Below are 57,671 nucleotides of genomic sequence, written 5' to 3'. Positions count from 1 at the left end.
TTTATTGGCAACGTGATCGATAAAGCCCGGATCCTGATGGCTATAGCCATTGTGATCCTGTCGCCAGACGTGCGAAGAGAGCAGATAGTTCAGCGACGAGATCGGCTTACGCCAGCCCAGTTTACGCGAGACTTTCAGCCACTTAGCGTGCTGGTTAAACATCGAATCGACGATGTGAATAAAAGCTTCATAACAGTTAAACAGCCCGTGGCGGCCGGTCAGCAGATAGCCCTCAAGCCAGCCCTGACACTGATGCTCACTGAGAATTTCCATCACCCGGCCATCACGCGCCAGCTGCTCATCGTAAGGCTCAGTACGTTCCAGCCAGGTACGGCTGGTCACGTCGAAGACCGGCGTCAGGCGGTTAGAGGCGGTTTCATCCGGGCCAAACAGGCGGAAATTATCGCGGTTGCGCTGGAACAGCACGCTGAGATAGCGGCCCAGATGCTCAGTGGCCTGCGCCATCTGTGCGCCTGGCTCGCTGACATCGCAGGCAAACTCCGCGAGTTCAGGCGCATCCAGCTCACGGCGCAACAGGCCGCCATTGGCATAAGGCGAAGACCCCATGCGTTTATCACCTTCCGGTGCCAGCGCCTGCAGTTCCGGCTTTAAGCGACCCTGTTCATCAAACAGGTCGTCTGGCTGATAACTCCGCATCCACGTCTCAAGGATCTGGCGATGTCCTTCATCTTCGCGACAGGCCGCGACCGGCACCTGATGCGCCCGCCAGAAATCTTCCACTTTCTTGCCGTCGACCGTTTTGGGGCCGGTCCAGCCTTTGGGGCTGCGCAGGATAATCATTGGCCAGCGCGGCACCCCGGTGGTGGCTTTGCCCTGGCGCGCCTCGCGCTGATAAGCGGCGATTTTACTGAAGGCACTATCCAGCGCCTCCGCCATCAGCGGATGCATTTTTTCAGGATCATGCCCGCAGACGAACAGCGGCTCATAGCCGTAGCCACTGAACAACTGGTGCAAATCTTCATCGCTGCTGCGACCCAGCAGCGTCGGGTTGGCGATTTTGTAGCCATTGAGGTGCAGAATCGGCAGGACCGCGCCGTCACGTTCAGGATTCAGGAATTTAATGCCGTGCCAGCTGGAGGCCAGTGGACCGGTCTCCGCTTCGCCGTCGCCAATCACGCAGGGTACAACCAGTTCGGGATTATCGAAGGCCGCGCCAAACGCATGGGAGAGCGAATAGCCCAGCTCACCGCCTTCATTAATCGAGCCAGGCGTTTCCGGTGCCGCGTGACTGGGAATGCCCCCCGGAAAGGAGAACTGTTTGAACAGACGCTGCATGCCCGCCGCATCCTGCGTGATGTGCGGATAAATCTCGCTGTAGCTGCCCTCAAGCCAGGTATTCGCCACCATGCCGGGGCCGCCATGTCCTGGTCCGCAGATGTAGATCATATCCAGGTTTTGCTTCCGGATAACGCGGTTGAGGTGGGCATAGATAAAATTCAGGCCTGGCGTAGTGCCCCAGTGACCCAGCAGACGCGGTTTAATGTGTTCAGGCCTGAGTGGCTCACGCAACAGCGGGTTATCCATCAGGTAAATTTGTCCGACGGAGAGGTAGTTTGCGGCCCGCCAGTAGCGGTCGAGCAGCGTGAATTCCGGTGAAGCAGGGGAGTAAGACATGCAGTTTCCTCCTGATCGTGCAGCTAAAAGATGCCTTAACCCTAATAGAGAATGCCCGGATCGACCAGGTAACCGGCCAATAAAAAAGGCCCCGCAGTGCGGAGCCTTTTTATCAATGGCGCTGAATTATTTGCCGACGACGAACGCGGTTTCACGTCCTTCATCGTTTGCTGCCATCGGGGTAACCGGCGAATAGTCGAGCTGCAGAATCCGGCTGGTTTCGGCTAACACTTTCTCTGTCAGCGCTACGTCGCCGTTCAGCTTACGTCCCCAGGATGGGATCACCGCACGGATTTTGTTCTGCCATTCCGGCGAAGCCATCTGCTCAGGACAGACCTTGTGCAGCAGCTCCAGCATGATCGGTGCCGCCGTAGAGGCGCCAGGCGATGCACCCAGCAGTGCTGAAATCGAGCCATCCTGTGAGGCGACCACTTCGGTGCCCAGACGTAACACGGCGCCCTCTTTCTCATCTTTCTTGATGATCTGCACACGCTGACCGGCAGTCACTAAGCGCCAGTCCTCCTGCTTCGCCTGCGGCACATAGGCGCGCAGGGCGTCCATCCGGTCGCGATCGCTTTGCAGCACCTGATCCATCAGATATTTCACCAGATCAAAACTTTTCAGTCCTACTTTCACCATCGGCAGCATATTGCTGCTGTTCAGTGAGGTGAACATATCCATCAGCGAACCCTGCTTCAGGAACTTAGTCGAGAAGGTGGCGAACGGGCCAAACAGCAGCACCTGCTTGCCATCCAGCACGCGGGTGTCGACGTGCGGCACGGACATCGGCGGCGCACCGACGCTGGCTTTGCCATAGACCTTGGCCATGTGCTGCGCGACGACCTGCGGATTTTCCGTTACCAGGAATGAACCGCCCACCGGGAAACCAGCGTAACCGTTGGCTTCCGGGATGCCAGCCTTCTGCAACAGCGGTAACGCTGCGCCGCCAGCACCGATAAATATTCTACCCGCCGTCAGTGTGCGACGCGTGCCGCTGTTCAGACACTGCAGCGTCACCTGCCAGCGACCGTCGGCGAGCTGCTTCAGCTCACGCACTTCCTGGCGCAGACGCAGCTGGAAATTCGCCCTCTTCTCTAACGAGGCGATCAGCTGACGGGTGATTTCACCGAAGTTCACGTCGGTGCCCATCTCCGTCCAGGTCGCGGCCACTTTCTGGCTGCGGTCACGGCCATTCATCACCAGCGGGATCCAGCGGGCAATCTGCTGCGGATCTTCGGAGTAGGCCATGCCACGGAACAGGGTGCTTTTCTGCAGCGCCTTAAAGCGCTTGCGCAGGAAGTCGACATTGTCGTCACCCCAGACAAAGCTCATGTGCGGCGTGCTATGAATAAAGCTTTTAGGGTTGCGCAGGTTGCCTTTCTGAACCTGATAAGCCCAGAACTGGCGGGAAATCTGGAACGATTCGTTGATCGTTACCGCTTTAGAGATGTCGATGCTGCCATCCGCCTGCTGAGGCGTATAGTTCAGCTCTGCCAGCGCCGCATGACCGGTGCCCGCGTTATTCCAGCCGTTGGACGACTCTTCGGCCACGCTATCCAGCCGCTCCACCATTTCGATGGACCAGTCCGGCTCTAAATCCTGCAGCCACGCGCCAAGGGTGGCGCTCATCACACCTGCGCCAATCAGCAGCACGTCAACGTCTTTGCGCTCCTGCGCGGTAGTAGTGGTGTCCTTTGCCATGGCACTCATCGCGAGCGCAAGGTTTACAGCTGAATTGCACATGAGGCGACATCTCCTCTTCTGTTGACCTGAAGCCCAACAGTTTTGCAGGCGAAATAGTCACGCTTCTTACGAGCGCGTTGCGCTATTTCTCAAAGGTTAAGTCTCAGGTATAGGGTTAAAGCGGTAATAACGCGTTAACTGCACGTTATGCTTTGTCATCTGAATATAACATTCTCGCATCTGAATTAAACATTTGTTTATTTTTTAAATGCAGAAATGATTCAGCATAAGAATTAATCATCAGGGCCAGCGGCGTATTAGGGATTTTTTAGTGTGAAGTCAGTGGGTTAACGGAAATGGCATGTTGCTGAAAAGCCCCATACTGGTGCAACGACGGAATGGATATGAACCGTGCGGAATTATTTAATCCGCTGAAATTTAGCGATTTATTATGCAGCAAGGAATAACGGGAATCGGGAGCAGAGCGCCTGAAAGGCTGCTTGTGTAAAAATAATGTTACATTTTTGTGAGTCTGAAAATGCGTGCACACCGGCGCACGCATCGGATTCACTTATGACTGACTGGCGCTGGCGGGCAACTTTTTCAGACTTATCGCCATGCGGTTGTAGGTGTTCATCAGACCAATCGCGATGTTCAGATCGACAATCTCTTTTTCACTGAAGTGCGCTTTCAGTGCGGTATAGCGGTCGTCTGGCGCACCCTGCTGAGCAATCAGGGTCAGGCATTCAGCCCAGTACAGGGCAGCCTTCTCTTTATCACTGAACAGCGTACCGGATTCCTGCCAGACCGAGGTCAGCACGATCTTATCCCAGCCCATGCCCGCTTTATTCAGTGCTTTGGTATGTAAATCAATGCAGTAGGCACAGCCATTAATCTGCGATATGCGCAGGAACAGCAGTTCCAGTAAAGTGAGCGGCAGATCGGTTTGTGCCAGATAACTGTATACGCCGCCCAGCGCTTTCATGCCTGCCGGTGCTGCACTGTGAAAATCGATACGTTCGCTCATCTTATTGCCTCATTCAGGGTTGATAAGGCGATTTTCAGCCTTTCAATGGAGCAGATAAAGTGCCAAAAAATGAGAGTCTGACTGGTCCATCGCCGCTTTCCACGCTGACACTGCAGCGCGGCGCGTCACGTGGCCTCAGTGAACAACTGCGCCAGCTGATCGAACAGGCGATTGGTGAAGGTCGTTTACAACCTGGCGCACGTCTGCCTTCCTGCCGCGATCTGGCCGCTCAGCTCGGCGTGGCGCGTGGCACCGTTCGCGCCAGTTATGACATGCTGGTTGATGGTCAGTTTCTGCAGGCCAGAGGCGCGGCGGGTACCTTCGTCAGCCCATTACCGCCGTTAAAACCGGTCAATGCCGAGGCTGAACGCCAGCTGCTGGAGGGTGCAGAGGAGTATGAAGCGCCACCGCTGACCTTCCAGATGGGCATTCCTGCCAGCGATGCATTCCCGGCCAAAGTCTGGCTGCGCATTCTGCAGCGTCAGACGCGCCTGCAGGTCAGCAGACCGGCCAGCTATCCCGATCCCCGCGGCAGCTTAGCGTTGCGGCAGGCGCTGGTGGCCTACCTGGCGGTGGCACGCGGCCTGCGCTGTCAGGCGGACCAGATTATTATTACCAGCGGCTATGCTGGCGCAATGGGACTGATTGGGCTGGCGATGAATTTTCAGGGTAAAACAGCATGGCTGGAAGATCCCGGATTCTGGGTGGCGCGTCGCGCGGTTGAAGCGCTGCGCGTCACGCCGGTTGCCGTGCCGGTTGATGCCGAAGGGTTGCAGGTTGAGGCCGGGATTGCTCGCGCGCCGGATGCCGCTTTTGCGCTGGTCACACCGGGACAGCAGGCGCCGCTTGGCATGACGATGAGCCTGGCACGCCGGCATGCCCTGCTTAACTGGGCCAGCCGCGCGCAGCGCTGGATTATCGAAGATGACTATCTCGGCGAGCTTCAGCCCGGCAATCGCGCCGCGCCGGCACTGGCCGCGCTCGACAGCCAGGGGCGGGTGTTGCACATCGGCACGTTCAGCAAGACGCTGACGCCGCAACTGCGTCTCGGTTTTATGGTGGTGCCACCCGCGCTGATGGCCCGATTCGGTGAGGTCTGCGCGTTGCTTTCGCCTGCCTCCTCCGGATTGCTGCACAACGCGGTGGCGGAATTTCTGCGGGATGGCCACTTTATGCGGCATCTGCGGCGCATGAAGCGCGTCTATCATGAGCGGCTGGAGCAGATGATCGCGGCGCTGCATCCTCACTTTCCTGACCTGCAACGCGCCGGGCTGGCGGTGATTCTCCGTTTACCCGCCGGTTCACCGGATCAGGTGATTGCGCAGCAGGCGGTGGAGTGGGGCATGGCACCGTCGCCGCTGTCGATCTGGTATCAGCAGGCGGATCAGCGCGGTGCGGGCCTGTTACTGGGGGCGGCCCATCTGCCACGTGAAGGTTATGCGCGCAGTGCCGAACGGCTAAAAGCGCTGGTCGATGCGCAGGCTGTCAGCCTCTGAACCAGCGACGCCAGACAAAACGGATAACAAAAAACTCCAGTGCGCCCAGCAGCAAAAACCAGACGCAAAACACCACCGTATAGAGCTGATTCAGGTCCTGCAAATGGAACATCTGCAACAGATGCTGCGCTACCGTCACGCTAAAGGCGGGCGCGGGCAGCAGCAGCGCCGAGAGAAAGCCCAGCAATAAAATGCCACCAGGCACGATCAACGTTTCAAAAGGGTTATTCATAACCGGTATCCCATATTTATCAGCCCGGCATTTTCCGGTAAACGGCGACACGGTTCAATGGTGGCGCGCTGCTTCGTGCGCATCCGGCATGCTACATGGCCAGAGAAATGGTCAGAAAATGCTTTGCTACCATCGACTTAGCGCGATTCATAGCGGATGATAAGAGTTATAGCCTTTGCTATACTTAAATCCCTGATTTTACTGTCTTTTTATCTTTGGGTTTGCATGGTAGACTGCGCCCACTTTTTCATAACTGAACACTTTGTGTGGTGAATTCAGCGTGAATTGCCGCTTTTTCGCCCCAGGTGAATAAATCATGACCTTTATTGCCACTTTAATTCTTGCGCTGGGCATGTCGATGGACGCGTTTGCTGCTGCTCTGGGCAAAGGTGCCACGTTGCATCGTCCCGGTTTTAAAGAAGCGCTGCGTACCGGTCTGATTTTCGGCTCAATTGAAGCGCTGACGCCGCTGATTGGCTGGGCGCTTGGCCTGGCCGCCAGCCGTTACATCATGGCGTGGGATCACTGGGTCGCCTTCATCCTGCTGGCGTTTCTGGGTGGCCGAATGATGATGGAAGGCTTCCGTCAGACTGCTGTTGCAGAACCCTGTGAAGCTCCGCAAAGTCATGGCTTTATGGTCCTGGCGACAACTGCCGTCGCGACCAGCCTGGATGCGCTGGCTGTTGGTGTGGGTCTGGCTTTCCTGCAGGTGAACATCATTACTACCGCGCTGACCATTGGTGCAGCCACTACGGTGATGGCGACGACTGGCGTATTAGTCGGGCGCTTTATCGGTCCGATCCTGGGCAAATGGGCGGAAGTGCTGGGTGGAGTAGTGCTGATTGCCGTCGGCTCTACCATTCTGTTGCAGCATCTCGGCTACACCGCGTAGGGCTTTTGCACATAAAACCGCCATTTTTGTGATCTGGTTCAAATTTATTTGCTGTTAAAACGCACAGGAGCTATACTTTTTCGGTATATGTTCAACTAAATTTGAATCAGGTGTTCCATGAAACGTATTTTTAAACACGTGTTCCGCGCTTACGTTGAGACGTTCAAACACGTACCGCCGGGTGCCATGTACTAAGCACCCCGCAAGAAACCCTCGATAATCGCGGTCAGGGATCGACCTGTGATTATCACCTTTTCTGCTTTTTCTGCCTTTGCTTCTGCTGATTTAAACCCGCGTTTTTGCACTTCGGGTGCATCCTGTTTGTTGCAACTCCTCTCCTTCTGATTTTCCCGTTATGCGTCACTTTGAGCCAGAAAAGACGTTGCTGCAGTGATCTAATCTGCCCGGGAGATTTCCGGATGCCAGAAAAATGGCGGCATACCTTAAACAGGAAACAAGCACTTTTAATGGGTCACGGGATTGCCTGTGCCGAAACAAAGATTCACGGTTAACCCTGATGATTCTTCCTGAATATTTCAGTAAACCATTCGATAAAGACCCGGACCTTAGGCGGAAGATAGCGTCGGTCAGGGTAGAGTATAGAAACCGGTTTCGTCACAGTCGCATAACCCGATAATACTTCCTTCAGCTGGCCTGTTTCGAGGCAGGGCTTTAATGCCGTATATAATGCGTGAAGCATGCCGAGGCCCGCCACGCCACATGAAAGAAGGACGTCAGAATTGTTAACTCGTATGCTGCTTCCCGGATGCCGTGAAACAATTTCGCCATTCATGACAAATTTCCATTCCTGGATGTCCCGACTGTGTTCATTAAAAAAATAAATGGCTTTGTGATCTTTAAGGTCATCAGGCGTTAAAGGAGTGCCATATTTATCCAGATAAGAGGGGGCTGCACAGGTGACCATCTGCAGGCTGCCCATTCTGCGCGAAATAAAATTCGAATCAGCAAGCTCACCGAGACGAATAACACAGTCCACACCCTCTGTAATTAAATGGGTCAGGCGATCTGAAGCGGTTAAGACTATTTCAATTTCAGGATATAAAGCCTGAAAATCGCTTAATTGTGGGATCAGGATACTGTGCGCCAGCGCCAGTGGAACATCAATGCGCAGCTGGCCACGAGGTCGCTGATTTGAAGAGTAAGAAGCCATTATATCGCTGGCATCACTCAGCAGCGTTTTAGCCCGCTGATAAATTTCCTCCCCTTCAACGGTCACACTCAGACTGCGCGTGGTGCGGTGCAATAGCTTAACGCCAAGCTTGTCTTCCAGCTGTTGTACGGACTTACTGACCGCAGGGCGATGCAGCTGCAAGGCGTCAGCGGCCCGGGTGAAACTACGGAATTCAACGACGTGAACAAAAATATCCATCAATTCCAGCATGTTCGAGCGCATCATTTAACTCCGCAAAAAATATTCCTGCCGAAATAGTGTATTGCGGATTATATCTCATTCCGATTGTTTCTCCTGCAGTAACACTGAAGTCCTTTTACGTGGCTTTTTACGCCTGCCTGCTTTTTTTATCATCGTCCTATTGGATGCATACACATGGGAAATGACAAAATGAAAGCATGGTTACTGAAAGATTTTGGCCTTGAAAACTTAAAGCTTGAAGAGGTGGAAACGCCTGTACCGGGTCCGGGTGAACTTCTGGTTAAAGTTGGTGCGGTGTCTCTGAACTTCAGGGATAAGGCAATAGTAGAGGGCTTCTATGAGCCTCATCTGGTTCCAAAGCCACTGATTCCTGTCTCTGATGCCACGGGTACCGTTGTTGCCACGGGGCAGGGTGTGTCCCGTTTTAGCACGGGTGATCGCGTTAACTCGCATCTCTATTCACGCTGGTTAGAGGGTGAACCTGCGGCCGATGAGCCAGCATGGTGTATTGGAATGCCGTTACCCGGCGGGCTGGCTGAATACATGATTATTCATGAGGACAGCGCAGTTAAAGCGCCTGACAGCATGACCGATGAAGAAGCTTCTACACTTCCCATCGCTGCGCTTACGGCATGGTACTCGCTAATGGATATCGGCAATCTGCAGCCCGGTCAGACCGTGCTGGTACAGGGAACCGGTGGCGTATCGGTCTTCGCTGCTCAGATAGCGCATGCCTATGGTGCACGTGTCATTGCCACCTCCAGTAACGATGCAAACCTTGAGCGCATTAAATCACTGGGAGCAGATGAAGGGATTAACTATAAAAAATACCCTGAGTGGGAAAGAAAAGTGCTTGAAATGACTGATGGTAAAGGCGCTGACGTAACGATAGATGTCGCCGGGGGCAATGGCATCAATCAGTCAATTGCTGCGACAAAAGTTGCCGGTACGATTGCTCAGGTAGGATTTCTGACCGGCCAGACAGCACAGCTTGATTTGATGCCGTTAATTTTCCGTCAGACAAAAATCCGGGGCATTGCGGTTGCACCACGCTCCTCGTTTGATCGGATGAATCCGTTCCTCAATAAACATAATATTAAACCCGTCATTGAACAGGTTTACAGCTTTAATGAGGCGGTTGAAGCCTTCCGGCATCTCTCCCGTGGTGCATTTGGCAAAATCGTCATCAGAATTAGCGACTGATAACGACTTTTCATTCCTCAATTCTGGCAGTTTTTACTGACTGCCAGATACTTTTTAATCCCACTCTCACCGCGTTAAACCCCTTCTCAAAGCGTGCTTATATTCCTTCTGCACATCGTCAAAAGGGCCGCTTTCTGTATAACCGCGACCGGCAGCGGTGAATTACTTTTGCGGGTGGATAAACCGAAAAGTACGGACAATTTTCGCCCGGCAAAAACGCTCCTGTCTTAAATCGCATCGGCCAAAAATTCAATAAATGTCCGTACTTTCGAATTGAGTGCCGAACGTTCGGTGACACAGGCATAGATATTCATCGGCAGGGACTCAATGGTGCTCTCGCCACTGTGACCTGACCAGGACAAAGGCCTTAGCAGACCGCTGTCTATCAGTGGCTGAGCAACAAAACTTGCCAGACGGGCAATGCCGCCGCCGTTTACGGCTATTCTGGCGATGATATCAATATCATCGCTGATAAAACTGGGGTTGAGTTTTGCATTAACAGGCTGTCCGTTGACCATAAACGTCCATGGCAGAAACCGTCTGTCGGTGGGATAGCGGAAAACCAGGCAGGCGTGCTGGCTAAGTTCTCCAGGCGTCTTAGGCGTACCAGCGCGATCAAGGTAAGCGGGAGCCGCACAGAATATAAAGGGTAACGATGCAATTTTTCTGGCGATCAGTTGATCATTCAGCTGTGCTTCGATGCGGATACTGACATCGACGCCTTCCAGGCGATGATCGACGTTGCGATCGGTACTGATCAGTTCAATATCTATATCGGGGAAAGACGCTTTGAAAGCGGGCATAAGGGGAGCCAGAACGTACCGACCAAACGCGGCTGTTGTGGCGATACAAAGTGGGCCCTGCGGTTTGGTTTCATTCGCAGCAGCCTGCGAGGCGAGTTCGATATCCTGTGGGATGTGACGGACTTTCTCGAAATAGCGTTTACCGTTTTCCGTTAAGGTCATGCTGCGGGTGGTGCGCGATAGCAGTCGCACGCCCAGATGCGCTTCAAGACGGGAAAGACTCTGGCTGATTGCTGCCGGACTCATACCTTTAGCGCGTGCCGCCGCTGCAATACTGCCGTTTTCCACCACGCGGATAAAAGTGCTAATCAGCCCTAAAATGTCCATCGTATCCTCAACCGTTAATTCGTCACTTTTACTTAATAATGATTAAAGCATAACCGCTCTACAACCCCCCGCATAAGCTTGTTAAGTTAGCCGCAGTCTTATCTACTTTTGTTAAACAGGATATTCAGATGACTGATGCTGCAACAAAAAAAACCTTACGAACCCGCTTGCCGGTGCGCACGACACCTTACATATTTGCGCTTTATATGGCGATCATCATGGCGTTCCTGATGAGTCTGGTCATCACGTTAGCCGAATTCGGAATGGGGCCTCATTACATGACAAATGTGATGAATGCTTACCGGGTCGCCATGCCAGCGGCTTTCTTTTGCATACTGGTTGTCCGTCCTGTTGTTATCCGGCTCGTAGGATTGACCGTTCACGGTCACTGAGACAGTCAGCATGCCCAAAATGGGCGGACAGGTAGGGTTTAGCCCGCTTCTCGCTCATCGCGGCAGGCTGCTTCTGCACCAGAATGGAGGCGGGTGGCAAACCTCCAGCATTTCAGATGGAGGGTGAGGGCGGGCAGGTCGTCCGGATAATGACCGGTATCAGGATGAAAGATACCGAAAGCCGGGCGTACGATATGCAGCAGGTAAAGCTCACAGATGAAGAAGGCGATGACAGGGCTTCACTGGCCGTGCGGAAATTTTTACGCAATGTGACCTTACTGGCTCTGTTTATTGTTAAGCATCAACGTTAAATCGGCACCGTCATTATGACGGGGCTGGCCTGCTCCTCTTCGCACATAGCGGAGCCTGAAGCACTTCCTGAGCAGTCAAAATAAAACAGCCATTCAGCCATCTGAGCGTTTAAATGGTTAAAATAAATAAACATATACATTGCTAAATTATTATCGCTATGTCTTAATGCGTCATCGGTTTGGAACACAGACCTTATGAAAGCAGTTTTAGTAAAGTAGTCCTCAGTTCAAGTGTTATCCACAGATATCCTTCTTCGAGAGCCTCCTCCTAAGTGCCCAATAAGTAAATCTCTAACTACAGGCCATCTTCGCCGCTCTTAGTGGCTAATCGATTAAGGAAATATCTATGTCTAACAAAATGACTGGTTTAGTAAAATGGTTTAACTCAGATAAAGGTTTTGGCTTTATCACTCCTGATGATGGCAGCAAAGATGTATTCGTACATTTCTCTGCTATCCAGGGTGATAACTACAAAACGCTTGATGAAGGTCAGAAAGTCTCCTTCACCATTGAAAATGGCGCCAAAGGCCCTGCAGCTGGCAACGTCACAGCGCAGTAAGCCGCGCTCATTATCAGCGACGCTTACAATAGCGATGAAGACATAAGTCTGAGCAGATAAGATCTGCTGATAATAAAAGAAACCCGCCCAGTGCGGGTTTTTTATTGCCTGAAATTCGTATTATCTCTGGTCCGTTGACCTGCTCCACGTTTATCAGGCTACCCCGATGTTAATCCTCTCTTCATAAGCCCTGCCCGTGATGAAATGTTACGTTAAGCCATCGGGCAAAAGCCATAACGCGCCTTTTGAAATCAGCGATGCTCCCCTGAGGTGTATTACTGATTACCAGCAAGTAATCCCTTTCTTTTGCTAACGCTGGATATCGGGCATTGAATGTAAAGCGATACTCCTCGAGTGTTTCAGGCCACTCTTTGTCATGTTCACTTCGAAGAATATTGGTTGCTCTGATTGCCTTTCGTGCAGCAGCACGCTGTAGCTGCAACTTTTTATTTTCGTCAGCAGATAACTGCATTTGAGTTATTAATTTTTCCAGCACCGGCAGGAAGTCACCATTCACTGCTACAGCAATTTCTTTTGAAGGTTTAAATGCCTGGAATCGTTGACTCAGGTCCTCTCCGTAAACGCAGACACAGTGATGTTTGAGCCAGTATCCCCAGCTAAGCAGATTATCCGGATGCACTACCTGTTGTAACAGACCACAATCAAAATCGATTTTACTGACAACAGGATTATTTTTTTCAAGTTTACGTTGTATTTCAGTAATTTGCACTTTAGCCGCTTCGCCGGGATCAACGCTAAATATGACTGTCATATCCAGATCGGACGTCCCGATTTTTGCCCGGCCTTCAGCCACACTGCCATACAAATAAAGGCTATGTATAAGCTCAGGAAAACTTTGGATTAGCTTTGCCACGACCTGTGCAACAATATTCCGGAACTCTGGCTGCAATTTATTGGTTTCTGGCAGGGCAATAAAGCCGTTGTGATCGATTGCCACCCTGTCTCCCTTTTAATGGCGTCATTCACCGGGTTAATAAGTCCTGGGAATCTGAGATTCTCATGGCGGATTAATTATATCTCTCATGTCCGCTTCTCGCTCACAGCGTACACACATCATTCACTGCCGTCATTGCCTTCCCGCTTACACCAGACAGATCTCCCGCCAGAGTTTATCACCCGCAACGCCAGCGTCTTCTTATGCGAAACCCCATACTTTTTCACACCATCGCGCGGATAACCCGCCTGCTGTCTGATCCCGACCTACACTGAATTATTCTCCCCAAAGCAGGAGCAGCGGATGATCCAGAAGCATCGACGAAAACAGGCATCGATTGTGGCAGGTATTGGATTGGGTGTGGCGGCCACGTTATGGGGCATGAAACGCTGGCGGCAGCTTAAGGAGACGCCGCCGGTGTCGCCGAACAGTCATCACGCCGGTCTGGCCGGTTATTATCAGCAGATTGGTGACTGGCGCATGTTTACCCGCGTTACCCCCAATGAGGCTCAGGGACTGCCGGTCGTGTTAATCCACGGTCTGGTGATGTCGGGCCGGGCGATGGAGTCACTGGCGCTGGCGTTGGGGCGCGACTATCACGTGCTGGTGCCGGATCTGCCCGGTTTTGGCGCCAGCACACTGCCCCCTTCTGCGCCGATCATGTCGGTGGATCAGCTGGCGGATGCGCTGTGGCTGTGGTTACAGCATAACGGTTTCCAGCGCGCTATCTGGGTCGGCAATTCGTTTGGCTGCCAGATTCTGGCCGCGCTGGCGGTGAAACATCCACAGGCTGTGGCGGGACTGGTGCTGCAGGGGCCGACGGTCGATCGTCATGCCCGCAGTCTGCCGCGTCAGTTCTGGCGCGACTGGCGTAATGGCCGGCTGGAATCCCGTCGTCCACCGGGGCCACTGGCCCGAATCGATTACGCCAAAGCGGGCCTGCGGCGCGCCTTCGGTACCCTGCGCGCCATGATGCGCGACCGCATTGAGCATCGCCTTACTTACATTAACGCACCCACGTTGCTGCTGCGGGGCTCGCGCGATCCCGTCTGTCCGGCCCGCTGGCTGGATGAACTCGCCGCCCTGATGCCGCGCAGCGAAAGACTGACATTACGCGACGGGACGCACACTTTGCACTACGTCTACCCGTGGAGTTTCTGTCACGCCATCCGCCCGTTCCTGGCACGTATTCAGCTGGAGGATCAACATGAGTAAACCACCAAGAGGGATTGCCCGCTTTGACTCTGCTGCCGCCATGCTGCTTGCGCTGGCCAATGCGCTGCACGACCGCCCCTTTGCCAGCCCCAGCCAGTCACCGACGCTGGATCGCCTGTTGCCCTCACTGAACCGGCTGCCGACCGGACTGCGTGAGTGGGGCTATGCGCTGGGCGGCATGGCAGAAGGCATCAGCCTGCGTCAGGCGGGTGAACTGGATGTGGAAGGGATCGCCGAATGGATGGTGAGTGAATACCCGCAACAGGATTATCCGGCGGCCTTTATCGGTTCATCGAACGGCGCGCTGGTGCATCTGGCGTCAGCGATGAGCGTGCCCTGGCTGCCGCAAACCTTTCTCTGTCCGGTGCGCGCGGCCAATAGCGATCCCGATGATGTACAGGCGAGTTTTGAGCAGGGTAAAGAGGTGGCGGCGGCACTGCTGGCCGCCTGGCCGCGTCTTGCGGTTCACCATATGCATGACCCGAATCAGGATCGGCTGATGCTCGACCAGATGCGCTATTTCCGGCTGAAACTGCGCGAGCTGCCGCTGGCCTTTAACGAATTCCTGATGGGAAGTCTGCCCGCTGGCTCCACGCTGTTTATCAATCACTGCACCCAGCAGTGGCCGGTAACGCGCACCAGCGATCGCTCGTTTTTCCAGTTTGGTGCGCTCGGCGGCGCAACCGAAAAAGAGTACTTACAGGGCGGCCCGCGGGTGGCGGAATATCTGGCACGCTATGGCATCGATCGCGAGCGCTGGACGCCGCCGGCCATTACTGACCACGTGCCGGAAGCGGAGTGGGGACTGGATGGTTATCTGATTTCGCCGCTGAAAAAACTGGCGGAAGCTCAGAACTGGAAGCTGATGGAGATTCGTTATGAAGATCCGGAGGCGATGAGCTATGTGGTGGCAGAGATCTACCGCGACTGGTATCTGGCGGCGGGAATTTTACCGACCCGGCTGACGGTGGACAGCTTCCTGCTGATGGACCCGTGGTGCAGCATGCATCAGCACGCCATCCCGTTCTGGCTGGTCTTTTGCACCGAGCCTTCGGCCGCGGCCCTGCAACGCTTCCTGGAAAAACAGCCGCCGTTCCGCAACATCGACATGATGCTCTTTTCTCACGGCACCGACAGCATCGGGCTGGCGGAGATTGACCGCTGGCGGGCGCTGCTCTCCCATGCACGTGATGAAGGCGTATTGATTGGCGTGGATGAAGAACGTTTCCCGCGTGATTTCGCGACGTTTGCCCGTTTCGACTCGGCGCTGCGTGAACGGGCGCCGCTGTTGCCACCTCCACCCGCGCTGAGCGCGGAGAAGGTGATGACGGGTATTCAGCGTTATGGTGCGAAACATGGGGTCACCCTGACGGCGCTGACGTAGCAGTCGCGCCGTCAGCCGTGATTATTCGCCGTCGGTGATCGGCTGGCGCACCAGCAGCAGGTAGGCGAGTGCGCCAACCAGCGTCACGCAGGCACAAATCATCAGCGCCATGCTGAACGATTTGGTGGTGTCGAGCACCCAGCCGGTGATGACCGGCGCGAACGAGGCGAAGATAAAGCTGGCGAAGTTCTGGATGCTGCCGACAGACGCTGTCATACGGGCGGTGACGTTGGCGTGGATCAATCCCCAGCACGACGTTCCGGCGAAGTGGATACAGAACAGCGCCATCCCAATCAGCGTTACGGCGCTGGTGGTGTCGGTCGCGCGGGTCACCACGGCGGTAAAGCCGGCGGACAGCAGCATCCCGCTGACGATGCAGACTTTGCGGGTTTTCACCGCGTTAAAGCCGCGACGTACCAGCGAGTCGACCACATAGCCATTCAGCAGCATACCCGCCGCACCGAACAGGAACGGAATCGCCGCCAGCAGGCCGGTACTTTTAAGATCGAGATGATAGGTCGACTGCAGATAGCCCGGCAGCCAGGCGATATAGAGCCAGGCGGTGTAGTTGATGCCGCTGAAGCCAATCATCATGCCCCACATGGTGCGCTGCTTAAACAGGCCGCGCCACTCTTTGAAGCTGATCGGCTCTTTACGCGAGGCGACGCTGCCCGCCTGCAGATAGTGGATCTCTTCAGCGCTCAGGGTGTTGTTGTCGCGGTCGCGGTAGATCATATACCAGCCGATAGCGAGGAACATGCCGAGGATACCGATCGTGACAAACATGCCACGCCAGCCCATCACCAGCATCATCGCCGCCAGAATCGGCGGAGCCACCGACAGTCCAATCATCGAAGCCGCATTGAACATTCCCATCGGCATGCCGCGATCTTTAATGTTGAACCAGTCGTTGATTACCTTCACGCCGCACGGATTCATCGGCGCTTCGCCAATGCCGAGGCCGATGCGCACCAGGATGAACTGGGTAAAGTTATGCACCAGGCCAGAGGCGGCCTGGAACAGCGACCAGATAAACATGCCAATGCCGAGCATAATGCGCGGCCCTTTACGATCCAGCAGCGCGCCGCATGGCAGTTGCGCCAGGCCATAAGCCAGCGAAAAGGCGGAGAGCAGGAAGCCGATTTCGGTGGCGCTCAGCCCCATCTCCTCGCGGATGGTCATATTCGCGACCGACAGCGAGCTGCGATCCAGATAGTTGATGATGGCGGCGAACAGCAACAGCAGCATCGCCGTGATCTGAATCTTGCGGATACGCGGTGAACGCACCACGTCGCTACGCATCGGCACGAAATCCTGGTCTGGTGGCGTGTCACCAGCTGCGCTGTCGCGGCCGGTTACTGAAGTCTTTTCCATTGCACTCTCCCGAAACTGGGTACTTATCGTTATGGTGAGAAGGGGTCTGCGCGCAGCGGCAAAAGGCCGCCGTGACGTTGCAGTCGAGACTAAGAGCAAAGGGTTAAGGATGTTGCAAAGATGTTTCTGAATCGTGCGGGAGCTAATGCTTTGTGGTTTTTAATCGGTTTTTAATTGTACTGACCGATTGAGCGCACCATCGAGGTTTTAGCGGTCGCCAGATGGTTATGTAATGCACAGAGGGCGTCGACATCCTGACGGCCAATCAGCGCGGTCAGAATCGCCATATGCTCCTCCAGCGCCACAATATTTCGCTGCTTGAGGTCGCTCTCATCCCACTGATAATGCGAGTGAAAGATCACCGAGATAATCTCCAGCGACTGATTGAAAAACGGGTTGTTGGCGGCGGATAAAATCAGCGAATGCATCTGACGATCCAGCGCGGCAAAGTGGCGATAGTTGCTGGCGATGGTATCGCGCATCGATCGGTGACGATCCAGCAGATCCCGCGCCTGAACCCAGCGCTCGTCGCCTGCGGGCAGATTCAGGAAGCGGCTCAGGGCGTGGGTTTCCAGCATCTCGCGCAGTTCAAACAGCTTCTCGGCGTAATCCTGGGTGAATTTTTTCATCCGCCACTGGCCGCGTCTGACCGGCTCCAGCAGGTCATAGCGCATAAAGCGCAGCAGGAATTCGCGCACCACCACCGGACTGACTTTCACCTGCTGCGCCAGTTGCAGCTCGCTGAAGGTATCGCCGGGCACCAGCTGCCGCTGATTAATCATATTAAAAAACATCTGCTCAAAGTGGCTGGCCTGCTGCTCAATCGGCGGCGTTAACGCGCTAAAACCGTCATCTTCGCGCGGATCGCGCACGATAACCCAGGTTTGATCCACCTTATCCAGCACGCCGCACTGATGCAGATAGTGCAGGGTGTGGCGCACCGTAGTCCGGCTGATATTGAACATTTCCGCCAGTGCCGCCTGGGCCGGCAGCGGTGAACGAATGTGGTGCTGAGCGATGCTTTCCAGCATCTGGTTGATGACGTTCTGGCGCAAATTCTGGCTGCGGCTCATCTCACTCTCCGGTTTTTTATGCATTAAAAACCATTCAAAGCCCAAAAAAATCGCGGTGCTTCACACTTCCCGCAAACGAACACCGCAGCGCGTGCAGGATTCGCCATAACTGCCTGCAGGACAACCGGAGAATCACCATGACAACAATGAAAGCACTGGTCATCGCTGAACCACGTAAGATGGTATGGACCACCCGCGATATCCCCACGCCCGCCGCTGGCGAGGTACTGATTAAAATCCTCACCGCGGGAATCTGCGGCACTGACATCCACGCCTGGTCCGGTAATCAGCCATTCTTCAGCTATCCACGGGTGCTGGGCCATGAAATCTGTGCCGAAGTCGTGGCGCCGGGAAGTGATGCGGAGGACTTTCAGCCGGGCCAGCGGGTAGCGTTAATGCCCTACATCTCCTGCCTGCGCTGTGACGCCTGCCAGAGCGGCAAGACCAACTGCTGTGAGCAGATCTCAGTGATTGGTGTGCATCAGGATGGCGGGTTCTGCGACTACCTGAGCGTGCCGGTCAGCACGCTGCTGGCGGTGGATGATGTCGCGCCGGAAGCGGCTGCGCTGATTGAGCCGTTTGCCATCAGCGCCCATGCAGTGCGTCGTGCCGCAATTGTGGCGGATGAGCAGGTGCTGGTGGTGGGTGCCGGACCGATTGGGCTGGGTGTTGCCGCTATCGCCGCCGCCAGCGGCGCGCAGGTGGTGGTGGCGGATACCAGCGAATTTCGTCGCCAGCATGTTGCTGACCAGCTCGGCCTGGCGGCACTGAATCCGGCTGATGAAGCGTTTTACAGCGCGCTGCGCGAGGAGTTTGGTGGCCGTCTGGCGCTGAAGGTGATCGACGCCACCGGCAGCCCGGCGGCGATGAACAATGCGGTCAACCTGATGCGACACGGCGGCACTATCGTTTATGTCGGCCTGCACAAAGGCGATCTGGTGATCCCGGACAGTGAATTCCATAAAAAAGAGACCACCCTGATGGGCAGCCGCAACGCCACCCGTGAAGATTTCGATCGGGTGCGTGCGCTGATGGCCAGCGGCCAGCTGCGCGCCGAAATGATGCTGAATCACCATCTGGCCTTCTCCACGCTGGATGAAACCTTTGAGGCGCAAATCATCAGCAACCGCGAGCTGATCAAAGGCGTGATTCATTTCGACCGGTAACGCGGCCAGTCGGTTCGCGTGGTTCAGGGCGCGGTGAGGGTCTGAAAGAAGTGCGCCCGCACCGCGTCAGCATCCACGCCAAGTGCGATACGCTGGGCGGGCAGGCCGTTAAAGGGATCCTGGCGGGATGCCAGCGCGCTCAGCTTACGCACCGTCTGACCGCAGGCGATGCCCTCCGTGATCACCCGCAGCGGGCTTTCGGTCAGGGTAAACGCCTGTGGCAGAGTGAGCCACGCCACCGCCAGGGTGTCATGCAGCGCCATACCCTCGAACCCCTCTTTCTGCAGGCTGTAAGCCAGGTAAGGGCGACAGATCGCACTCAGCACTGGCTGATTCAGACGCTGAACCTCATCGCCGCTGATCAGCACCTTGTGCGTGACATCCAGCGGGATCACCACCACGTTCAGCGCCGAGGCGAGTACCTGATCGGCAGCATGCGGATCTTTCCAGATATTAAATTCGCTGAAGGGCGTCACGTTGCCACTGTGCCCGTCGGTGCCAAATGCGCCGCCCATGATCACCAGCTCTTTTACCAGCGGAATAATATCCGGCGCCTGATTAATGGCCGTGGCTATATTGGTCAGCGGACCAATCGCCACCAGGGTGATCTGATGCGGCTGCGCCCGCACGCTGTCGATAATAAACTGCACCGCGCCCGGCGCCTGATCGCTGCAGGTATTATCAAACGCATCGCCCAGCCCATCTTCACCGTGCAGTCTGGCAGGCGCAGAGGGTGGCAGCGCCAGCGGTCGTGAACAGCCGCGATAGACCTCCGCGTTAATCGCCATTTTCCCGCAAAACAGTCGGGCGTTTTTCACCGCCTGACCCACTGCCACGTTGCCGAAGACCGTGGTAATCCCCAGCAGATGCTGCGTCCGCGCCGCATAGGCCAGCGCAAAGGCGTCATCCACGCCGATATCGGTATCAAAAATCAGGGTACGCATAGGGTCTCCGCAACAGGCTGTAAACCATCAGCATTACTCCGTCTGTGGCGTGCGCGTCAAGGTTTTCAGCCGCCATGACCTCACTGTTGCCAGCCTGAAACGGGCGTCGTATTATCACCGGCTCAAGGTGATGGCGTGCCACCTTTCCCAACCGCCGGTGGGCTTTACACCGGCTGATGACGCCTGACACTCAATCCTTTCGCGGGAGCTGAGGTGTCAGGCGCAGTTTATCTCTGCCTTTCCCCCTCAGCCCGGCGTCAATCTGCAATCAGGAGCAAGACATGTTGAAACCGTTATTGGCTGTGATGATCGGCGGCTCTGCCGGCTGTGTACTGCGCTGGCTCTTTGCGATGCGCTTTAATGCGCTCTTTCCCAATCTGCCACCTGGCACACTGCTGGTGAATCTGATCGGCGGTCTGGTGATCGGCGGCGCGATGGCCTGGTTTGTTCGCCATCCCGATATCGACCCGATCTGGAAACTGCTGATCGTCACCGGACTGTGCGGCGGGCTGACCACCTTCTCCTCTTTCACGGCGGAATTAATGGGGTTGCTACAATCAGGGAACTATCTCTGGGCGATGACCAGCGCGCTGGTGCATGTGATCGGTTCGCTGCTGATGGCGTTTGCCGGTTTCGCACTGGTCACGATGCTGGGCTGATCCGGCTAAGCGGCGCTTGTCATACTCCTTAAGAGGTAGATACTGTTTCAGGTTTTACGCCCGACCATCCCGCATGAACGGGCGCAGAAGCTGAACGTCACCGATTATTCCGGACGATTAAGGAGCCGAGCAATGCGAACTAACCCCACTTTCCTTAACCTGGTGCTGTTAAACGGTGAGCCCGGCCAGAAACTTCAGGCGGCGCGTGACGCCGGTTTCGATCAGGTGGAGATCTGGCGCGAGGATGTCGAGGCGTGCGAGGGCGGCGCGGCGGCACTGGCTGAGATCGCTGCCCGGCAGGGACCTGGCTTTACCAATCTCCAGGTGCTGCGCGATTTCACCGGGGCACCCAGTGCGTTGCGCGGACAGAAGCGCGAAGAGCTGCGCCAGTTTATTCAGATTGCCCAGGCGCTGGGCTGCGACACCATTCAGGCGCCGGCCAGCACCCGCGAGGATTGCTGCGCCGACCAGATTGATGATGACCTGCGCTGGATGGCCTCTGAAGCTGCGCGCTACAACATGCGCATTATGTATGAGCCGATGGCCTGGTGCAGCGTGGATAACACCCTGCCGCTGGCGTGGCAGCGATTGCAGCGGCTCGATCAGCCCAATATCGGGCTGGTGGTCGATCTGTTTCATATCTGCGCACTGGGCGGCGACGCCTCGCAGCTGGACGGCATTCCTGCCGATCGCATTTATGAAGTGCAGCTGTGTGATATGGCCGCCGTTCCCGCGCAGGATAAGCAGAGCCTGATGGCGATGGCAAAGCATCAGCGTCTGCTGCCCGGCGATGGCATTATCGACATTGAACGCTTTGTCGATAAGCTTAAAAGCGCGGGCTATCAGGGACCGGTGGGCATTGAAGTCTTTAATGATGCGCTGAAACGCCTGCCGCCTGAGGTCGCTGCCCGTCATGCCTGGCAGGCATTAAAGCGCTGCTGGGGTTAATCCTGTAAGCACTGCGCGATAAACGCGGCGGCGTGCATGGCACCCTGAGCAGAGATGGTGTGGCCGGTGGCGGGTTCAAATCGCGCTTCTACCGGCACCAATGCGGCCCTGAGTCGTGCTGCGGCAGATTCGCTCTCCTGCCACGGAATCACCTCATCGGCCTGGCCGTGGATCAGCAGCGCGGGCAGATGAGGCTGTGGCGTCAGTTCACCGTCAACCGCCAGACGACCCGAAAAGGCGACCACGCCCGCCAGCGGATAACGGCCAGATGCCAGCGCATCCAGCGCCATGATCGACCCCTGTGAAAAGCCGACCAGCACCACATCCTGCCAGCGGTCGGCGAAGCCGTGCTGTGCGATAACGTCGCTGAGGGTCGCGTCAAACGCCGCCCGCGCGGCCCGGACCCGGCCTGGCCGGTTCTCTGGCGTCACCTCCTCCAGGCTGAACCACTGCCAGCCAAAACCGGCGGTAAAACGTTCGGGCGCATTGGGTGAGGCAAAAATCACATCCGGCAACAGCGTCGCCCAGTGACGGCCAATCGGTGCCAGATCGTCGCCGTTACTGCCTACGCCATGCAGAAAAATTACCAGTGCTTTTGCCATTAATGCTCCTTTATAGGCCGTACTCGCTCAGATCCGGGCCTGCCGGAACGATCCCGTTCGGGTTCAGTGCCTTGATCGAGTAGTAACCCTGTTTGATATGATCGATGCTGACCGTCTCACGCACGCCGGAGACTGACAGCATGCTCTTAAGATAGCGATTCAGCAGCGTATAGTCGCGTATCCGGCGCAGGTTACATTTGAACAGGCCATGATAGGCGACGTCAAAGCGAATCAGGGTGACGAACAGGCGAATATCGGTTTCAGTCAGCCGTTCACCCAGCAGGAAGGTGCGACCATCACTGAGCAGGGCTTCCAGTTCGTCGAGCTGGCTGAAGACGTCATTAAATGCCTGCTGGTAGCTGATCGATGTGGTGGCGAACCCGGCGCGGTAAACGCCATTATTCAGACGCGGATAGAGACTCTCATTCAGCGCATCAATCTCAGAGCGCAGCGCGGCGGGATAGAGGTCGATGCGGTTATCGGCCAGATCGCCAAAGCCGCTGTTGAACATACGCACAATATCAGCGGACTCGTTGCTGACGATGGTGCCGGTTTTCTTGTCCCACAAGACCGGCACGGTGGCCCGGCCCGTGTAATCGGGCGCGACGCGGGTATAGATTTCATGCAGGTACTGCGCGTTATTCAGCGGGTCCTGCTGTGCGCCGGGGAAATTGCCAAAGCGCCAGCCCTGGGCACCGAGCTGCGGTTCAACCACCGTCACGCTAATCAGCGACTCCAGCCCTTTGAGCTTGCGGGCAATTAACGCGCGCGACGCCCACGGACAGATCAGCGCCACATAGAGATGGTAGCGATCCGCTTCTGCCGCAAATTCAGTGGAGCCATCGCTGCTGATAAAATGCCGGAAACCGGACGTCTGACGGACAAATCCACCCTGTTTATCGGTCGACTGCACCGGGTGCCAGTCACTACTCCATTTGCCTTCTACTAACATCGCGCGACTCCTCTGTAATGTGAGAAGCAGCTTAACTGATGACTAAACGGCTGATAATCCGGTCATAAAGACAATCATTTCTTCCATTCTGGAAGAAATTACGCGGGCGGAAAACGGGTAAAGTGACTCACCAGGAAGTCGATAAGCAGGCGCGCCCGGTGTGCCAGATGACGGGCGGGCGGATAAACCGCAAACAGGCCAAGCGGTGGCGTGTCGAAATTCTCCAGCAGCCGGACAATCTCACCGCGTTGCAGCGCGGGAGCTGCGATAAAACCGGGCAGCCGCGCAATGCCCAGTCCGGCCATCGCGGCCTGCAGGCAGGCTTCGGTGTTGGCGAAGCGCAGACGCCCGCGGACCGGTACGGTGACAATCTCGCCGCCGCCGCCGCCGGCAAACGGCCAGTGCCAGGGATCGCGAAAATTGGTGTCGATGATGCACTGATGCTGGGGCATCTCGCGCCAGTGCTGCGGCGTGCCAAACTGCTCAAGATAGACCGGCGAGGCGGCGATGCGCACATGCACCTCACCCAGCTTGCGCGCGACCAGGCTGCTGTCGCTGAGGGTGCCGATACGGATCGCCATATCAAAGCCTTCATCGACGATGTTGACGGACCGGTCTGAAAAGCTGACATCCAGTTCAATCAGCGGATAGCGCCGGGCAAACGCCACCAGCACCTCAGACAACACCACAGTACCAAAGGAGCCGGGGGCGCTGATTTTCAGCCTGCCGGTAGGCGTCGTAGCGCTTTCACGCACGCTGGCATCCAGCGTCTCAAACGCATCGAGCAGGTTTTTGACCCGCTCATAATAGCTGCGCCCGACATCGGTGGGTGACAGGGCGCGCGTGCTGCGCTTAAACAGCTGGACGCCGAGCCGCTGCTCCAGCTTTGAAACCAGCTTGGAAGCCTGACTGCTGCTGGTGCCGAGACGTAACGCCGCCGCAGAAAAGCTGCCGGTTTCCAGCACCGTGACAAACATCCGGTCACAATCGAGTCGATCCATGGCGGTGTCCTGTGGAGATAAAGTCGCAGTATAGAAGCTGTGCTCCGCTGATGCAGCCTTCACTTTGCGTGCCTTAACCCTTTCGCTGGCGCGGAAAACCTGCTTGACTGACTCTCTGCCCGACGTTCTCTGGAGTAATTCATGTCGCTGATTCACCTGACGTCACTGGCGGAGATCCCGGCCGCCGAGTGGGATGCGCTGTTGCCTGATGACCAGCCCTTTTTGCGTCACGCCTTTCTGCTCACGTTAGAACAGAGCGGCAGCGTGCGGTCAGAGGCGGGCTGGCAGCCCGATCATCTGCTGTGGCGGGAGGAGGGGGTGACCCGCGCCGCGCTGCCAGGCTACCGCAAACGCCATTCACAGGGCGAGTACGTCTTTGATCACGCCTGGGCGGATGCCAGCCAGCGCGCCGGAATCCGCTACTACCCGAAATGGCTGGGCGCGATCCCCTTCAGCCCGGTCAGCGGTGCGCGCCTGCTGGGCGAAACCGCTGCCGCAGCGCAACTGCTGTCGGCCCTGCCTGAGAGCCTGTTACAGCAGGGCTTAAGCGGGGCACATATCAACTTTACCGATGCGCAGGCTAACCAGCTGCTGGCCGATCAGCCCGACTGGCTCTCCCGGCTCGGTTGTCAGTATCACTGGCATAACCGTGGCTACCGCGATTTTCAGGATTTCCTGGATTCGCTGATGTCGCGCAAGCGCAAACAGCTGCGTAAAGAGCGTGAGCAGGTGATGCAGAGCGGCTTTGAGTTTGACCGCTACTTGGGCTACCAGCTGCGCGAAGATCAGTGGGATTTTGTCTACACCTGTTACGCCAACACCTATGCGGTGCGCGGTCAGCGTCCCTATCTGACGCGTGACTTCTTCAGCCTGCTGGCGGAACGCATGCCGCAGAATATTGTGGTGGTGATCGCCCGTTTACAGCAGCAACCGGCCGCCATGGCGTTTTATCTGCGGGACAGCAACGCGCTCTATGGCCGCTACTGGGGCTGTCTGGCGGAGTTTGACCGGCTGCACTTCGAAACCTGTTTCTATCAGGGAATGGATTTGGCCCTTGATGAGGGGCTGACGCGGTTTGATGCCGGCGCGCAGGGCGAGCATAAGCTGGTGCGCGGCTTTGAGCCGCAGATTACCCACTCCTGGCACTATCTGCTGCATCCCGGCCTGCGCGATGCCGTGGCAGATTTTCTGGTGCAGGAGCGGGAAGGCGTGCGCGGCTGGGCGGAAGAAGCCCGCGACGCCTTACCCTATCGACGCGGCGATTAATCGATGCCGACAAAACCGCCGGTCTGATGCTGCCACAAGCGGGCATAGAGGCCGTTTTGCGCCAGCAGCTCGTGATGGCTGCCCATCTCGGCAATGCCGCCTTTATCCAGCACCACCAGCCGATCCATCTTCGCGATGGTCGACAGGCGGTGCGCGATGGCGATAACGGTTTTGCCCTGCATCAGTGACTCCAGGCTCTCCTGAATCGCCGCTTCCACTTCGGAGTCGAGCGCCGAGGTGGCCTCATCCATGATCAGAACCGGCGCATCCTTCAGCAGCACGCGGGCTATCGCCACACGCTGACGCTGACCGCCCGACAGTTTCACGCCGCGCTCGCCCACGTGCGCATCCAGCCCGGTGCGACCCAGCGAGTCGGAGAGCAGCGGGATAAACTCATCGGCGCGGGCGCGGTGAATCGCAAGCTGCAGCTCCTCTTCGCTGGCGTCGGGACGACCATACAGCAGGTTTTCACGGATTGAGCGGTGCAGCAGCGAGGTGTCCTGGGTGATCATGCCAATCTGGCTGCGCAGGCTCTCCTGCGTCACGGCGGCGATATCCTGATCGTCGATCACAATCCGCCCTGCGTTCAGGTCATAGAGGCGCAGCAGCAGGTTCACCAGCGTCGATTTACCGGCGCCCGAGGGACCAATCAGCCCAATCTTCTCACCAGGTTTGATGTCAAGATTAAAGCCGTTAATCACCTGACGGCCACCGCCATAATCGAAGCGCACATCCTCAAAGCGGATGTTGCCGCGCGTCACCTTAAGCTGCTTCGCCTGCGGCGCATCCTGCACGCTCAGCGGCTGCGCAATGGTTTTCAGGCCATCCTGTACCGTACCAATATTTTCGAAAATGCCGTTGACCACCCACATGATCCAGCCGGACATATTCACCAGGCGGATCACCAGACCGGTCGCCAGTGCAATCGCCCCGACGCTAATCAGCGACTGGCTCCATAACCACAGCGCCAGCCCGGAGGTCGAGACAATCAGCAGGCCGTTCAGCGCCGACAGGGTCAGATCCATGCTGGTGACCATGCGACCGGCGTTCTGGGTTTTTTCGGTCTGCTCCTGAATCGCCTCACGCGCATACTGCCGTTCCAGATCGCTGTGAGCGAACAGCTTGATGGTGGCGATGTTGGTATAACCATCGACAATGGTGCCCATCAGCTTAGATCGCGACTCTGAGGAGACCACCGAACGCGCTTTAACGCGCGGCACAAAGAAACGCAGCGAGGCGCTGTAGGCCACCATCCACAGAATCAGCGGGATCATCAGCCGCCAGTCGGCACCGGCAAACAGCACCAGTGAAGTCACCGCGTAGATCAGCACGTGCCAGATGGCATCCACCAGCTGCACCGCGGAATCGCGCAGTGAACTGCCGGTCAGCATAATGCGCTGGGCGATGCGACCCGCGAAATCGTTCTGGAAGAAATTGAGGCTCTGGCGCAGCACGTAGTTGTGATTCTGCCAGCGGATCATGCTGGTCATGCTCGGGCTGATGCTTTGATGTACCAGCATGTCGTGCAGGGCGATAAAAATCGGCCGCAGAATCAGCGCCACCGCCCCCATCCACAGCAGTATCGGCCAGTTATCCCGAAACAGGGTGGCGGGCGTGGAGTGATTGACCATATCGATAATGCGGCTCAGATAGCTGAACAGCGACACTTCAATCAGGGCTGACGCCAGTCCCACTACCAGCAGTGCCGCGAAACTCGGCCAGACCTGCCGCAGATAGTAGAGGTAAAACGACCAGACCGTTGAAGGGGGCGAGTCGGTGGGCGCGTCATGAAAAATATTGATAAAACGCTCAAAACGGCGATACAACATAGCGATACTCTTTCCGTCCGGTAAAGAGCTACAGCTTAGTGCATGAACCCCGTTCGGCTAAAAGGAGAAAATATGGAAATCATTATTCGGGCACGGGAACCGCAGGATGCCGCCGCCTATCAGCGACTCTACAGTCATCCCGATGTTTATCCCTGGACGCTGCAGCTGCCGTTTCCCAGCGTTGCCACCTGGGAGAAAAAAATCGCCAGAATGGATGCCGAGGGGTTTATCGCCTTTGTCGCGGAGATCGAGGGCGTGCTGGCCGGTGAGCTGACGCTGTTTGTGGATAACAAGCCGCGCACCCGCCACTGCATCAGCTTTGGGCTGGGTGTGCATCCCGATTACGCCGGTCGCGGCGTCGGTGAGCGCCTGATCCGCACCGCGCTCGACTATTCCCGTAACTGGCTGGGGATTACGCGTATGGAGCTGGAGGTGTTTCACGACAACGAACGGGCGCTGCGGCTCTATGAGCGGCTGGGCTTTGAGCGTGAAGGGGTGATGCGCCAGGCCGCCCTGCGCGACGGTCAGCTGCGCGATGTGGTGATGATGGCGAAACTGCTGCACGAGAAGTGATAACCGGAGCGGCAGCGCTGCCGCTCCGCTTTGCATTACGGATTTTTATTGCTGTATTGCTGCATGTTCTGCTGCGTTACCAGTTCAAACGGGATCCACTGGTGGGAATCGACTTTTTCCCCTTTGATCATCTGCTGCGCCACCTCGACCGATTTTTTGCCCTGGCCTACGGCATCCTGGAATACGGTGACGGCCAGTTTGCCGCTTGCCAGGGCTTTCAGGCCATCCGGCGTGGCATCAATGCCGCCCACCAGAATGGTTTTCTTCGGTTTCGCCTGGGCAATCGCCATGGTTGCGCCAATCGCCATTTCGTCGTTGTTGGCGGCGACAATATCGATCTCTTCCCCGTTCGACAGCCAGTTGAGCATTAAATCCATGCCCTCATTACGCGAATAGTTGGCGGTCTGCTTCAGCACCACTTTCATGTCGGGATACTTTGCCACCACCTGCTCCACATCTTTGGTGCGCTGCAGCGCACCCGCATCGCTGAGGTTACCGATGATAATGGCGACCTTGCCACGATAACCCGCCTGCTTCGCCAGCGCTTCCATCTGCAACGTGCCCGATTCGCGTTCGTCAGAGCCGACAAACACCACGCCCGGCGGCAGGGTTTTATCGCCCGGTGTGCGGTTAACGTAGACCAGCGGAATGTGAGCCTGCTGCGCCAGTCTGGTCAGGGCAGGGGTGCTGGCGGAGTCGACCGGATCGACGATAATCGCGTCTACCCCGGAACTGATAAAGCTCTGCACCTGATCGGTCTGACGGCCCACGTCGCCGCGTGCATCTTCGAACTGCGCATCCAGCTGACGCGCTTTGGCCTCTTTCTCGATCGACTGGCGGATAATGGTCAGAAAGTTCTGGTCGAAATAGGCCATTGAGACGCCAATTTTCTCTGCCAGCGCCGACGTGGAAAGAGAGAGCAGACAGAGTATTGCCCATGCACGTTTTTTCATTGCAGACTCCCGAGGTTAACTGAGTGAAATGGATTTTTCATTTATTATAAAAATGGACAAAGATTATCATTTGCAGCTTATGAACAGTCGCCGGGTTTGACAACCGGCCCTTTTCACTCTTGCTAGCGCCGCCACACTTTGCCGTAAAATCGCCGCGTCATAGCTGCCAGCGCCGATGAAATCCTCGACGTGGCGCACACTCTGCGGCAGGCAGCCGCGGCTTGTTGCGCTTTTGTGCAGCATCGCACTGGCCTTTGTGGTGGTTGTCAGAAAACCGTTAAATCGGGCCTGACGATCTCAACATCCGCACAATGATCCATCGTTAGCCTCCTATCTATATTTCCTTAAGCGGGAAATCTCAGCGTTATTCCTGAAAAAAACCTCGTGGCGCAACCTGCCGCTTTTTAAGGAATTCAGCTCATGCTTAAAGACCAAACGACTCACCGGACGTCTCATGTACGCATCTGGATCCTCTGCCTGATCCTCTTTCTGTCGGTCGTGGCTTATGCCGACCGTTCGATCCTCTCGATCTCCGGATCGGCAATCAAAGAGGAGTTCGGCCTGTCAGCGATCCAGCTGGGATTGATCCTCTCTGCCTTCAGCTGGGCCTACGTTATCGGTCAGATCCCCGGCGGGCTGTTTCTTGACCGCTTCGGGGCTAAAAAAGTGTATGGCGTCACGCTGGCGCTCTGGTCAGTCTCGACGCTGGCGATGGGATTCGTTGGTGAGTTCTCCAGCGGCATGACCGGCGCGCTGATGCTGATGTTTGGTCTGCGCTTTATGCTGGGATTGATCGAGGCACCCAGCTTTCCCGCCAATGCGCGCGTGGTGATTATGTGGTTCCCTGGCGCAGAGCGGGGACGGGCTTCATCGCTGTTCAGCTCGGCGCAATATTTTGCCGTCGCCATCTTCTCGCCGCTGTCAGGCTGGCTGGTGTCGCGCTTTGGCTGGGAGTGGCCGTTCTTTGTGCTGGGCGGCATCGGCCTGCTGGCGGTGTTTGTCTGGGCTGCCTGGATGCGCGAGCCGCGCAATCACCCTGGCGTGTCAGAGAGTGAACTGCGCCACATCGTTGACGGTGGTGCGCTGGTGGATATCGACTCGGCGCAGACGCTGAAAGCGCGGCCACCGGTCAGTAAAGCGATGTTCAGAAAGCTGCTCACTAATCGCATGCTCTGGTGCGCCTATCTCGGTCAGTACTGCATCATCGCGCTCAGCTACTTCTTTATTACCTGGTTTCCGATCTATCTGGTGCAGGCGCGCGGCATGAACATCATGGAGGCGGGCTTCGCCACCGTTGCTCCGGCGCTGTTTGGTTTTCTGGGCGGGATCAGCGGCGGCTACCTGTCAGACAAGTTAATCGCCCGGGGCTGGAGCGTCTCCTGGGCGCGTAAAACGCCCTATATCGTCGGCATGCTGATGGCGTCCAGTCTGGTGCTGGCGGCGATCATTCCGGGCAATAGCGGCATTATCGCCATTATGTCCTTCGCCTTTTTCGGTAAAGGCATAGCGGCCGGGGCAGGCACCTGGACGGTGATCAGCGACACCGCACCCAAAGAGGCGGTGGGCCTGGCAGGTTCCATTTTTAACGGCATCGGCAATATTGCCGGTTTCACCACGCCGCTGCTGTTCGGCATCATCGTCGGTCTGACCGGCAGCTACAGCATCGGGCTGGCGTTTGTGGCGGCACACTGCGTGGTAGCGGCCCTGCTGTTCCTGCTGGTGATGGGGCCGATTGAACGCGTTGGTGAAGAGAGCGATCGCCCGGCATCCTATAACAATCAGGAGAAAGAAGATGGCATTAAAGCAATGTAAGGTGCTGATCAGAGGGAAATTCCTGCCACCGCAGCTGATAGAGAACATTGAAAAGACGTTCACCGCGTTCCGGCTGTGGGAGGCGGAAGATGAGGCAGCCTTTCTGGCTGAGCAGGGCGCAGATATCGACATGCTGGTCACCAGCGGCAACGCGGTGATGGGCGCACCGGCCGCGCTGATCGCCGCGCTGCCAAACCTGAAAGCCATCTGCAGTAACGGCGTCGGTTATGACAGCATTGATACGGAAGCCGCCCGGTCGCGCGGCATTGTGGTGACCAACACGCCGGAGGTGCTCAATGATTGCGTCGCCGATCTGGGGATGGCGCTGCTGCTGGATGTGGCGCGCCGCATCAGCGAGGCCGATCGCTTCACACGCGCCGGTCACTGGTCGCAGGGCCGCTTTCCGCTGAGCAGCAAAATCGGTGGCAAGGTGTGCGGAATCGTCGGGCTGGGCAATATCGGTCAGGCGGTGGCAAGGCGCGCGCAGGCGTTTGATATGGCGATTCACTATTACAATCCGCGTTCACGCCCCGATGTGCCCTACACCCGTCATGAGAGCCTGGTGGCGCTGGCGCAGCAGGCCGATTTCCTGGTGCTGACCCTGCCGGGCGGTGCCGCGACGCGCCACATTATTAATGCGGAAGTGCTGCAGGCGCTGGGACCACAGGGCTATCTGATTAACATTGCGCGCGGCAGCGTGGTGGATCAGCAGGCGCTGGTGGATGCGCTGGAAACCGGGCAGATCGCCGGTGCCGGGCTGGATGTGTTTGAACAGGAGCCGCAGGTGCCTGACGCACTGCGCCAGCGCGACAATGTGGTGATCACGCCGCATATCGCCAGCAGCACCCGCGAAACCATGGCGGCGATGGCTGACCTGGTCTTTGAGAATATGCTGGCGTTTGCCCGTGGCGAGCCGGTGCGGACCCGGGTAGTGTAACCACCGCGGCGTTTTAACTCCCTGCTGAAACGGGGGCGAGGCAGGACGCCTCTCCTCTGACCACTCACCAGACCCTCACCTTCGCACAAAACAGCCTGAAGAAAATTTGTCCGGCTGCCGATATCACCTTACCACCCGCTGATATTAAAGAGTGATAGCGTGATAAAGCTGATTACCATTGATGAATTGCGCCCAGGGATGTTTATCCACAAGCTGGAGGTCTGGTGGATAAAAGACCAGCGCATTCATAATGAGATGCTGATCACCGATCCCCGACAAATCGCCATGCTTCGCACTGAAGGGATCCGCCAGCTCTGGATCGACCTCGATCGATCGGTGCAGGCGCCGATCGCCTCCACGGTCGCGAAGAGAACCATTGGCCGCACCCCGTTTTTCCAGGAACTGGATCAGGCACAGCAGATCTTTTTGCAGGGCAAACCGAAAGTGCTGGCGATGTTCAACGAAGCGCGGTTGGGTAACGGCCTGAAGCTCGATTATATGATGGATCTGGTGGATGAAATCGCCGGATCGATCACGCGTGAACCCTCCGCTATGCTGAGCGTGGCGCGACTGAAAAATCATGATGACTACACCTACCTGCACTCCATGGCGGTCTGCGGGCTGATGATTGCGCTGGGTAAAAAACTCGGGCTGGATGAACAGGAGCTGCGTCGGGTGGGCATGGGCGGTTTACTGCATGATGTCGGCAAAGCGGCTGTACCGCTGGCGATCCTGAACAAAGCGGGCAAGCTGACTGAAGAGGAGTTCAGGGTGATGCGTGAGCATCCGGTGGTCGGTGCGCAGATGCTGATAGAAGCCGACGCCGATGACGATCTGCTCGATATCACCCTGCATCATCATGAGAAATATGATGGCAGCGGCTATCCGCACCGCCTGAAAGGCGAGGCGATTTCGCTCTACGCCCGCATGGCGGCGGTGTGCGATGTCTATGATGCCGTGACCTCGACCCGCTCCTATCGCAACGGCTGGACACCCGCCGAGGCGATGCACCAGATGCTGAGCTGGCGCGGACATTTCGACCCTGGCTTGCTGCACTCCTTCGTGCGGACCATCGGCATCTATCCGGTGGGATCGCTGGTGCGTCTGGCCTCCGGCCGGGTGGCGCTGGTGGTGAAAGCGGGCGAAAAATCGCTGATGCGTCCCTGCGTGCATGTCTTCTGGTCACTGCACGCCCAGCGTGAAGTGAAACCGGAAGAGCTCGACCTTGGCGACAGCTTCTGCACCGACAGCATTGTGGGTGCAGAGGACAGCACGCTGTGGGGTAACGTCGATCTGAATCGTATCTGGGCGCTGGAAGTCGCCTGATTTTTCGCCATTTTTACACTATTTTTACGCCCGCCCGCTGCATTTTAACCCCTTCTTTATACGCCTCCGCGCAAGCTAAGCCATAAATCCAATCCTCTGGAGGTTCCTGTGAGCGTGGGCGTAATAACCGGCATTGTGCTGGTGGTGTTGTTACTGGGCTATCTGATCTATGCCCTGTTAAATGCGGAGGCCTTCTGATGGCGGCCAATGCTTTTTTACTCATCGCATTCTATCTGCTGCTGCTGATGGTGCTGGCGCAGCCGCTCGGACGGGGTCTGGCCTCGTTAGTGGCTGACAAGCCGGTGTTTACCCGCCTGGAATCGCCGCTGTGGCGACTGCTGGGCGCGCAACAATCGGACATGCGCTGGCCGCACTACCTGCTGGCGATTCTGCTGTTTAATGCGCTGGGTTTCGTGGTGCTGCTGGCAATATTGCTGATGCAGGGCGCGCTGCCGCTGAATCCGCAGCAGCTGCCTGGCCTGAGCTGGCATCTGGCGCTGAACACCGCCGTGAGCTTCGTCACCAACACCAACTGGCAATCCTACAGCGGCGAAAGCACCCTGAGCTATTTCAGTCAGATGGTGGGCCTGACGGTGCAGAATTTCCTCTCAGCCGCGACCGGTATCGCCGTGGCATTTGCGCTGATCCGTGGTTTTGCTAATCGCAGCTCTGCGACCCTGGGTAACGCCTGGCGCGACCTGACGCGCATCACGCTCTATGTCTTACTGCCCATCAGCCTGCTGATGGCGCTGTTCTTTGTCAGCCAGGGCAGCATCCAGAACTTCGCGCCTTATCACAGTTTCTCCACGCTGGAAGGCGTGCAGCAGACGCTGTCGATGGGACCGGTGGCGTCGCAGGAAGCGATCAAAATGCTGGGCACCAACGGTGGCGGCTTCTTTAACGCTAACTCCTCCCATCCATTTGAAAACCCGACGGTGCTGACTAACCTGGTGCAGATGCTGAGCATCTTCCTGATCCCGGCGGCGCTCTGCTTCGCGTTTGGCGAAAGCGTGCGTGACCGTCGTCAGGGCCACATGCTGCTGTGGGCGATGACGCTGATGTTTGTGGCGGCGGTCTCGGTCGTCATGTGGGCCGAACTGCAGGGCAACCCGCACTTCCTCCAGCTGGGTGCTGACAGCGCCATCAACATGGAAGGTAAAGAGACGCGCTTTGGCATTCTTAACAGCAGCCTGTTCGCGGTTATCACTACCGCCGCCTCCTGCGGTGCGGTGAATGCCATGCACGACTCCTTTACCGCGCTGGGCGGCATGGTGCCGATGTGGCTGATGCAACTGGGCGAAGTGGTGTTTGGCGGCGTCGGTGCCGGTCTCTACGGCATGCTGCTGTTTGTGCTGCTGGCGGTGTTTATCGCCGGGCTGATGATCGGTCGTACCCCGGAATTCCTCGGTAAAAAAATCGACGTCTGGGAGATGAAGATGACCGCGCTGGCGATTCTGGTCACACCGGCGCTGGTGCTGATCGGTACCGCACTGGCGATGATGACCGACGCCGGACGCAGTGCCATGGCCAATCCCGGCATTCACGGCTTCAGCGAAGTGCTCTACGCGGTCTCCTCGGCGGCCAACAACAACGGCAGCGCCTTTGCCGGCCTGAGTGCTAACACGCCGTTCTGGAACCTGCTACTGGCTGCCTGCATGCTGCTGGGCCGCTTCGGCATCATCATTCCGGTGATGGCGATTGCCGGTGCGATGGCGGTGAAAAAAGTGCAGCCGGTGGGTAACGGCACGCTGCCAACCCACGGTCCGCTGTTTATCGGACTGCTGATCGGCACGGTGCTGCTGGTGGGTGCACTGACCTTTATTCCTGCTCTGGCGCTGGGCCCGGTGGCTGAGCATCTGCAACTTGTTCAGGGACAATCCTCATGAGTCGTCAACAACAGGCGTTATTTGACGCAGCATTGCTGCGTACCTCGGCCTGGGATGCAGTGAAAAAGCTCGATCCCCGGGTGCAGTTCCGTAACCCGGTGATGTTTGTCGTCTGGCTCGGCAGCATTCTGACCTCGCTGCTGGCGCTGGCGATGCTGACCGGCCGGATCAGCGGCAGCGCCAGCTTTACCGGGGCGATTGCGGTCTGGCTCTGGTTCACCGTGCTGTTTGCCAACCTGGCGGAGGCGCTGGCAGAAGGGCGCAGTAAGGCCCAGGCCAGCAGCCTGAAAGGGGTGAAAAAGACCAGCTTTGCTAAAAAACTCTCAGCGGCGCGCTATGGCGCCGAGTGGCAGCAGGTCAGTGCCGATGAGCTGCGCAAAGGCGATGCCGTGCTGGTGGAAGCGGGCGACATCATCCCCTGCGACGGTGAAGTGATGGAGGGCGGTGCCTCTGTGGATGAGAGCGCCATTACCGGTGAGTCCGCACCGGTGATCCGCGAGTCGGGCGGTGACTTCGCCTCCGTCACCGGCGGGACTCGCATTCTCTCTGACTGGCTGGTGATCACCTGTAGCGCCAACCCGGGCGAAACCTTCCTTGACCGGATGATCGCCATGGTGGAAGGCGCGAAACGCCGTAAAACCCCGAATGAGATCGCCCTGACCATCCTGCTGGTGTCACTGACCATCGTGTTCCTGCTGGCGACCGTGACACTCTGGCCGTTCTCGGCATGGGGCGGAACGCCGGTCAGCATCACGGTGCTGGTCGCGCTGCTGGTCTGTCTGATCCCGACCACCATCGGCGGCTTACTGTCGGCGATTGGCGTGGCGGGGATGAGCCGGATGCTGGGTGCTAACGTCATTGCGACCAGCGGACGTGCGGTGGAAGCCGCGGGCGATGTGGATGTGCTGATGCTGGACAAAACCGGCACCATCACGCTGGGTAACCGTCAGGCGACCCAGTTCCTGCCCGCGCCGGGCGTCAGCGAAGAGCAACTGGCCGACGCCGCACAGCTCGCCTCGCTGGCCGATGAGACGCCGGAAGGGCGCAGCATCGTGGTGCTGGCGAAACAGCGATTTAATCTGCGTGAGCGCGATCTCAGCAGCATGGGTGCCAGTTTTATTCCGTTCTCTGCGCAGACCCGCATGAGCGGCGTGAACGTGCAGGATCGACTGATCCGCAAAGGCGCGGTCGATGCGGTACGTCGCCACATCGAAGCGAACCATGGCCGTTTCCCGGCCGAGGTCAATGCGCAGGTGGAAGAGGTGGCACGCAGTGGCGGCACGCCGCTGGTGGTGTCAGAGGGCGCGAACGTGCTGGGCGTGGTGGCGCTGAAAGATATCGTCAAAGGTGGCATCAAAGAGCGCTTTGCCGAACTGCGCAAAATGGGTATCAAAACGGTGATGATCACCGGCGATAACCCGCTGACGGCCGCAGCGATTGCCGCGGAAGCGGGCGTGGATGACTTCCTGTCAGAGGCCACGCCGGAAGCCAAGCTGGCGCTGATCCGCCAGTATCAGGCGGAAGGGCGTTTAGTGGCGATGACCGGCGACGGCACCAACGATGCGCCTGCACTGGCGCAGGCGGATGTGGCGGTGGCGATGAACTCCGGTACCCAGGCGGCGAAAGAGGCGGGCAACATGGTCGATCTCGACTCGAACCCGACCAAGCTGCTGGAAGTGGTGCATATCGGTAAACAGATGCTGATGACGCGCGGTTCGCTGACCACCTTCAGTATCGCCAACGACGTGGCGAAATATTTCGCCATCATTCCGGCGGCGTTTGCGGCGACCTATCCGCAGCTCAACATGCTTAACGTGATGCACCTTCACTCGCCAGCCAGTGCGATTCTGTCGGCGGTGATCTTTAACGCTCTGGTGATTGTCTTCCTGATCCCGCTGGCCCTGAAAGGCGTCAGCTACCGCCCACTGAGCGCCGCTGCGCTGCTGCGCCGCAACCTGCTGATTTACGGTCTGGGTGGCCTGCTGGTGCCGTTTGTCGGCATCAAAGCGATCGATCTGCTGTTAGTGTTTTCAGGCATGGCCTGAGGAGAGAAAAATGAGTCAGTTACGTCCGGCAATTTTACTGTTGTTGCTGCTTACGCTTGTTACCGGCGTGGTTTATCCTTTGCTCACCACCGGTCTGGCGCAGTGGCTGTTTCCGTCCCAGTCCAGCGGCTCGCTGCTGGAGGAGGATGGCGTGGCGCGCGGGTCGGCGCTGGTTGGCCAGAACTTTACCCAGCCCAACTATTTCTGGGGCCGCCCTTCAGCCAGTGGGGATAAACCTTATAATCCGCTGGCCTCAGGGGGCAGCAATCTGGCCGCCAGCAACCCGGCGCTGGACAAAGCGGTAGTCGATCGCGTCGCTGCGCTGCGGGCCGCGAATCCGCAGGCACCTGCCGCCGTCCCGGTTGAACTGGTCACCGCTTCAGCCAGCGGGCTGGACCCGGATATTTCGCCACAGGCCGCCCTTTGGCAGGCACCGCGTATCGCCGCCAGCCGCCAGTTGCCGTTGCCGCAGGTCGAGGCGCTGATAGATAAGATGACGCATCGTCCGCTGCTGCCATTCCTCGGCACCCCGACCCTCAACGTGTTGCAGCTGAATATGGCGCTCAACGAACTGTAATGGTGTTAAGAGCCTATCCCATTAGGCTATTTTATTTGTCAGTCTGAACCTGGGCAGTGCTCACACAGGCTGCTTTAGCAACCTGAACGCCCGTCAGGGCGGCCCTGAAGGGGCGAGCGCAGCGAGTCATCCTCACGTACTACGTGTACGCTCCGGTTGTTCCGCGCTGTCCGTGTCCAGACTGTCTGCAACAATTACGCCTACTGGCATAGGCTCTAAGGAAGCGATGAACCACGAACCCCAGCGTCCCGATCCCGACGCGCTGCTGCAGGCTAACCGCGAGACTCATCGCGGGCAGCTGAAAATTTACTTTGGTGCCTGTGCGGGCGTGGGTAAAACCTATGCCATGCTGCAGGAGGCACAGCGGCTGCGCGCGCAGGGTCTGGATGTCTTAATCGGCGTGGTAGAGACCCATGACCGGCCGGAAACCGCGCAGCTGCTGACAGGGTTAACTCTGCTGCCGCGTCGCGCAACCGGCCGCTCGCGTCATGCGGAGTTTGATCTCGATGCCGCGCTGGCTCGCCATCCGGCGGTGATCCTGATGGATGAGCTGGCGCACACCAACGTGCAGGGCTCGCGCCATCCCAAGCGCTGGCAGGATATTGAGGAGCTGCTGGAAGCGGGCATCGATGTACTGACCACCGTCAACGTACAGCATCTTGAGAGCCTCAATGATGTGGTAGGCGGCGTCACCGGCATTCAGGTGCGCGAAACCGTGCCCGATCCCTTTTTCGACAGCGCCGACGAAGTGGTGCTGGTCGATCTGCCGCCCGACGATCTGCGGCAGCGGCTGAAAGAGGGCAAAGTCTATATTGGCGACCGCGCGGAACGCGCCATCGAAAACTTTTTCCGCAAAGGTAACCTGTTCGCCCTGCGTGAGCTGGCCCTGCGTCGTACCGCCGATCGGGTGGATGATCAGATGCGCGCCTGGCGCGATCAGCAGGGACGGGAGCGCGTCTGGCACACCCGCGACGCCATTCTGCTCTGCATTGGCGACGACAGCGGCAGTGAAAAGCTGGTGCGCACCGCCGCCCGACTGGCGGCGCGGCTTGGCAGTGAATGGCACGCGGTCTATGTCGAAACGCCCCGGCTGCACCGGCTGCCGGAAGCGCGGCGACGGGCGATTCTCCGTACGTTACAGCTGGCGCAGGAGCTGGGCGCGGAAACCGCGACCCTCTCTGAACCCGATGAAGCCGAAGCGGTACTGGGTTACGCCCGCGCACACAATCTGGGCAAAATTGTTACCGGTCGTCGCCCGCTGCGGCGCTGGCGGCGTGACAGCTTTGCCGAACGGCTCGGCCAGCTGGGGCCGGATCTCGATCTGCTGGTGGTGGCGCTGGATGAGCCGCTGAAGGATGCGCCGCATCCGCTGCCGGATGGCCGCGTCACCAGCGAAAAATGGCGTATTCAGCTGCGCGGCGTAATGATGGCGCTGGTGCTCTGTATCCTTGTAACCGCCGCCGGGCAGTCGGTGCTGATCGGTTTCGATCCCGCCAACTGCGTGATGATCTATCTGCTGGCGGTGGTGATCGTGGCGTTGCGCTATGGCCGCTGGCCGTCGGTGATCGCCACGGTAATGAATATCGTCGCCTTTGACCTCTTCTTTGTTGCCCCCACCGGCACGGTGGCGGTCTCCGATCTGCAATATCTGGTCACCTTTGGCGTGATGCTGGCGGTGGGCGTAATCGTCGGCAATCTCACGGCAGGCGTGCGTTATCAGGCGCGGGTGGCGCGCTACCGCGAGCAGCGGGCGCGCCAGCTCTATGAGATGGCGAAATCGCTGGGCAGTGCGTTAACGCCGCAGGATATCGCCGCCACCAGCCAGCGGGTGCTGGATGCCACGTTACAGGCGCGCTGCCTGCTGCTGCTGCCGGATGAGCAGGGCGAACTGCAACCGGTGGGCGATGCGTTACCGGCCAGCGAGCCGGATCGCGCGATTGCTAAATGGAGTTACAGCAAAGGCCAGCCTGCGGGTGCGGGCACCGATACCTTACCGGCGGTGCCTTATCAGATCCTGCCGCTGAAAAGTGGCGCGCACTGCCGGGGTTTGCTGGTGGTGGAGCCGCAGAACCTGCGTCAGCTGATGATCCCCGAGCAGCAGCGGCTGGTGGAAACCTTTACGGTGCTGATTGCTAACGCACTGGAGCGAATGGCGCTGTCGCATAGCGAGGCGGCGTCCCGGCTCTCGGCGGAGCGTGAACAGCTGCGCAATGCGCTGCTGTCGGCGCTGTCCCACGACCTGCGCACCCCACTGACCGTGCTGTTTGGTCAGGCGGAAATGCTGATGCTCGACCTGGCCAGCGATAACTCAAAATATGTGCCGCAGGCCAGTCAGATCCGCGAGCAGACGCTGAGCACCATCCGGCTGGTGAGCAACATGCTGGATATGGCGCGCATTCAGTCGGGCGGCCTCAATCTGCGTGAGGAGTGGCTGGCGCTGGAAGAGGTGGTCGGCGGGGCGCTGAGCAGCATGGCACCGTCGCTGAAAGGGCATGAGGTCCGGCTCGATCTGCCGGACGACATCGTGCTGATCAAAGGCGACAGCACGCTGCTGGAGCGGGTCTTCACCAACCTGATTGAGAACAGCCTGAAGTATGCCGGTAACAGCGCACCACGCGGCATTCGCGCCTGGCGTGCGGCATCACGGCTGGAGATCTCGGTCTGGGATAGCGGACCGGGCATTGCCGAAGACGATTTAAGCCGGATATTCGATAAATTCTGGCGGGGCGACAAAGAGTCGGCGGTGCCGGGCGTCGGGCTGGGTCTGGCAATCTGTAAAACCATTATCGAGAGCCACGGCGGTCAGATCTGGGCAGAGAACAGGGCCGAAGGTGGCGCGGCATTTCGTCTCTCGCTGCCGCTGCCGCCGGTCCCTGAAATTTCTGACGAAGGGCTGAAATAACTTCACAGTTGATCGGTTATACTCCCGGACCTGTTTGATTATTCGTGGGATTGTATGGAACGTTTTACCGAAAACCTGATGTATGCATCGCGCTGGTTGCTGGCCCCGGTTTACATTGGACTTTCGCTGGGATTGCTGGCGCTGACCATTAAATTTTTCCAGGAAATTTTCCACCTGCTGCCCAACATTTTCAGCATTGCGGAAAACGATCTGATCCTGCTGCTGCTGTCGCTGGTGGATATGACGCTGGTTGGCGGCCTGCTGGTGATGGTGATGTTGTCAGGTTATGAGAACTTCATCTCTAAGCTCGATATCGACGAAGATAAAGAGAAGCTGAGCTGGCTGGGCAAGATGGACTCCGGCTCGCTGAAAAACAAAGTCGCCGCCTCCATTGTCGCCATCTCCTCAATTCACCTGCTGCGGGTGTTTATGGAAGCGCGCAACGTCGAAAACGACAAGCTGATGTGGTATGTGATTATCCACCTGACCTTTGTGCTCTCCGCCTTTGTGATGGGCTGGCTGGATCAGATGTCGCGCAGCGATAAAAAACCGAAGTAACCTCTCTGGCGGCCCGCTGAGGCGGGCGCCTGCTTTACCCTTTCCGCTCTGTTCCCCCTGAACGACCCGCTGGCTGTGAGGCCGGACGCGTGCCCGCCAGCTGCGGCATCACCTCTTTGATCATGGCAAAAAAGTGTTGCAGCCTGGCCGGGTAGTAACTCGCCCAGGGATAGGTCAGCCACACCGGCAGCGGCGGTGCCTGCCACGCAGGCATCAGCTGAACCAGGCTGCCATCCGCCAGATCTTCCTGCACCGCCCAGGACGAGACGATCGCGGCTCCCATCCCCGCCAGTGCCGCTTTACGCACCGCATATAAACTGTCGCTGCTCAGCCGGGGCGTAATCGCCAGGTTCACCGGCTGGCCATCGTCAATCTTCTGCAACGCCACTTCGTTACGGTAAAAACTGGTCAGTGCCAGCCACGGCAGGTCGCGCAGCTGTTCAACCCGCTCAATCGGCGGCTGCTGCGCCAGCAGGTGCGGGGCGGCCACCACAATACGTGGCACTTCTGCCAGCAGTATCGCCACCACCGAAGGATCGGTTGGCGCACCGACCTGAATGGCGCAGTCCACATTCTCTGCCATAAAGTCGGGCGTGCGGTCATTCAGCATCCACTCAATATTGAGCCGGGGGTAGCGGTGCAGATAGTCCACCAGCGGGGCGATCAGCTGATCCTGACCAAAGGCGTGTGGGGCGCGAACCCGCAGCGTACCGACCGGGTCATCGCTGGCCCCGGTCAGCTCATCTTCCAGCGCATGCCAGGTCGCCAGCAGCTGCCGCGCCTGGGCGTAGCAGCGCTCGCCATCATCGGTAAGCTTCAGCGCATGGGTGGTGCGCAGGATAAGCTTGAGGCCCAGCCGCTGCTCCAGGCTCTGCAGTCGGCGGCTGACGGTGGGTTGTGTCGTGCCGAGCTGCGCGGCGGCGGCGGATAAGCTGCCGCTCTCCACAATACGGATAAAAGTCTGCATCAGATCGATGCGATCGCTGCTGTTAGGATTGTTCATACGCACCACGTATAACGGTTTTGCCTGATGTCAGTCTACCGCGTATAACCGCAATGCGCTTTAATGGCAGGACGAAATGATGAGGATTACAGCATGTCAGCCATACAGACCCAGACTCAAAATGAACCGCTCTCTGCGCCGCTGGTGTTTACCCTGGCCGCCGGTGCCGGACTCAGCGTCGCGTCGATTTACTACAGCCAGCCGATGCTGGATATCATCAGCAAGCAGTTTAACGCTGGCATCGGCGCGGTCGGCATGGTGCCGATGCTGACCCAGGCCGGCTATGCGCTGGGCATCCTGCTGCTGGCTCCGCTGGGCGATCGCCATGACCGGCGCACCATTATCTTTATCAAAGGCTTAATGCTGGTGGCGGCGCTGCTGCTGTGTGGTTTTTCCGGTGGGCTCAGCGCGTTGCTGATTGCCAGTTTTATCACCGGCCTGACCGCCACGGTGGCGCAGGATATTGTGCCCGCTTCGGCGGCGCTGGCGCCGGAACGCAGCCGGGGTAAAACAGTCGGCACGGTGATGACCGGGCTGCTGGTGGGCATCCTGCTGTCGCGGGTGGTCAGCGGGGTGGTGGCAGAGTATTTCGGCTGGCGCACCATGTATATGATTGCCGCGCTAGCGGTGCTGCTGATTACGCTGACGCTGTGGCGGGTACTGCCGCGTTTCGCGCCAGGCACCTCGGTGAGCTATCCGCGCCTGTTGCTGTCGCTGGTGCACCTGTGGCGTCACCATCAGACGCTGCGTCGTGCCGCACTGGCTCAGGGGCTGTTGTCAGTGGGTTTTAGCGCCTTCTGGTCGACGCTGGCGTTAATGCTCAGCGACCGCTTTCATCTGGACAGTGCCGTGGCCGGGGCGTTTGGTTTAGCCGGTGCGGCGGGTGCCATGGCGGCACCGTTGGCGGGCAGTTTTGCTGACCGCATCGGTCCGGCAAGGGTCACGCAGGCTGGCGCCGCGCTGGTAACGATCTCCTTTGCGCTGATGTTTCTGCTGCCGCTACTGCCAATGCCAGCCCAGCTGGCGCTGATTGTCCTCTGCACCATCGGCTTCGATTTAGGGGTGCAGGCCACGCTGGTGGCGCATCAGACGCTGGTCTATGGCCTGGCGCCGGAAGCACGCAGTCGCCTGAATGCGCTGCTGTTTACCGTGGTGTTTATCGGTATGGCCACCGGTGCGGCGCTGGGAAGTCTGGCGCTGGCACACTGGGGCTGGAATGGCGTGGTTGCGCTCTCGACCTTAGCCGGTGCAGCCGCGCTGGCGGTCCGCTTCGCCAGTCGACACCTGAAAAACTGACACCTCGCCCGTCAAAAAATGTGCCAGGCTTATTCATAAACCCGAAATAATCTGGAGTGTTATGAACTTTTTAGCCTGGACAGCAGCGACGGGCGGCCTTCTGCTGCTGATGTCGCTGGCTTCCGGTTGGATTCACCGGGGGCCAGTCACCTCATTTGGTCTGTTCCTTATCGCGGGCATGCTGTGCGGCCCGTGGGGATTTGATGTTATCCACATCGATATTGTTACCCATTCCGAAGCCGTGGCGCACATCACTGAAATCACCATGGCTGCCTCGCTGTTCATCACCGGCCTCAAGCTGCGTCAGCCGCTGCAAAATAACTGCTGGCACACCGGGCTGAAACTGGCTTTTCCCGCCATGCTGCTGACCGTGGCCGCGATGACCCTGCTGTCGCACTTCCTGGTGGGATTAGACTGGCCGATTGCACTGGCGTTTGGTGCTATTGTTGCGCCGACCGATCCGGTGCTGGCGAGCTTAATCTCGGTCAACGATGCGCAGGATGATGACTCGCTGCGCGTGGCAATCTCCAGCGAAGCGGGTATGAATGATGGTTCCGCGCTGCCGTTGCTGATGCTGGCGCTGCTGCTGTTTAATGGCGAAAGCCTGAGCGTGGCGATGCTGGGGCACTGGGGTGCGGTCGAGGTGCTCTGGGCAATTGGCGGCGGTCTGATCATCGGTTTTGTGCTGGGGCAGTTGATTGGCCTGCTGGCGACCCGACTGCGCAATGCCAATGGCGATGTGGCACCCAATGATTTCCTGGCGCTGGCGCTGATTGCGCTGAGTTATTCACTGGTGGAGTGGCTGGGTGCCTCCGGCTTCCTGGCTGCCTTCGCCGCCGGGCTGGGATTACGCCGTGCTGAGATGGGCGTATTCCGTCGCCATCAGCCGGACGATCTCTCTGACGACGAGCGCGTGCTGCCCTCTGAAGCACTGGTGAACCCTAATAAACGCCTGGCGCATCAGGGCGACAACAATATGGTGAAGTCGATCGGGTTTGTGGTAGGCGACGCCCTCTCTTTTGGCGATACTATTGAACGTTTACTGGCGGCTGGCATGATGGTGGTGCTGGGCGTGACGCTGGCGCAACACTGGAACATCTACGGCGTGCTGATTGGCCTGGTGCTGTTTGTGGTGGTGCGGCCACTGGCCGTCTGGCTGGTGACGCTGCGCGCCGGACTGCCGCTGGGGCAGCGTCTGCTGATTGGCTGGCTGGGCATCCGCGGGATTGGCAGTCTGAACTACATCGCCTATGCCTGGACGCACGGTATGGAAGGCCCGCAGATGGAAATTATGACCAATATGGCGTTAACGCTGGTGGTCTGCAGCGTGGTGGTCCACGGCACCACCGTGTCGCCGCTGCTGAACTGGCGTCAGAAACGCCTTGAAGCCCTTCAGCGTAAGGTTTAACCCGAACTAACAGGAGTTAAGAATGAAAGTAACTCAGATAGTGCTGCTGAGCATCCTCGCCACCGGCAGCGCGCTGGCGGCGGACGAGGCTGACACTGAGCAGAATGTTTATGCCAGTCAGCTGTGCCACATTGTCAGCGGCGAGAAAAAGGTCGCCAGCGCGGATCAATATGTCGACCAGATGAAGTCCACCGTGGCGCGCAGTCAGTCGTCATCGGCGATGAATCAGCCCGAGTTCGATGAAGAGTCCGCGCGTGAAGTGGCCAGTGCCTGGCTGCAGCTGGGAGATGATGAGCGTGCCAAACTGCGCGTTAACGAACAGCAGTGTGAGCAGGCCGTGATGGCGCAGTTCCAGCAGGAAGATTAACCGCATCGGATTAAATAAAAACGCGCCTGCCGGGCTAATACTGATCAGTTAAGATTAAATTTGTAAAGGCTGTCACGGTCAAACGTGGCAGCTTTTTTTCCGGGCGAGCGAGCCGCAGTGCGGGCCAGCGCACCTCTGCTGCTGCCGGGCCGTCCTCGCGCCGCTCACGCGGTACCTTCGGCTTTGACGTCGTGCCGACGAACCGTTCGGGGATCGGCCCTCCCTGGACGGCCCCGAACTGTCCACGCTTCCCGGCGTGGACTTCTGGCCCGCCGTCACGCCTCAGCGATGCGGATAGCCCTTTCAGCAGCAGAGGCGCTCAGGCCTCCACTTTCGTGCCCTTTTTAACAATACACGCTGAAGTTTCAGAGCAGGCTGGGGCCGGGCAGGGGCAGGTAATCCGCAGCGCTGAACAGAATGAGTCTGCCAGGAGAGCCCGCAGGACGCGGGCGAAAGGCGGGGCGGCACAGGATGTGCCATCCCCGGCGGTCCGTCAGGCAGAGGAATGAAGTGAAGGAACCGCGCAGCGGCGCGAGGACCGCCAGCCCCTGCCCGGCACCAGACTGCGTTATCACCTGTCGCTTAACTGACTGACATTACGCCTGCCGGGCGCGTTTTTTTATGGCTTTTCAGGGGCCATTGCGTACATAATCGCCAGCCATGGCACCCGACTTGCATCTGTTGATTCTACTGCAGCCTGCCGCAACGGTTTGCTCACTCTTCTGGTATCACATAACAGGCATTATGATTACGCGTCGACGCTTTATTCTCGGCACGGGAGCGCTCGGGCTCTCCATGACCACTGGCAAAATATTTGCCCGCGATGACATTATTCCCCTCTGGCCGGACGATCCGCCCGGCGGCGGCGGCCCATCGGGCCAGTTGCATATTAACAGCACCGGTTCCTGGTCAAATATCGTCAGCCCGGCGATTCAGCGCTTTAAACCGGAAAATCCCAATGGCGAAGCGGTATTAATTGCAGCGGGTGGCGGTTATCGCTGGATCGGCATGGGACGCGAAGCCTGGCCGGTCGCGCGCTGGCTCAATGCCAATGGCTATACCGCCTATGTGCTCAGCTACCGGCTGCCGCATGAGAAGTGGCAGGCGGGGCGGCTGGCACCGCTGCAGGATGCGCAGCGTGCCATCCGGCTGGTGCGATCCTTTGAGCGCAAGGTGCATGTGCTGGGCTTCTCGGCAGGTGGGCATCTGCTGGGGCTGGCGGCGGCGCGTCCGGACTTTGAATCCTATCCGGCCATCGATCCGCTGGATGAAGTGGTGCCCAAAGTCGACAGCGTGGGTCTGATCTATCCGGTCATCACCCTGGAAGCGCCTTATCAGCACACCAATACCCATCTGATGATGGTCGGCAAAAATGCCACGCCGCAGGATGAGGCGAACTGGTCAGTGCAGAACTACGTAACCCGGCAATATCCGCCGACGTTTCTGGCGCAGGCCGAGGACGATCACACCTCAAATCCGTTCAACACCGAGCTGATGCGCGATACCTGCCGCCGTAATCGTGTGCCGGTTGAGCTGATTCAGATCAGCAAAGGCGGGCATGGCTTTGGCCTTGGCAAGGCGGGCACGCCAGCGGCGCTATGGGATCAGGCTTATGTTCGCTGGCTGGATCGCGTGAGCTGAGTTGCACTGGCGCGGTGCAAGACTGCACCGGGGGATCCGTTCTCCCCCTGCCTGGCGCAAGGTCACCAGATCGAAGGTGACCCTTTGTCCCGGTCCCGGTTAATGCTGCGCCCTCTGCCATCTTAAATCTCCCGATCCAGAGCCAGACCCAGCCCCTCAATATTGCTATCAGCGGACTAGGCTGACAGGTCAGGGCGCATTAATAACTCATTCTTATTTATCACGTTAACGAGGGTATACGGAGCTAAGGGGCACTCACGCTTATTTCTGACTCTGTATACAATAAGATGACAATTCCCTGCCGTTAGTACGATACGAAATAGCTAAATAAGGACTCTTTAATAATTATCTTAATAAACAAACGGATCTGATTGATTTCCGGGTAAAGAACATTCCGATCTCATATCTTTTGCTTCTGTTTTTCCGCTATTATTTCGCTTTTTCTACCGATATATTGCCAGTTGATACAGATCAAAAATTGGCCAGAAATATCAGATCTTATGGATTATAAAAAAACTAATGAAAGCGTTGAAGCGGGCGTTTTCGGATGACGCAATCGTCTTTCAATCCAAAGTGATTCTTCTTTTAAGCTTTGTTTTGGCCGATTCTGCTACAGATGGTCGTGATAAAAACCGTAAGTTTTGAACTAAAATAAAAATCCCACTTTATTGTCTTCGTTAACGTTAGATGATTTCATAACGGCCACGCATAAGAGGAGGCAAATCAGACAGCAATCCATCCTGGTCAGTTCATCGGTGGTTTCTGATTTATCTAAGAAATGTTTGAGCTTTTTATTCCGGTGATGATAAGCAACAACAATATTGCATTCTGTCAGATGCGTTTTAAGGTCAGCCTGCTTCTCCGTCAAAATATACCTATTTTATTATTACTTTTCTTAACGATGTGGCGAGGTGGATAGTCTGGATTTTAACACACAGCAAAGGGTTATATGCATGACGATCATCGAGGCATCGCTATTACAGACCAGGAACAATGGAAAGGCGTGGCCAGGGCTGATTAAAAAGTGATGTACAAATAATGAAGGGATGTTTTTTAAATACCTGAATAAAAGTTATTATCTTGTTTTCATCATTGTTCTGGAGAACCTCATGCTACCGGGTAATGAAGTAAATTTTATTGGCTATCTTATTGAAGGGAACGTGGTTTATTTACACAAGACAAAGCGACTAATTTGTCTGAATGGGTATGGTGAAGATATCATCCTGAGAAAAACCATGTCGCACGTATTAGAGTATCTTTTTGAAAATGCCACTATTGATGTTGTCACGGATTCGGAACTTATGGAGAACGTCTGGGATAAACATGGACTGAGTTCTTCTACGCAGCGGGTCTGGCAGGTTATGTCTAATTTAAAGTCGAAGTTCTTTTTTCTGGGTTTAAGTGATGATGTGATCCTGAGAGTTTCGAAGAAAGGCTATCTCCTCAAAAGCGACAGCGTGGAGAGGTTATTTAGCAGTCGTATCACTTCAGGCATTCATTAAGCACAGCGATAAATTCACTAACGATAATCCTGTGGAAATGGACGCCGGGCCTGTGAATATAATCGGTAGTCATTAAATAATTTCATATATAAATGGATTTAATTACTGTCGGTTCGGTTTTTACGCTGTTAATCAGCCTGGCTCTTGCTGGGTGTTGATAATATGAAGAGAAACGCAGGTTTTACATTTCGCGTCAGCGGGCGCATTAATTTTCGTTGAGCGCAGTTGCAGGAAAAAACTGGCCCTGATGACCAGTTTTTCCCAATAGCATTCTGTTCAGGGAATTAACGCATCGTCACGAACTCTTCGGAGGCGGTCGGATGGATCGCCACGGTGTTATCGAAGTCCTTTTTAGTGGCACCCATTTTCAGCGCCACAGCGAAGCCCTGCAGCATCTCATCCATGCCGAATCCGATACCGTGAATGCCGACAATCTTCTCATCTGCACCCACACAGACCAGCTTCATGCGACACGGCTGACGATGCTGGGTTACCGCAGTGTACATGGCGGTAAATGACGATTTATAAACCTTCACCTGGTCGTCGCCATACTGTTCCCGTGCCTGCGGTTCGGTCAGTCCCACGGTACCAATCGGCGGATGACTGAACACCACCGTCGGAATATTGCTGTAATCCAGATGCTCGTCCGGTTTGTTGTTAAACAGACGCTCAGAGAGACGACGGCCCGCCGCGACCGCAACCGGCGTCAGCTCAACCGCACCGGTGTTGTCGCCCACGGCGTAGATGCCTGACACATTGGTGTTCTGGAATTTATCGACTTTGATGTAGCCTTTGTCGTCCAGCGCGACGCCAGCGGCGTCAATATTCAGGGTATCGTTGGCGGGCTCACGGCCAATCGCCCAGACCAGACAATCCACGGTATATTCGCTGCCGTTTTCCAGCTGCAGCGTCAGACTGCCATCGCCGTTTTTAATCACAGCTTTTGGAATAGATTCGGTGTGCAGCGCCGGGCCTTCGCTGTTCATCACTTCGACCAGCGTTTCGGTAAGCAGCGGATCGAAGCTGCGCAGCGGCGCGTGTTTACGGACGAACAGGTGCGTTTCCGATCCCAGCGCGTTAACCACGCCAGCCAGCTCAACCGCAATGTAGCCTGCGCCGATGACCGCAGTGCGTTTTGGCAGCGCGTCCAGCTCAAAGAAACCGTCGGAATCAATGCCGTACTCTGCACCCGGAATAGAAGGGTGGACCGGACGACCGCCGGTGGCGATCAGAATATGGTTAGCCGTGATAATCTCGCCGTTGACTTCAACGCTGTGCGCATCGACAAAGCGGGCAAAGCCTTTGATCACTTCAACTTTGTTTTTACCCAGCACGTTGTCATAGGAGTTGTGGATGCGATCAATGTAGGCGCTTCGGTTTTTCACCAGTGTGGCCCAGTCGAAGCGATTCACGGTGGTGTCGAAGCCATAATCCGGTCCGTAGAGATGGATCGCTTCGGCGATTTGCGCGGCATGCCACATGATTTTCTTCGGCACGCAGCCCACGTTCACGCAGGTGCCGCCCAGCTCTTTCGCTTCAATCAGGGCACATTTCTGGCCATACATAGCCGCACGGTTAATTGAGGCGATGCCGCCACTGCCGCCGCCAATGGCGAGATAGTCGAAATGTCGGGTCATTGAAGTATCCATCCGGTTGCATAAAAAATTGGGGTTGAGTGTAACGCTGCGGGTCGAAATGACGCAAAGTTTGCGCCTATGATTGTAATAGGGTTCTGTTTTTTCACTCGCTTACAGGGAAGCATACCATGCACCTTACTTTTCTCGGCACCGGCGGCGGTGCTCCCAGCCTGCAACGTAACGTCACGTCTATTGCTTTTACCCGCGCGCTGAGTGGTGAAACCTGGCTGTTCGACTGCGGGGAAGGCACACAATTACAGTTTATGCGCTCCAGCCTCAAACCGGGCAAGCTGGATAAGATTTTTATCACCCATCTGCATGGCGATCATATTTTCGGGCTGCCGGGATTACTCACCAGCCGGTCAATGGCCGGGCTGACCACACCGATGACGGTCTATGGCCCCAGGGGATTAAAAACCTTTGTTGAGACGGCGCTGTCGATCAGCGGCTCCTACACCGACTACCCGCTGACCATTGTTGAGATTGAGGCGGGCTGGACGCTGGACGACGGTGAGTTTCGTATCAGCGCCTGGCCGCTGAGCCATACGGTGGAGTGTTTTGGCTATCGCATTGAACAGCATGACAAACCCGGCCTGCTGGATGCCGCCCGGCTGAAAGCGGAAGGGGTGCCACGCGGCCCGTGGTTTCAGCAGCTGAAGCAGGGTGAATGCGTGACGCTGGAAGATGGGCGGGTAATCAACGGTGCTGACTATCTTGGCCCCGCGACACCCGGCAAAACGCTGGCTATCTTTGGCGATACGGCACCTACTGAGGTCGCGCTGCAACTGGCGGCCAATGTTGACCTGATGGTGCATGAAACCACGCTGGAGGCCGCGATGGTGGAAAAAGCCAACGGGCGCGGGCACTCCACCACACTGCAGGCCGCCGAAGTGGCAAAACGCGCCGGGGCAAAACACCTGATCGCCACCCATTTCAGTTCACGCTATCTGGCAAAAGACATGAACCGCCTGCTGGCGGAGTGCCAGACGATTTTTCCCTGCACCGAGCTGGCCTGGGATCTGGCGGTTTTTAACCTCTAATGATGCAGTGCGGGATAAGTGAAAAACAGCAGATGGGTCAGATTAAGGCCAAAATGCAGGGCGGTCGCCAGCCATAAGCGGCCGCTCCAGTGCCACGCCAGCCCATATAACAGCCCGGCCAGGGTGGCGAAGATCACCAGCAACAGGCCGCCGCTCAGATGCACCAGACCAAACAGCAGCGCGCTCAGTAACAGCGCAGAGATGCCGCCTACTACCTGCTTTAATCGCTGCTGCAGATAGCCACGAAACAGGGCCTCTTCCGCCAGCGAAACAAAGAATAGGTTGGCGAGCATAAATGGGCCCAGCCAGTCCGGCGTATGTTGCTCAAACGCTAATCCGCCCAATAATACCGCGCAGTACAGCAGCAGCGGAATGGCGGCGATCAGCGCCAGTGCGGCGGGTAGTCGATAGCGTGGTGGCGTGGCAGGCGCGCGAAACAGCGTCGGCAGGCAGGCCAGCAGTACAAAAGGAATAAGCGCTTTATCAAAGTTAAACCCGAAGCTGAAAGGCACGCTGTGCGGTCCGGCCTGCACATCCTCTGCCTTAAGGGGATTATTAAAGCCTGGAAAAAGATGGAGGAGCAACCCGATGGCGATCAGCACCAGCAGCGCTTCGGTCACTATTTGTCGTCGATGATGGTCACGGTCATAAATACGGAGTGCCACCACAGCGGCGGTGCCGGTAAACAGCAGCAGCACCGGCCACGCTAACACGTCCTGATAAAAACCCAGCAGTGTGGCGAGCGCCAGTAATAATAATGCCAGCCGTCGGGCCGGTTGCAGCGCGGCCAGCGCGCCAGCCAGTATGATCCACATGGTAAAGACCTGGTACAACGCCGCCGCACCGGTAGTGAGCGGCGTAGAAGACAAAGAGAGTTATTCGGGTACGATCTGGTTAACCGCGTAGTGGCCGGTACCCGTCGGAACCAGTTTCTGGTGCAGCCACGGCAGCAGGGTATTCATCTGCTGGGCCAGCTTCCACGGCGGGTTAATCACGATCATGCCGGAGGCGGTCATGCCGCGCTGATCGCTGTCCGGACGGGCCGCCAGTTCGATTTGCAGAATATTGCGAATGCCGGTCGCTTCCAGGTCGCGCAGCATATGTTTGATCTGCTGGCGTAAAACCACCGGATACCACAACGCAAAGACGCCGGTGCCAAAACGTTTATGGCCTTCCTGAATCCCTTTCACCACTGCCTGGTAGTCGCTTTTCATCTCATACGGCGGATCGATCAGCACCAGACCGCGACGTGACGGCGGTGGCAGTTTCGATTTTAACTGCTGATAACCGTCGGCACGATCGACGCGGGCGCGGTTGTCTTTGCTGAATTCGTTACGCAGCAGCGGATAGTCGCTGGAGTGCAACTCAGTGAGTTGCAGTTTGTCATCTTCACGCAGCAGATGGCGGGCAATCAGTGGCGAACCCGGATAGTAGCGCAGCGTGCCGCTACGGTTCAGCGCACGAATCGCATCAAAATAGGGTTGCAGCAATTCCGGCGCATCGGGCTGCTGCCAGATACGTGAGATGCCTTCCAGATATTCACCGGTACGCTCGGCGTGCTCGCCGCTAAGCTGATAGCGGCCTGCGCCCGCATGGGTATCCAGGTAGAAAAACGGTTTCTCTTTCTCTTTCAGCGCCGTGATGATCAGGCTCAGAACGGTGTGCTTCAGCACGTCGGCGTGGTTGCCAGCATGGAAGCTATGGCGATAACTCAGCATTGTTTATCCTGTTGAATGTATAAGGTTTTAATTGATGGAAAATCAATTTATACCAATTATTACCTCACGTATTACCCACAGAACGACGCACAGCAACCGACGCAGGAAAAGCATGAGAATCCGCGATTATATCAGGGATGACCTGTTGATGGGCCAGAAGCGTGATAACAAATCGGGATTACCGCAAGCCGCTCAGGGCGGGGCGTCTGGTTCCCGGCACGCAGTCACGGAAAGCGACCGCAAATCCTCCCCGACCTGCCAGCCAGCATTACGTGCATGAGATAAAAGCGTGCATCTTGCGTGCTGCTATTCGCGCGTTTCTTCCCCACCTCATCCTGGCTGCCATTGATTTTCGCTACACTAAGCCGCATGTTACTTAGATTGCGTTGCGCGACCCGCTGCGCCCCATACATCTATAAAGGACTGCGCTATGACCAATCCGCTACTGACATCTTTTACGCTACCCCCTTTTTCTGCCATTAAGCCTGAACATGTGGTGCCTGCCGTGACGGAAGTGCTGAGCCACTGTCGCGCAGAAGTCGAAAAAGTCGTGGCGCAGGGTGCGCCGTATACCTGGGATAATCTGGTTCAGCCGCTGGCGGAAACTGACGATCGCCTGAGCCGTATCTTCTCACCGGTCAGCCACCTAAATGCGGTAAAAAACAGCCCGGAGCTGCGTGAAGCCTATGAGCAGACGCTGCCGCTGCTCTCTGAATACAGCACCTGGGTTGGTCAGCATGAAGGGCTCTATCAGGCGTATCGCAACCTGAAAGAGGGCGATCAGTACGCTGCACTGGATCTGGCGCAGAAGAAAGCGGTCGATAATGCCCTGCGTGATTTCGAACTCTCCGGCATCGGCCTGCCAAAAGATAAACAGCAGCGCTACGGCGAAATCGCCGCGCGCCTCTCTGAGCTGGGCTCGGCTTACAGCAACAATGTGCTCGATGCCACCATGGGCTGGAGCAAGCTGATTACCGATGAAAGCGAGCTGGCCGGTATGCCGGAAAGCGCGCTGGCGGCGGCTAAAGCACAGGCTGAAGCCAAAGAGCAGGAAGGCTGGCTGCTGACGCTGGATATCCCAAGCTATCTGCCGGTCATGACCTACTGCGACAACGCTGCGCTGCGTGAAGAGATGTATCGCGCCTATGCGACGCGCGCCTCCGATCAGGGTCCGAACGCCGGTAAGTGGGATAACGGCCCAATCATGGCGGAAGAGCTGGCGCTGCGTCACGAGCTGGCACAGCTGCTGGGCTTCGACTCCTACGCCGATAAATCGCTGGCGACCAAAATGGCGCAAAGCCCGTCCCAGGTAATCGACTTCCTTAATGACCTGGCGGAACGCGCCCGTCCGCAGGGTGAAAAAGAGCTGGAGCAGCTGCGCGCCTTTGCCCGTAAAGAGCACGGCGTGACCGAGCTTAATCCGTGGGATCTCACCTATTACGGTGAAAAGCAGAAGCAGCATCTCTACACCATCAGCGATGAGCAACTGCGCCCTTATTTCCCGGAAGAGCGTGCGGTCGCCGGTCTGTTTGAAGTGGTGAAACGCATTTACGGCATCACGGCGAAGCAGCGTAACGACGTTGAGGTTTATCATCCTGACGTGAAGTTCTTCGATCTGTTCGATGAAACCGGCGAACTGCGCGGCAGCTTCTATCTCGATCTCTACGCCCGCGAACATAAACGTGGCGGTGCCTGGATGGATGACTGCGTCGGCCAGATGCGTAAAGCCGATGGCAGCCTGCAGAAGCCGGTTGCCTACCTGACCTGTAACTTTAACCGTCCGGTGAAAGGCAAACCTGCGCTGTTCACCCATGACGAAGTGATCACCCTGTTCCATGAGTTTGGTCACGGCCTGCATCACATGCTGACCCGTATCGAAGCGCCTGGCGTCTCCGGTATCAGCGGTGTGCCATGGGATGCAGTCGAACTGCCAAGCCAGTTCATGGAGAACTGGTGCTGGGAACCGGATGCGCTGGCCTTTATCTCGGGCCACTTTGAAACCGGCGAACCGCTGCCGAAAGAGCTGCTGGATAAAATGCTGGCGGCGAAGAACTATCAGGCTGCGCTGTTTATCCTGCGTCAGCTGGAGTTCGGCCTGTTCGATTTCCGCCTGCACACCGAGTTTAATCCGGAGAAAGGTGCACAGATTCTGGAAACCCTGCGCGAAGTGAAAAGCCGCGTGGCAGTGGTTCCGGGTCCGGAATGGGGCCGTTTCCCGCATGCTTTCAGCCACATCTTTGCGGGTGGCTATGCGGCGGGTTACTACAGCTATCTGTGGGCAGACGTGCTGGCGGCGGATGCTTACTCCCGCTTCGAGGAAGAGGGCATCTTCAACCGTGAAACCGGTCAGTCATTCCTGGATAACATCCTGACCCGTGGCGGTTCTGAAGAGCCGATGGAACTGTTCAAACGCTTCCGTGGCCGTGAACCGAAGCTCGATGCGATGCTGGAACATTACGGCATTCAGGGATAAGTCGGTTCGTGAAAATCTGTTTGCTCGATGAATCAGGCGCCGGAGACGGCGCCTTATCACGTTTAGCGCAGCGCTGGCAGCTGGAGCACGATGAAGACGCACTGCTGGCGCTGGTGCAGACCGCGACGCACCTTGAACTGCGCAAGCGTGATGAGCCAAAGCTGGGCGGCATTTTTGTTGATTTCGTCACTGGCGCGATGGCCCATCGCCGTCGCTTCGGCGGTGGACGCGGCGAAGCCGTCGCCAAAGCGGTCGGCATCAAAGGCGGTTATCTGCCGGATGTGGTCGATGCCACCGCCGGGCTGGGACGAGATGCGTTTGTACTGGCGGCGCTGGGTTGCCGGGTGCGAATGCTGGAGCGTCATCCTGTTGTCGCTGCGCTGCTGGAAGATGGATTGCAGCGCGGTTATCAGGATGCGGAAATTGGCCCCTGGCTGCGCGATCGGCTGACGCTGATTCATGCGGCCAGCGCGCAGGCGCTGGGGGATATCACGCCGCCGCCGGATGTGGTCTATCTCGATCCGATGTATCCCCATCGCCAGAAAAGTGCGCTGGTGAAAAAGGAGATGCGGGTGTTTCAGTCGCTGGTGGGGCCGGATGAAGATGCTGACGCATTACTGGAACCCGCTCGCCGGCTGGCGAAGAAACGCATCGTGGTTAAACGGCCAGACTATGCACCGCCGCTGGCGGGTATTGTGACGCAGGCGGCCGTGGTAACCAAAAGCCATCGCTTTGATATTTACCCACCGCTTTAAAGCATAAAAAAGCCGGCTCTGCGCCGGCTTTAATCATTTATACGGCGAAATTACGCCTCGTCTTCATCGCGCAGCGGCACAATCAGCATGTCGATATGCACGGTGTTGATCAGCTGACGGGCTGAGGACATCAGCTTGCTCCAGAAATCCTGATGATGACCACATACTACAAGGTCAACGTCATATTTTCTGATCGCGTCAACCAGTACCTGGCCGAGGTCGCCACTGCCGCTCAGCGTCTCACTGATCGGGTAGCCCGCCGCATCTGACAACCCTTTCAGCGCCGCATGCGTCTCTTCAGAGATACGCTTCTGCATATCCCCTAAGTTGACATCAATCAGGCCGGTGTAGAGGTCGGAGTAATTGACATCAACGTGAATCAGGGAAATTCTGGCATCGTACGGACGAGCCAGCGAGACGGCCTTATCCACCAGCAACTGGCTTTCGGGAGAAAGGTCTACTGCAATCAGGATATGTTTATAAGCCATGATAAAACTCCTTTCACGAGGTTAAGGATGGCATCCGGTGTTCCTGCCGCGTCACAGCTTAGCGAAATCCCTTGCGCGAGCGGGCGATGAGCGCCACCAAAGTGTCTACCTGCATTGCAGGTGATGATGTTGTTATGTCCTCAGTATAGCCTTCTCCCACTGTAAATGCTGCCGTTGCCGCCTGGCTTATGAATAAGATCAAGGCTATGCCAGATTTACTCGCGCTGAACGAAAATCATCGTTGGAAAAAATGTAAAGATTTCTCCTACACTGAAAAAAGGCGGTCCGATTCGCAACCGCTCAGGGGGTCGAAAAACTTTCGCAGTCCGGTGATTCAGTGGCTGGTTATTTCTGCAGGTGGACTCAGTGTCTGACGCTGGGCCTGTTGCTGCGATTCCAGCCGGGAGGGGGAGAATATGATCAGCACTATTGCGCTTTTTTGGGCGCTTTGCGTGGTGTGTATCGTGAATATGGCGCGCTATTTTTCATCCCTGCGCGCTCTGCTGGCGGTCTTACGCGGTTGTGATCCGCTGCTGTATCAGTATGTCGATGGGGCGGGTTTTTTCACCTCTCATGGCCAGCCGAGCAAGCAGGTGCGGCTGGTCACTTATATCTGGGCAAAGCGCTATCTTGATCATCACGACGATGAGTTTATCCGGCGCTGCGAGCGGGTGCGTGGGCAGTTTATGCTGACCAGTGCGCTGTGCGGACTGGTGGTCATCAGTCTGGTGGCGCTGGCGATCTGGCATTAAAAAAGGGCGACTTGCGTCGCCCTTTTTTTTAGCTGGCATCACACCAGTTTTAAGGCAATCCAGTAGAGCGAACCTGACAGCAGAATACAAACCGGCAGGGTGAAGATCCACGCCATGGCGATGTTCTTGATGGTCCGGCTCTGCAGCCCGCCACCGTCGACCAGCATGGTACCGGCAACCGATGAGGAGAGGATATGCGTGGTGGAGACGGGCATGCCGGTATAGCTGGCGACGCCAATCGACAGCGCTGCTGTCACCTGTGCTGACATTCCCTGCGCATAGGTCATGCCTTTTTTACCAATCTTCTCACCAATGGTGGTGGCAACACGACGCCAGCCAATCATGGTGCCGATGCCCAGCGCCAGCGCGACGGCCACAATAATCCAGATAGGCGCATACTCGATGGTGCCAAGCAGGTCGCTTTTCAGCTTATTGAGGAAGCGTTTGTCATCTGGCGAGGTTTCCTGCAGACGGGCCGCTTTATCGGCGGTATCGGAGATACACAGCAGCAGACGACGCATCTGACCGCGCTGATCAACCGTCAGCTGATCGTAGCTCTGCAGGTTATTCAGCAACACCTGCGCACCCTGTACCGCCTGTAATGCGCGCGCGCTGTCACAGTGGAACTCCTGCGGGCTGGTTGCTGGCACTTCTTCCGGCGTTGGCAGCTTAGGCGGTGCCATCTGGATGATATGGGTCAG

The 57,671-nt window shown here is 57.1% G+C and carries 53 protein-coding genes and 1 riboswitch (2 of these 54 cut by a window edge); of the genes, 32 read left to right on the top strand and 21 right to left on the bottom strand.

Translation table 11 applies throughout. The annotated features are described in order from the left end of the window. From NR195_RS19560 to NR195_RS19550, 3 genes are all read right to left on the bottom strand, one after another. Positions 1-1,635, bottom strand: partial view of a phosphoketolase gene (locus NR195_RS19560; protein ID WP_256844838.1) — the 5' portion only. Its footprint begins 750 nt before the window's first position; 1,635 of the gene's 2,385 nt are visible here — the first part of the coding sequence; the start codon lies at positions 1,633-1,635; its stop codon lies off the left edge, out of view. A 126-nt stretch (positions 1,636-1,761) separates the two neighbouring features. After that, positions 1,762-3,378: a malate dehydrogenase (quinone) gene (gene mqo, locus NR195_RS19555; RefSeq protein WP_022623958.1), complete on the bottom strand. Its 1,617-nt coding sequence runs from the start codon at positions 3,376-3,378 to the stop codon at positions 1,762-1,764. Positions 3,379-3,889: 511 nt separating this feature from the next. Continuing rightward, the gene (locus NR195_RS19550; RefSeq protein ID WP_179257322.1) at positions 3,890-4,345 is read right to left on the bottom strand and encodes a carboxymuconolactone decarboxylase family protein; all 456 of its coding nucleotides are present in this window, start codon (positions 4,343-4,345) and stop codon (positions 3,890-3,892) included. Positions 4,346-4,404: 59 nt separating this feature from the next. Here NR195_RS19550 and NR195_RS19545 point away from each other — a divergent pair, with 59 nt between their 5' ends. Then, the gene (locus NR195_RS19545) at positions 4,405-5,841 is read left to right on the top strand and encodes a PLP-dependent aminotransferase family protein (RefSeq protein ID WP_256844837.1); all 1,437 of its coding nucleotides are present in this window, start codon (positions 4,405-4,407) and stop codon (positions 5,839-5,841) included. Here NR195_RS19545 and NR195_RS19540 read toward each other — a convergent pair. Continuing rightward, complete coding sequence (locus NR195_RS19540) at positions 5,831-6,073, bottom strand: DUF1158 domain-containing protein (RefSeq protein ID WP_010253517.1); 243 nt, start codon at positions 6,071-6,073, stop codon at positions 5,831-5,833. The genes NR195_RS19545 and NR195_RS19540 overlap by 11 nt on opposite strands. 316 nt (positions 6,074-6,389) lie before the next feature. Here NR195_RS19540 and mntP point away from each other — a divergent pair, with 316 nt between their 5' ends. Continuing rightward, positions 6,390-6,965 carry a manganese efflux pump MntP gene (gene mntP, locus NR195_RS19535; protein ID WP_010253515.1) on the top strand — a complete coding sequence of 192 codons (576 nt, stop codon included), beginning with the start codon at positions 6,390-6,392 and terminating at the stop codon, positions 6,963-6,965. A gap of 117 nt (positions 6,966-7,082) precedes the next feature. After that, positions 7,083-7,160: a stress response protein AzuC gene (gene azuC, locus NR195_RS22995; protein ID WP_111534772.1), complete on the top strand. Its 78-nt coding sequence runs from the start codon at positions 7,083-7,085 to the stop codon at positions 7,158-7,160. A 313-nt stretch (positions 7,161-7,473) separates the two neighbouring features. Here the strand turns inward: azuC and NR195_RS19530 are convergent, their stop codons facing one another. Further along, positions 7,474-8,379, bottom strand: coding sequence for a LysR family transcriptional regulator (locus NR195_RS19530; RefSeq protein ID WP_256844843.1), 906 nt, complete (start codon positions 8,377-8,379; stop codon positions 7,474-7,476). 168 nt (positions 8,380-8,547) lie between these two features. Here NR195_RS19530 and NR195_RS19525 point away from each other — a divergent pair, with 168 nt between their 5' ends. Beyond that, positions 8,548-9,561, top strand: a complete 1,014-nt coding sequence (locus NR195_RS19525; protein WP_022623962.1) for an NAD(P)-dependent alcohol dehydrogenase — start codon at positions 8,548-8,550, stop codon at positions 9,559-9,561. Between the two features lie 227 nt (positions 9,562-9,788). Here NR195_RS19525 and NR195_RS19520 read toward each other — a convergent pair whose 3' ends face one another. After that, entirely contained in the window at positions 9,789-10,691 is a 903-nt protein-coding gene (locus NR195_RS19520) for a LysR family transcriptional regulator (RefSeq protein ID WP_256844836.1), read from the bottom strand. 128 nt (positions 10,692-10,819) lie between these two features. Between NR195_RS19520 and NR195_RS19515 the strand changes: the two genes are divergently transcribed. The 3 genes from NR195_RS19515 to cspA all read left to right on the top strand — a co-directional run bounded on the left by NR195_RS19515 (position 10,820) and on the right by cspA (position 11,953). Continuing rightward, entirely contained in the window at positions 10,820-11,083 is a 264-nt protein-coding gene (locus tag NR195_RS19515) for a DUF2798 domain-containing protein (protein WP_010253502.1), read from the top strand. A gap of 164 nt (positions 11,084-11,247) precedes the next feature. Then, positions 11,248-11,394, top strand: coding sequence for a hypothetical protein (locus NR195_RS19510; protein WP_192073272.1), 147 nt, complete (start codon positions 11,248-11,250; stop codon positions 11,392-11,394). Positions 11,395-11,740: 346 nt separating this feature from the next. After that, a complete protein-coding gene (cspA, locus tag NR195_RS19505) occupies positions 11,741-11,953 on the top strand; it encodes an RNA chaperone/antiterminator CspA (RefSeq protein ID WP_010671477.1) in 213 nt (70 codons plus the stop codon). Between the two features lie 181 nt (positions 11,954-12,134). Here the strand turns inward: cspA and NR195_RS19500 are convergent, their stop codons facing one another. After that, a complete protein-coding gene (locus NR195_RS19500) occupies positions 12,135-12,911 on the bottom strand; it encodes a nucleotidyltransferase domain-containing protein (RefSeq protein ID WP_256844835.1) in 777 nt (258 codons plus the stop codon). A 300-nt stretch (positions 12,912-13,211) separates the two neighbouring features. Here NR195_RS19500 and NR195_RS19495 point away from each other — a divergent pair, with 300 nt between their 5' ends. Together NR195_RS19495 and NR195_RS19490 are read left to right on the top strand one after the other, a co-directional pair. Next, a complete protein-coding gene (locus NR195_RS19495) occupies positions 13,212-14,123 on the top strand; it encodes an alpha/beta fold hydrolase (protein WP_256844834.1) in 912 nt (303 codons plus the stop codon). After that, positions 14,116-15,507 (top strand): hypothetical protein, encoded by a 1,392-nt coding sequence (locus NR195_RS19490; RefSeq protein ID WP_256844833.1) that lies wholly within the window; start codon positions 14,116-14,118, stop codon positions 15,505-15,507. The genes NR195_RS19495 and NR195_RS19490 overlap by 8 nt, the downstream gene beginning before the upstream one ends. A 21-nt stretch (positions 15,508-15,528) precedes the next feature. Here the strand turns inward: NR195_RS19490 and NR195_RS19485 are convergent, their stop codons facing one another. Together NR195_RS19485 and NR195_RS19480 are read right to left on the bottom strand one after the other, a co-directional pair. After that, a complete protein-coding gene (locus NR195_RS19485; RefSeq protein ID WP_010253488.1) occupies positions 15,529-16,881 on the bottom strand; it encodes an MFS transporter in 1,353 nt (450 codons plus the stop codon). Between the two features lie 170 nt (positions 16,882-17,051). Continuing rightward, positions 17,052-17,954, bottom strand: coding sequence for a GntR family transcriptional regulator (locus tag NR195_RS19480; protein WP_256844832.1), 903 nt, complete (start codon positions 17,952-17,954; stop codon positions 17,052-17,054). Positions 17,955-18,091: 137 nt separating this feature from the next. Between NR195_RS19480 and NR195_RS19475 the strand changes: the two genes are divergently transcribed. Then, on the top strand, positions 18,092-19,120 hold the full coding sequence (locus tag NR195_RS19475) for a zinc-binding alcohol dehydrogenase family protein (RefSeq protein WP_256844831.1): 1,029 nt from the start codon (positions 18,092-18,094) through the stop codon (positions 19,118-19,120). A gap of 23 nt (positions 19,121-19,143) precedes the next feature. On the opposite strand, the gene NR195_RS19470 is transcribed toward NR195_RS19475, so the two are convergent. After that, on the bottom strand, positions 19,144-20,064 hold the full coding sequence (locus NR195_RS19470; protein WP_167433519.1) for a nucleoside hydrolase: 921 nt from the start codon (positions 20,062-20,064) through the stop codon (positions 19,144-19,146). Positions 20,065-20,181: 117 nt separating this feature from the next. Then, positions 20,182-20,257, top strand: a riboswitch (Fluoride riboswitch). A gap of 88 nt (positions 20,258-20,345) precedes the next feature. Between NR195_RS19470 and crcB the strand changes: the two genes are divergently transcribed. Next, entirely contained in the window at positions 20,346-20,723 is a 378-nt protein-coding gene (gene crcB / locus NR195_RS19465) for a fluoride efflux transporter CrcB (protein WP_031593044.1), read from the top strand. A gap of 132 nt (positions 20,724-20,855) precedes the next feature. Then, positions 20,856-21,671 carry a sugar phosphate isomerase/epimerase gene (locus tag NR195_RS19460; RefSeq protein ID WP_060681268.1) on the top strand — a complete coding sequence of 272 codons (816 nt, stop codon included), beginning with the start codon at positions 20,856-20,858 and terminating at the stop codon, positions 21,669-21,671. On the opposite strand, the gene NR195_RS19455 is transcribed toward NR195_RS19460, so the two are convergent. The 3 genes from NR195_RS19455 to NR195_RS19445 all read right to left on the bottom strand — a co-directional run bounded on the left by NR195_RS19455 (position 21,668) and on the right by NR195_RS19445 (position 24,226). Further along, positions 21,668-22,273: an alpha/beta hydrolase gene (locus NR195_RS19455; RefSeq protein ID WP_010671486.1), complete on the bottom strand. Its 606-nt coding sequence runs from the start codon at positions 22,271-22,273 to the stop codon at positions 21,668-21,670. The genes NR195_RS19460 and NR195_RS19455 overlap by 4 nt on opposite strands. Positions 22,274-22,283: 10 nt before the next feature. After that, entirely contained in the window at positions 22,284-23,225 is a 942-nt protein-coding gene (locus tag NR195_RS19450) for a glutathione S-transferase family protein (RefSeq protein ID WP_256844830.1), read from the bottom strand. 98 nt (positions 23,226-23,323) lie between these two features. Next, a complete protein-coding gene (locus NR195_RS19445) occupies positions 23,324-24,226 on the bottom strand; it encodes a LysR family transcriptional regulator (protein ID WP_182505448.1) in 903 nt (300 codons plus the stop codon). 141 nt (positions 24,227-24,367) lie between these two features. Between NR195_RS19445 and NR195_RS19440 the strand changes: the two genes are divergently transcribed. Next, positions 24,368-25,492 (top strand): GNAT family N-acetyltransferase, encoded by a 1,125-nt coding sequence (locus NR195_RS19440; protein ID WP_033780931.1) that lies wholly within the window; start codon positions 24,368-24,370, stop codon positions 25,490-25,492. Here the strand turns inward: NR195_RS19440 and NR195_RS19435 are convergent. Further along, positions 25,489-27,321, bottom strand: coding sequence for an ABC transporter ATP-binding protein (locus tag NR195_RS19435; RefSeq protein WP_010253459.1), 1,833 nt, complete (start codon positions 27,319-27,321; stop codon positions 25,489-25,491). The genes NR195_RS19440 and NR195_RS19435 overlap by 4 nt on opposite strands. A gap of 72 nt (positions 27,322-27,393) precedes the next feature. Here NR195_RS19435 and NR195_RS19430 point away from each other — a divergent pair, with 72 nt between their 5' ends. After that, entirely contained in the window at positions 27,394-27,894 is a 501-nt protein-coding gene (locus NR195_RS19430; RefSeq protein ID WP_010253457.1) for a GNAT family N-acetyltransferase, read from the top strand. A 35-nt stretch (positions 27,895-27,929) separates the two neighbouring features. Here the strand turns inward: NR195_RS19430 and NR195_RS19425 are convergent, their stop codons facing one another. Next, positions 27,930-28,847, bottom strand: coding sequence for a sugar ABC transporter substrate-binding protein (locus NR195_RS19425; RefSeq protein WP_061704377.1), 918 nt, complete (start codon positions 28,845-28,847; stop codon positions 27,930-27,932). A 420-nt stretch (positions 28,848-29,267) separates the two neighbouring features. On the opposite strand from NR195_RS19425, the gene NR195_RS19420 reads away from it, so the two are divergent. The 9 genes from NR195_RS19420 (at position 29,268) to NR195_RS19380 (ending at position 40,890) form a co-directional block, all read left to right on the top strand. Next, the gene (locus NR195_RS19420; protein ID WP_010253452.1) at positions 29,268-30,659 is read left to right on the top strand and encodes an MFS transporter; all 1,392 of its coding nucleotides are present in this window, start codon (positions 29,268-29,270) and stop codon (positions 30,657-30,659) included. Further along, entirely contained in the window at positions 30,640-31,596 is a 957-nt protein-coding gene (locus NR195_RS19415; protein WP_256844829.1) for a 2-hydroxyacid dehydrogenase, read from the top strand. Before NR195_RS19420 ends, NR195_RS19415 begins: the two co-directional genes overlap by 20 nt. 159 nt (positions 31,597-31,755) lie before the next feature. Beyond that, complete coding sequence (locus NR195_RS19410; RefSeq protein WP_010671493.1) at positions 31,756-32,922, top strand: HD-GYP domain-containing protein; 1,167 nt, start codon at positions 31,756-31,758, stop codon at positions 32,920-32,922. Between the two features lie 108 nt (positions 32,923-33,030). Then, positions 33,031-33,120 carry a K(+)-transporting ATPase subunit F gene (gene kdpF, locus NR195_RS19405; RefSeq protein ID WP_010253443.1) on the top strand — a complete coding sequence of 30 codons (90 nt, stop codon included), beginning with the start codon at positions 33,031-33,033 and terminating at the stop codon, positions 33,118-33,120. After that, positions 33,120-34,808: a potassium-transporting ATPase subunit KdpA gene (gene kdpA / locus NR195_RS19400; protein WP_010671494.1), complete on the top strand. Its 1,689-nt coding sequence runs from the start codon at positions 33,120-33,122 to the stop codon at positions 34,806-34,808. The genes kdpF and kdpA overlap by 1 nt, the downstream gene beginning before the upstream one ends. Beyond that, a complete protein-coding gene (gene kdpB, locus NR195_RS19395; RefSeq protein WP_010253438.1) occupies positions 34,805-36,853 on the top strand; it encodes a potassium-transporting ATPase subunit KdpB in 2,049 nt (682 codons plus the stop codon). Before kdpA ends, kdpB begins: the two co-directional genes overlap by 4 nt. Positions 36,854-36,863: 10 nt before the next feature. Beyond that, complete coding sequence (gene kdpC, locus NR195_RS19390) at positions 36,864-37,430, top strand: potassium-transporting ATPase subunit KdpC (protein ID WP_256844828.1); 567 nt, start codon at positions 36,864-36,866, stop codon at positions 37,428-37,430. A 226-nt stretch (positions 37,431-37,656) separates the two neighbouring features. Then, entirely contained in the window at positions 37,657-40,332 is a 2,676-nt protein-coding gene (kdpD, locus tag NR195_RS19385; protein ID WP_010671497.1) for a two-component system sensor histidine kinase KdpD, read from the top strand. Between the two features lie 54 nt (positions 40,333-40,386). Beyond that, positions 40,387-40,890 carry a TIGR00645 family protein gene (locus NR195_RS19380; RefSeq protein ID WP_010253431.1) on the top strand — a complete coding sequence of 168 codons (504 nt, stop codon included), beginning with the start codon at positions 40,387-40,389 and terminating at the stop codon, positions 40,888-40,890. A 34-nt stretch (positions 40,891-40,924) separates the two neighbouring features. Here NR195_RS19380 and NR195_RS19375 read toward each other — a convergent pair whose 3' ends face one another. Next, entirely contained in the window at positions 40,925-41,893 is a 969-nt protein-coding gene (locus NR195_RS19375; RefSeq protein WP_033766585.1) for a LysR family transcriptional regulator, read from the bottom strand. Between the two features lie 93 nt (positions 41,894-41,986). On the opposite strand from NR195_RS19375, the gene NR195_RS19370 reads away from it, so the two are divergent. The 5 genes from NR195_RS19370 to NR195_RS19350 all read left to right on the top strand — a co-directional run bounded on the left by NR195_RS19370 (position 41,987) and on the right by NR195_RS19350 (position 48,107). Further along, positions 41,987-43,189: an MFS transporter gene (locus NR195_RS19370; RefSeq protein ID WP_010253427.1), complete on the top strand. Its 1,203-nt coding sequence runs from the start codon at positions 41,987-41,989 to the stop codon at positions 43,187-43,189. 61 nt (positions 43,190-43,250) lie between these two features. Next, complete coding sequence (locus tag NR195_RS19365; protein WP_010253425.1) at positions 43,251-44,597, top strand: sodium:proton antiporter; 1,347 nt, start codon at positions 43,251-43,253, stop codon at positions 44,595-44,597. Between the two features lie 22 nt (positions 44,598-44,619). Beyond that, complete coding sequence (locus tag NR195_RS19360) at positions 44,620-44,964, top strand: hypothetical protein (RefSeq protein ID WP_033780939.1); 345 nt, start codon at positions 44,620-44,622, stop codon at positions 44,962-44,964. Positions 44,965-45,708: 744 nt separating this feature from the next. Then, a complete protein-coding gene (locus NR195_RS19355) occupies positions 45,709-46,605 on the top strand; it encodes an alpha/beta hydrolase (protein ID WP_022623984.1) in 897 nt (298 codons plus the stop codon). A gap of 1,109 nt (positions 46,606-47,714) precedes the next feature. Beyond that, positions 47,715-48,107 carry a helix-turn-helix domain-containing protein gene (locus tag NR195_RS19350; RefSeq protein WP_233600687.1) on the top strand — a complete coding sequence of 131 codons (393 nt, stop codon included), beginning with the start codon at positions 47,715-47,717 and terminating at the stop codon, positions 48,105-48,107. 284 nt (positions 48,108-48,391) lie between these two features. On the opposite strand, the gene gorA is transcribed toward NR195_RS19350, so the two are convergent. Continuing rightward, positions 48,392-49,744: a glutathione-disulfide reductase gene (gene gorA / locus NR195_RS19345; RefSeq protein ID WP_045139536.1), complete on the bottom strand. Its 1,353-nt coding sequence runs from the start codon at positions 49,742-49,744 to the stop codon at positions 48,392-48,394. Positions 49,745-49,872: 128 nt separating this feature from the next. Here gorA and rnz point away from each other — a divergent pair, with 128 nt between their 5' ends. Then, positions 49,873-50,784 (top strand): ribonuclease Z, encoded by a 912-nt coding sequence (gene rnz, locus NR195_RS19340; protein ID WP_256844827.1) that lies wholly within the window; start codon positions 49,873-49,875, stop codon positions 50,782-50,784. Here rnz and NR195_RS19335 read toward each other — a convergent pair. Both NR195_RS19335 and NR195_RS19330 read right to left on the bottom strand, forming a co-directional pair. Beyond that, positions 50,781-51,599 (bottom strand): CPBP family intramembrane glutamic endopeptidase, encoded by an 819-nt coding sequence (locus NR195_RS19335; protein WP_256844842.1) that lies wholly within the window; start codon positions 51,597-51,599, stop codon positions 50,781-50,783. The two genes, rnz and NR195_RS19335, sit on opposite strands and share 4 nt — an antisense overlap. Before the next feature lie 60 nt (positions 51,600-51,659). Further along, the gene (locus NR195_RS19330) at positions 51,660-52,502 is read right to left on the bottom strand and encodes a 23S rRNA (adenine(2030)-N(6))-methyltransferase RlmJ (protein ID WP_008926315.1); all 843 of its coding nucleotides are present in this window, start codon (positions 52,500-52,502) and stop codon (positions 51,660-51,662) included. A gap of 430 nt (positions 52,503-52,932) precedes the next feature. On the opposite strand from NR195_RS19330, the gene prlC reads away from it, so the two are divergent. Together prlC and rsmJ are read left to right on the top strand one after the other, a co-directional pair. After that, positions 52,933-54,975: an oligopeptidase A gene (gene prlC, locus NR195_RS19325; RefSeq protein WP_010253402.1), complete on the top strand. Its 2,043-nt coding sequence runs from the start codon at positions 52,933-52,935 to the stop codon at positions 54,973-54,975. A gap of 8 nt (positions 54,976-54,983) precedes the next feature. Beyond that, positions 54,984-55,730 (top strand): 16S rRNA (guanine(1516)-N(2))-methyltransferase RsmJ, encoded by a 747-nt coding sequence (gene rsmJ / locus NR195_RS19320; RefSeq protein ID WP_033785702.1) that lies wholly within the window; start codon positions 54,984-54,986, stop codon positions 55,728-55,730. A gap of 50 nt (positions 55,731-55,780) precedes the next feature. Here the strand turns inward: rsmJ and uspA are convergent, their stop codons facing one another. Continuing rightward, the gene (gene uspA, locus NR195_RS19315) at positions 55,781-56,218 is read right to left on the bottom strand and encodes a universal stress protein UspA (RefSeq protein ID WP_010253396.1); all 438 of its coding nucleotides are present in this window, start codon (positions 56,216-56,218) and stop codon (positions 55,781-55,783) included. A gap of 416 nt (positions 56,219-56,634) precedes the next feature. Between uspA and uspB the strand changes: the two genes are divergently transcribed. Continuing rightward, a complete protein-coding gene (gene uspB / locus NR195_RS19310; protein ID WP_010253393.1) occupies positions 56,635-56,970 on the top strand; it encodes a universal stress protein UspB in 336 nt (111 codons plus the stop codon). A 38-nt stretch (positions 56,971-57,008) separates the two neighbouring features. Here the strand turns inward: uspB and pitA are convergent, their stop codons facing one another. Continuing rightward, on the bottom strand, positions 57,009-57,671 hold the end of the coding sequence (pitA, locus tag NR195_RS19305; protein WP_010253391.1) for an inorganic phosphate transporter PitA. 840 nt of this gene lie beyond the right edge of the window; only the last 663 of its 1,503 coding nucleotides appear in the window; its start codon lies beyond the right edge, outside the window; the stop codon is at positions 57,009-57,011.

This window comes from Pantoea sp. Ft-CA_14, assembly GCF_024520875.1.
Lineage (GTDB): Bacteria > Pseudomonadota > Gammaproteobacteria > Enterobacterales > Enterobacteriaceae > Pantoea > Pantoea agglomerans.
Note: the sequence above shows the minus strand (reverse complement) of the source record. Positions and strands in the feature narration are given on the sequence as shown.

Coding starts and splice junctions, on each gene's coding strand:
- NR195_RS19540 (WP_010253517.1), bottom strand. CDS start 6,073: ATGAATAACCCTTTTGAAACGTTGATCGTGCCTGGTGGCATTTTATTG.
- cspA (WP_010671477.1), top strand. CDS start 11,741: ATGTCTAACAAAATGACTGGTTTAGTAAAATGGTTTAACTCAGATAAA.
- NR195_RS19380 (WP_010253431.1), top strand. CDS start 40,387: ATGGAACGTTTTACCGAAAACCTGATGTATGCATCGCGCTGGTTGCTG.
- kdpB (WP_010253438.1), top strand. CDS start 34,805: ATGAGTCGTCAACAACAGGCGTTATTTGACGCAGCATTGCTGCGTACC.
- NR195_RS19360 (WP_033780939.1), top strand. CDS start 44,620: ATGAAAGTAACTCAGATAGTGCTGCTGAGCATCCTCGCCACCGGCAGC.
- NR195_RS19515 (WP_010253502.1), top strand. CDS start 10,820: ATGACTGATGCTGCAACAAAAAAAACCTTACGAACCCGCTTGCCGGTG.
- NR195_RS19425 (WP_061704377.1), bottom strand. CDS start 28,847: ATGAAAAAACGTGCATGGGCAATACTCTGTCTGCTCTCTCTTTCCACG.
- NR195_RS19440 (WP_033780931.1), top strand. CDS start 24,368: ATGTCGCTGATTCACCTGACGTCACTGGCGGAGATCCCGGCCGCCGAG.
- azuC (WP_111534772.1), top strand. CDS start 7,083: ATGAAACGTATTTTTAAACACGTGTTCCGCGCTTACGTTGAGACGTTC.
- NR195_RS19455 (WP_010671486.1), bottom strand. CDS start 22,273: ATGGCAAAAGCACTGGTAATTTTTCTGCATGGCGTAGGCAGTAACGGC.
- NR195_RS19415 (WP_256844829.1), top strand. CDS start 30,640: ATGGCATTAAAGCAATGTAAGGTGCTGATCAGAGGGAAATTCCTGCCA.
- NR195_RS19510 (WP_192073272.1), top strand. CDS start 11,248: ATGAAAGATACCGAAAGCCGGGCGTACGATATGCAGCAGGTAAAGCTC.
- NR195_RS19420 (WP_010253452.1), top strand. CDS start 29,268: ATGCTTAAAGACCAAACGACTCACCGGACGTCTCATGTACGCATCTGG.
- NR195_RS19480 (WP_256844832.1), bottom strand. CDS start 17,954: ATGAGCCGCAGCCAGAATTTGCGCCAGAACGTCATCAACCAGATGCTG.
- NR195_RS19475 (WP_256844831.1), top strand. CDS start 18,092: ATGACAACAATGAAAGCACTGGTCATCGCTGAACCACGTAAGATGGTA.
- NR195_RS19530 (WP_256844843.1), bottom strand. CDS start 8,379: ATGCGCTCGAACATGCTGGAATTGATGGATATTTTTGTTCACGTCGTT.
- NR195_RS19365 (WP_010253425.1), top strand. CDS start 43,251: ATGAACTTTTTAGCCTGGACAGCAGCGACGGGCGGCCTTCTGCTGCTG.
- kdpA (WP_010671494.1), top strand. CDS start 33,120: ATGGCGGCCAATGCTTTTTTACTCATCGCATTCTATCTGCTGCTGCTG.
- NR195_RS19550 (WP_179257322.1), bottom strand. CDS start 4,345: ATGAGCGAACGTATCGATTTTCACAGTGCAGCACCGGCAGGCATGAAA.
- NR195_RS19435 (WP_010253459.1), bottom strand. CDS start 27,321: ATGTTGTATCGCCGTTTTGAGCGTTTTATCAATATTTTTCATGACGCG.
- prlC (WP_010253402.1), top strand. CDS start 52,933: ATGACCAATCCGCTACTGACATCTTTTACGCTACCCCCTTTTTCTGCC.
- NR195_RS19460 (WP_060681268.1), top strand. CDS start 20,856: ATGCGAACTAACCCCACTTTCCTTAACCTGGTGCTGTTAAACGGTGAG.
- NR195_RS19470 (WP_167433519.1), bottom strand. CDS start 20,064: ATGCGTACCCTGATTTTTGATACCGATATCGGCGTGGATGACGCCTTT.
- rnz (WP_256844827.1), top strand. CDS start 49,873: ATGCACCTTACTTTTCTCGGCACCGGCGGCGGTGCTCCCAGCCTGCAA.
- gorA (WP_045139536.1), bottom strand. CDS start 49,744: ATGACCCGACATTTCGACTATCTCGCCATTGGCGGCGGCAGTGGCGGC.
- NR195_RS19355 (WP_022623984.1), top strand. CDS start 45,709: ATGATTACGCGTCGACGCTTTATTCTCGGCACGGGAGCGCTCGGGCTC.
- mqo (WP_022623958.1), bottom strand. CDS start 3,378: ATGTGCAATTCAGCTGTAAACCTTGCGCTCGCGATGAGTGCCATGGCA.
- kdpC (WP_256844828.1), top strand. CDS start 36,864: ATGAGTCAGTTACGTCCGGCAATTTTACTGTTGTTGCTGCTTACGCTT.
- NR195_RS19370 (WP_010253427.1), top strand. CDS start 41,987: ATGTCAGCCATACAGACCCAGACTCAAAATGAACCGCTCTCTGCGCCG.
- kdpD (WP_010671497.1), top strand. CDS start 37,657: ATGAACCACGAACCCCAGCGTCCCGATCCCGACGCGCTGCTGCAGGCT.
- NR195_RS19520 (WP_256844836.1), bottom strand. CDS start 10,691: ATGGACATTTTAGGGCTGATTAGCACTTTTATCCGCGTGGTGGAAAAC.
- crcB (WP_031593044.1), top strand. CDS start 20,346: ATGTTGAAACCGTTATTGGCTGTGATGATCGGCGGCTCTGCCGGCTGT.
- NR195_RS19350 (WP_233600687.1), top strand. CDS start 47,715: ATGCTACCGGGTAATGAAGTAAATTTTATTGGCTATCTTATTGAAGGG.
- uspA (WP_010253396.1), bottom strand. CDS start 56,218: ATGGCTTATAAACATATCCTGATTGCAGTAGACCTTTCTCCCGAAAGC.
- mntP (WP_010253515.1), top strand. CDS start 6,390: ATGACCTTTATTGCCACTTTAATTCTTGCGCTGGGCATGTCGATGGAC.
- NR195_RS19525 (WP_022623962.1), top strand. CDS start 8,548: ATGAAAGCATGGTTACTGAAAGATTTTGGCCTTGAAAACTTAAAGCTT.
- NR195_RS19375 (WP_033766585.1), bottom strand. CDS start 41,893: ATGAACAATCCTAACAGCAGCGATCGCATCGATCTGATGCAGACTTTT.
- NR195_RS19330 (WP_008926315.1), bottom strand. CDS start 52,502: ATGCTGAGTTATCGCCATAGCTTCCATGCTGGCAACCACGCCGACGTG.
- NR195_RS19335 (WP_256844842.1), bottom strand. CDS start 51,599: ATGTGGATCATACTGGCTGGCGCGCTGGCCGCGCTGCAACCGGCCCGA.
- NR195_RS19495 (WP_256844834.1), top strand. CDS start 13,212: ATGATCCAGAAGCATCGACGAAAACAGGCATCGATTGTGGCAGGTATT.
- uspB (WP_010253393.1), top strand. CDS start 56,635: ATGATCAGCACTATTGCGCTTTTTTGGGCGCTTTGCGTGGTGTGTATC.
- NR195_RS19430 (WP_010253457.1), top strand. CDS start 27,394: ATGGAAATCATTATTCGGGCACGGGAACCGCAGGATGCCGCCGCCTAT.
- NR195_RS19490 (WP_256844833.1), top strand. CDS start 14,116: ATGAGTAAACCACCAAGAGGGATTGCCCGCTTTGACTCTGCTGCCGCC.
- NR195_RS19445 (WP_182505448.1), bottom strand. CDS start 24,226: ATGGATCGACTCGATTGTGACCGGATGTTTGTCACGGTGCTGGAAACC.
- NR195_RS19485 (WP_010253488.1), bottom strand. CDS start 16,881: ATGGAAAAGACTTCAGTAACCGGCCGCGACAGCGCAGCTGGTGACACG.
- NR195_RS19450 (WP_256844830.1), bottom strand. CDS start 23,225: ATGTTAGTAGAAGGCAAATGGAGTAGTGACTGGCACCCGGTGCAGTCG.